The sequence below is a fragment of the Streptomyces sp. NPDC050738 genome (assembly GCF_040654175.1).
Classification (GTDB): domain Bacteria; phylum Actinomycetota; class Actinomycetes; order Streptomycetales; family Streptomycetaceae; genus Streptomyces.
Genome location: NZ_JBFAHN010000002.1, coordinates 172874 through 229112 on the forward strand (window position 1 = coordinate 172874; position 56239 = coordinate 229112).

Consider the following 56239-nt stretch of genomic DNA (forward strand, 5'->3'; position numbering starts at 1 on the left):
GCGGGCGAAGAGGGAGGCGCGCATCCGGAAGCGGACGGCGCGTTCGGGGTCGCGGTCGCCTGCGAGCGCGGCGTAGATCAGGCCGTAGAAGTGCAGGGACCAGGGCACGTAGTAGTCGCGGCGCTCGGTCGGGCCGTCGGAGTACCAGCCGTCGCCGAGCGAGAAGGATTCGAGTCTTTCGAGGCGGGTGCGGACGGTCCCGCGGTCGTACGGGACGCCGACCCGGTCGAGGCCGAGGGAGATCAGGACCGGGAAGAAGAGCCAGTTGTTCGCGGTGGTCGGCCGGTCGAGGGCGGAGCGCAGCCAGTCGGCGACGCGCTCGCGCTCGGGTCCTGTGAGGGGGTCCCAGAGTTTGTCGGGGGCGAGCGCGAGGGCGAAGCCGATGGCGGCCATTTCAACGATGCGCTGGCCGTGCGGGCCCGGTTCGCCCCAGTACTCGGGGTGTTCGGGGTCCGTGCCCGCGGCGAGTCCGCGCACCCAGTGGTCCCAGTGGGCGAAGGCGCCGCCGCCGGCCGCGAGCGGGGCGAGTCCCCACAGCGGGCGGGCGAACGCTTCGAGTTCGGCTGCCGTGTCGTCGTGGATCGCGGTGTTGACGCCGAGCCGCAGCCGGGCCCTGCCCTCGCTGAAGTGCGGGAGGAGCGGTTCGGCGAGGGAGGTGACATAGTCCTGCAGCCAACGCCTCATGAAGTCCGCCCCTGGGATCGGGAGTTGATGTTGCGATAGTTTTCGCAACAACGGGATCGCCACGAAACGTAGGAGAAACATCGGATGACGTCAACGGGTGGGGACGAATCAACCGGGAGCACCCTGGCCGAAATCGCGCTTCAGGCCCATGTTTCGGTGTCCACGGTGTCAAAAGTGCTGCACAACAGATCCGATGTATCGTCGAAGACGCGCACCAAGGTCCAACGCCTCCTGGAACAGCACGGATACCGGGCCGGGGGCAGCCGCCCCGCCGACCCCGCACTCCCCCACGGCGGGCTGATCGACTTCGTCATCAACGAGCTGGACAGCCCCTGGGCGGTGGAGCTGATCCGCGGCGCGGAGGAGACCCTGCACGACGTGGGGATGGGCCTGGTCGTCTCGGCCACCCACGGCCGCAGCCGGCTCGCCCGCCAGTGGCTCGACTCGCTCGCCACCCGGCCCACCCGCGGCGCGATCCTGGTCGTTCCCGAACTCACCCCCGCCCAGCACCAGGAGCTGCGCCGCCTCTCCCTCCCGTTCGCACTGGTCGCCCCGGTCGACGAACCGGCGCCGGGCGTGCCCTGGGTGGGCGCCACCAACTGGCCCGGCGGGCTCGCGGCGACCCGCCATCTGACCGAGCTGGGCCACCGCAGGATCGCGGTCATCAGCGGGCCCGAGCGCAGGCTCACCTCCCGTGCGCGGGTGGGCGGTTACCGCTCGGCGCTGGAGGAGGCGGGCATCGCGTACGACGAAGAGCTCGTACGCTACGGGGACTTCACCCACGGCCTGGCGCACCGGCACGCCCTGGACCTGCTGCGTCTCCCCGACCGCCCGACCGCGATCTTCGCCGGCAGCGACCATCAGGCGCTCGGCACGTATCGCGCGGCCGCTTCGCTCGGCCTGCGCATACCCGAGGACCTGAGTGTCGTGGGCTTCGACGACCTGCCCTTCGCGGACTGGGTGACACCCCGGCTGACGACGGTGCGCACCCCGCTCGCCGAGATGACGGCACTGGCCGCCCGGATGGTCCTGCAACTGATCGCCGGGGAGAGCCCGCCGACCACCCGGGTCGAAGTCGCCACGGAGCTGATCGTCCGGGAGTCCACCGCCTGACAGCCCGGGGCCGGACGTGCCCCGCGACCTCAACTCTGGCCTCTTTACGGCTCATTGGCCCCACCCGTACGCTCCGCCCCATGACAGCTTCCGGCAGACGGGCGGGGGTGCTCGCCGCGGCGGGAGCGCTTCTCGCCGCATGCGTCCTCGGCACCACCCCGTCCCTGGCCGCCTCCGACACCGGTGCGGCCCCCGTGACCGCGGACGCGACCGTGCTGCCCGTCCAGACCACGGGTCCGGCCGACAAACGCTTCAACATCGTGGTGCTCGGCGACGGCTACACGGCCGCCGAACTGCCCGCCTTCCGGGCCGATGTCGAGAAGCACATGAACGTGCTGTGGTCGACCGAGCCCTTCGCCTCCTACCGCTCGTACATCAACGTCTGGGCGGTCCAGACGCCGTCCCCCGAGTCCGGCGTCGACTGCGATCCAGGACTGGACGCACCACGCCGCGACACCGTCCTCGACATGGGCTTCTGGGGCGGGTGCAACGCGGGCAGCGTGCAGCGGCTGCTCACCATGAACAGCGCGAAGGCAACCGCGCTCGCCGATCTCGTCCCGGGCACGGTGGGCTCGAACCGGCAGATCGTCGCCCTCGCCAACAGCACGACGTACGGCGGCGCGGGCGGCACGTACGCCACCGCCTCCGGCGGCAACGCCCTCTCCTCGCTGATCACCCCGCACGAGATAGGCCACTCGCTCGGCGGCCTCCAGGACGAGTACGACTACTACGCACGCGGCGTCGCGGGCGGCACCTACGAGGGCGGCGAGCCGGACTCCGCCCACCACACTCTCCTCACCGAGCAGCAGATGAAGGACCAGCGCGCCAAGTGGTGGCGCTGGCTGGGCGACAAGAGCGATTCGGGCGGGACCATCGGCCGCTTCGAGGGCGGGATGTACGACACCAAGGGTGTCTGGCGGCCGAGCAGGCACTCGATGATGAAGACCCTGGGCTACGCCTTCGACCAGGTGGAACGCGAGGTGATGACCCAGGCGATCTCCGCCAAGGTCGACCTTATCCAGGACCGCACGCCCGGCACCGCCCCGATCGGCGCCGACCGGTCGGTGTGGGTCGACACGATGCACCCGGTGGGCGGCGCGCTGGATGTCACCTGGCAGCTCGACGGCCATGCCGTACGGTCCGCCGCGGGTGCCCGCGGCATCGACCTGCGCGCACTGCACCTGCGCAGCGGCACGCACCGGCTGTCGGCCACCGTCACCGATCCGACGCCGTTCGTACGGGACCCGGCGATCCGGGCCTCCGGCGCGCTGACCCGCACGGCGGCCTGGACCGTCGACACCTCGATACGGACCCAACAGGCCCCTGCGGCCGCCGCGTTCACGGATCACACCGCCACCACCGCGCCGGTCGGCTCCTCTTCGGTCGTGTACGCCGACACCACCCACCCCGCCACCGGCCGCGCACCCTCCGTCCGCTGGTCGCTCGACGGCCGTCAGGTGCACACCCGGGGCAACGACCGGGACCTGGACCTGAGCGCCCTGAAGCTCCGCCCGGGCACGCACACCCTTCGGGCGGGGATCGCGGGGAGCTCCGACGCGCTCACGTGGACGGTCGACGCGACTGTGGCCGAGGCGGCGTACGCCCTCTCCGAGCCGCTGCGCACCGTCCGTCGGCACGGGAAGCCGACGGAGTACGTGTACGACGGCGGGTTCACCATGAAGCTGACGGCCACCGATGACCAACAGGGCTATGTGGTCGCGCAGTTCAGGGTCGACGGCGACGGCTGGTACACCTACTACGGCTGGCCGACCGACGCCTCGGCGCCGTACCGCTTCACTCCCGGCGGCACGAACATCGACAATCTCGTCTACGGCAAGCTCGGGAGGACGCGTGCCGTGCCGTGGGACGACGCGACCCCCGACTACGGCACCCACACCGTCGAGTACCGGACGGTCGACCCGGCGGGGAACGTCGGCCCTGCGAAGAAGTTCCTGGTCACCCTGGTGAAGCCGAAGGGGTGAGCCTCAGCCGGTGGTGAGCCCGGCCGCCGCTTCGGCGAGCGCGTCGAGGAGGGGTCGCAGCAGCGGGTGCTGCTCGGCCCCTCTTCGTACGGCCGCGAAGACGCGACGGGTCGCCGCGGGGCCCTCCACGGGGCGTACGACCGTCTCCTTCAGCTCCATCCCGCGCAGCGCGGAGCGCGGCACCAGGGCCACGCCGGCGCCCGCGCCCGCGAGGGCGACGACCGCGCGGTAGTCGTCGGAGGAGTGGGTCAACCGGGGCTCGAATCCGGCGAGTTCGCAGGCGAGCAGCATCACGTCGTGGCACGGGTTGCCGGGGTACTGGCCGATCCAGTCGGCGTCCGCGAGGGCGGCGAGTTCCACGGTCGGGGCCTGGGCGAGGGGGTGCCCGGAGGGCAGTACGGCGTCGAAGGGCTCGGCGTAGAGCGGGACGCGGGCCAGGCGGCGGTCGTCCTCGTGGGGCGCGCCCCGGTATTCGACGGCCAGCGCGAGGTCCGCCTCGCCGTCCAGGACCAGGGTCAGGCTCTCGTCGCCCTCGGCGTCGCGGACGTGGATGCGCAGGCCCGGGCGGGTGTCGGCGAGGTCGCGGATCGCGGGGGCCAGCACCTCGGCGATACCCGTCGCGAAGGCGGCGACGGTGACCTCGCCGGCCGCGCCGCCCGCGTAGGCGGCGAGCTCGGCCTCGGCGCGCTCCAGCTGGGCGAGGACCTCGTGGGTGTGGGTGAGGAGGATCTCGCCCGCGGCGGTGAGGCGCACGCCCCGGCCGCTGCGGGTGAGGAGGGCGTACCCGGTCTCCTGCTCCAGCGCGGCGAGCTGCTGGGAGACGGCGGACGGGGTCAGATACAGCGCTGCGGCCGCGGCGGTCACCGTACGGTGGTCCGCCACGGCCCGCAGGATGCGCAGACGGCGGGGGTCGATCACCCGGCCATTGTCGCGCGTGCCTCGATGAACGCCGCCACTGCCCGCTCGACGTCGGCGGTGGAGTGCGCGGCGGAGAGCTGGACGCGGATGCGGGCCTTGCCCATCGGGACGACGGGGTAGGAGAACCCGATCACGTACACCCCGCGCTCCAGGAGCAGCTCGGCCATGCGGGCGGCCTCCGCCGCGTCGCCGATCATGACGGGGGCGATGGCGTGGTCGCCGGGGAGGATCTCGAAGCCGGCCTCGGTCATCTTCGTACGGAAGAGCGAAGTGTTGGCGGCGAGCTTGTCACGGAGGTCGCCCGCGGACTCCAGGAGGTCGAGGACCTTGAGGGAGGCGGCGGCGATGACCGGGGCGAGGGAGTTCGAGAAGAGGTACGGGCGCGAGCGCTGGCGGAGCAGGGCGACGATCTCCGCGCGGGCGGCGACGTAGCCGCCGGATGCGCCGCCGAGGGCCTTGCCGAGGGTGCCGGTGATGATGTCGACGCGGTCCATGACGCCGTGCAGCTCGGGGGTGCCGCGGCCGCCGGGGCCGACGAAGCCGACGGCGTGCGAGTCGTCGACCATCACCATGGCGTTGTAGCGCTCGGCGAGGTCGCAGATCTCGGCGAGGGGGGCGACGTAGCCGTCCATGGAGAAGACGCCGTCGGTGACGATGAGGCGGCGGCGCGCGTCCTGGGTGTCCTTGAGCTGCTGCTCCAGGTCGGCCATGTCACGGTTGGCGTAGCGGTGGCGGCGGGCCTTGCAGAGGCGGATGCCGTCGATGATCGAGGCGTGGTTGAGGGCGTCGGAGATGACCGCGTCCTCGGCGCCGAGGATGGTCTCGAAGACGCCGCCGTTGGCGTCGAAGCAGGAGGAGTACAGGATCGTGTCCTCCTGGCCGAGGAACGCCGAGAGGCGGCTCTCCAGGTCCTTGTGGACGTCCTGGGTGCCGCAGATGAAGCGGACGGAGGCCATGCCGTAGCCCCAGCGGTCCAGGGCGTCCTTGGCCGCGGCCACGACCTCGGGGTGGTCGGCGAGGCCGAGGTAGTTGTTGGCGCAGAAGTTCAGCACGTCGCCGGAGGGGACGGAGACGGTGGCGTTCTGGGGGGTGGAGATGACGCGCTCGGGCTTGAAGAGCCCGGCCTCGCGGATCTCGTCGAGGGTGGCCTGGAAGTCCTCGCGGACGCTGTCGAACATGGGGCTCCTTGGGAAGGTGGTGTGGCGAGGCGTGGGGAATCAGCGCGTGCGGCGGATCATGCCGTCCAGTCCAGAATGATCTTGCCGCAGCGGCCGGTCGCCGCCTCGTCGAACGCCGCGTCGAAGTCCTGGAAGCCGTACCGGTTGGTGATGACCGGGGACAGGTCCAGGCCCCCCTCCAGAAGCACCGTCATCGCGTACCACGTCTCGAACATCTCGCGCCCGTAGATCCCCTTCACGGTGATCATCGACGTCACGATCTTCGCCCAGTCCACCGCGAACTCCTCCGCCGGCAGCCCGAGCATCGCGATGCGCCCGCCGTGCGTCATGTTCGCGACCATGTCGCGCATCGCCTCGGGGCGGCCCGACATCTCGAGACCGATGTCGAAGCCCTCGCGCAGGCCGAGCCGGCTCTGCGCCTCGGCGATCGACGTCTCGGCGACGTTCACCGCGAGCGTCGCGCCCGCCTTGGTCGCCAGGTCGAGGCGGTAGGGGCTGACGTCGGTGATGACCACATTGCGCGCACCCGCGTGCTTGGCGACCGCCGCCGCCATGATGCCGATCGGGCCCGCCCCGGTGATCAGGACGTCCTCGCCGACCAGCGGGAAGGAGAGCGCGGTGTGGACGGCGTTGCCGAAGGGGTCGAAGATCGCGGCGACGTCGAGGTCGACCGGGGACCGGTGCACCCATACGTTCGATGCGGGCAGCGCGACGTACTCCGCGAAGGCACCGTCGCGGCCGACGCCGAGACCGATCGTCGAGCGGCACAGGTGACGGCGCCCGGCCAGACAGTTGCGGCACTTTCCGCAGACCAGGTGTCCCTCGCCGCTGACCAGGTCGCCGACCGCGATGTCGCGCACGTCGGCGCCCACCGAGGCGACCTCGCCCACGAACTCGTGCCCGAGGACGAGCGGGGTGGAGACCGCCTGCTGCGCCCAGCCGTCCCAGGAGCGGATGTGCAGATCGGTGCCGCAGATGCCGGTGCGCAGGACCTTGATCAGTACGTCGCCGGGGCCCGTCTCCGGCTCGGGGACGTCCATGAGCCACAGCCCCGGCTCGGCGTGCTGCTTGACAAGTGCCTTCATCGCGGCGGCTCCAGGCGTGGCGGTGGCGATCAGTGAACAGCACCAATCTGCCGAGTCAGGGCCCCGTCGGTCCATCGAGGTTTTCTTAAGCGGGCCCACAGCGGAGCTTCACACACCGTTTCTCGCACCGCAGCCCGGGAACCTCAGGCGTCGCTCGCACGTCATGGAGTACACCGCGCACTCGTGTCCGATACGAGACCGGAGGTCCACCATGACCACGGCCGCCACGCCTTCCGCGCCCTCCCCCACCCTCACCGCGCTCGCCGTCGCCAAGCGCGCGGGCCGCCGCGCCTGGGCGCTGACCGAGGCGGGCGGCTGGCACGCCGAGACGCTGTGCCCTCCTGGCCTCGACCATCCCCGGGCGCTCCTGGGCGCCATGGAGGTGCTGCTGGGGCGGCCCGCGCTGGTGGACCGCAGCCGGGTCACGCTGCTCTGCAACGACTCGCTGCTCGCCCTGACGCTGACCGAACTCGCCGCGCAGATCCCGTACGTGACCGTATGCGCACCGCAGGACGTGATCGGTGGCAGCCTTCTGCACAGCCGCGCCAGGGAGGCCGCGACGCGCCTGGTGCGCGAGGCCACCGAGCGGCGTCCCGCACTGACCGCCGCGAGCGACGGCTCGCATGCGCAGCACACCAGGGACGGCGGCTGGGCCTGGCTGGCGGAGGACGGTGCGTACGGCTACGGACCCGCGGTGTGCGCCGAGCCGCTGGAGGCCGAACTCATCGGCATCCAGGAGCTGTTGAGGGCCGTGCCGCGCACCCATGACCTCACCGTGCTGTGCGACAGCCGTGCCGCGATCCATCTGGTGGGCGGTCTGCGCCCGGAGCGGCCCGGCGGGCCGTGGCGCACCCCTTCCTCGCGCAGCGCCCGGGTGCACGGGACGCTGCTCGCGATACGCCAGGAGCTGACCTTGCGGCCACCGGTGACACTGCGCTGGGTGCGCGGCCACGACGGCCACCCGCTCAACGAGGGCGCCGACCGGCTCGCGCTGCACGCCCGGCGGACCGCCGGCGCGGGCGTTCCGCCCGCGACGGCTCGTGCGACCGCCGCCGCGATCGCGGCGGAAGCGGTGGCCCAGTGGCAGGAATCAGCGGCCTGAGCGCTGTTGAATCCTGCGCGGCGTGAAGGTCCCGTGAGGGTGGGTTTCCATCAAGTGACGCGAAGTAAAGCGGAAGTGACGGTTCATCACAGCTCTTCCGCTGGGGTCCGTCCGCCCCTCATCCTGGTCCACATGCGAATCACTCTACGCGCGTTGCGCTCCCGTGCCGCCGCCGTCGCCGTCGCCACCGCGGTCGTCGTGGCCCCCTCCGTCCTGGTCGCCACCGAGGCCCATGCCACCGTCAGCGGGACCGTCTGTTACACGGCGCTGCCCTCCCAGGCCCACGACACCCTCGACCTGATCGACGCGGGCGGCCCGTTCCCGTACTCCCAGGACGGTGTCGTCTTCCAGAACCGCGAGGGCGTCCTCCCCTCGCAGTCCACCGGCTACTACCACGAGTACACGGTCATCACGCCCGGCAGTTCCACGCGCGGAGCGCGCCGCATCGTCACCGGCACGAAGACCGCCGAGGACTACTACACGGCCGACCACTACGTCACCTTCCGGCTGGTCGACTTCGGCTGCTGAGCCACGGCTCAGTCGATGATTCCGTCGACGTACACCCACGCACCCTCGTACCGCTCGAAGCGGCTGCACTCGTGGAGCGAGTCCGCCTCGCCGCGGTAGCTCCAGTGCGCCCGGAAGGTGACCGTCCCCTTGGTGTGGAAGCCGGTGCCGTCCGTCGTGGCGAGGATCTCCAGCCGCTGCCACCGCTGTCCGGCGTCGAGCTCGATGACCGGTGGCCGCGTCGTGGGGTGCCAGGTCCGCAGCAGATACGCCGCGTCCCGCACGGCGAAGGCGCTGTAGCGCGAGCGCATCAGCGCCTCGGCCGTGGGAGCCGCGGCCGCACCGGAGTGGTAGCGGCCGCAGCACGAGGCGTACGGGGCGGGCAGTCCGCAGGGGCAGGGCAGCGGGGCAGTGGTTCGGGGCATGGCGGTCATTCTGCCGGGGTCCGGCTACCGCGGGCGCACCGGATCGGGGCGTACGCAGCTGCTCCGCACCTCCAGCGCCGCGCCCTCCCGTGCCGCGTCCAGCAGTGTGAGCATCACATCGAGGACGTGGCGGGAGAGCTCGGCCGAGGCCCGGTGCGGGCGGTCCGCGGCCAGGGCGTCGGCCAGGTCCGCGAGTCCGATGCCACGTCCCGCACCCCGGTAGCCCGCCGCCACGGGCAGCAACTCCCATTCCCCTCCTGCCCGGTGGAGCTCGACCGGTCCGTCGAAGCCGTTGGGGTCGGGGACCGAGAGCGAGCCCTCGGTGCCGTGCACCTCGATGCACGGGAGCCGCGCCGCATGGACGTCGAAGCTCATGACGAGGGTGGTCAGGGCGCCGCCGGCATGTTCCAGGACGCCGGTGACATGGGTGTCCACCTCCACCGGGAAGCGGGTTCCGGCCCGGGGGCCGCTGCCGGTCTCCCGTTCGGTGCGGGTACGCGACGCCGCGCCGGTGACGCGGACGACCGGGCCCAGGACCTGGACCAGGGCGGAGAGGTAGTACGGACCCATGTCGAGCAGCGGCCCGCCGCCGGTCCTGTAGTAGAACTCCGGGTCCGGATGCCAGGACTCCGGTCCCGCCGAGGCCATGAAGGCGGTGGCGGCGACCGGTCTGCCGATCAGGCCGTCGTCGACGGCCGCGCGTGCGGTCTGCGTCCCGGTGCCGAGCACGGTGTCGGGCGCGCAGCCCACCCGGAGCCCGCCCACCCCTGCGGCCGCGAGGATCGCGTCGGCCTCCTCACGGGTGACGGCCAGGGGCTTCTCGCCGTAGACGTGCTTGCCCGCGGCGAGCGCGGCGAGGGCCACCGGGGCGTGCACGGCGGGAACGGTGAGGTTGAGCACCGCGTCGACGTCGGTGCGCAGCAGCAACTCCTCGACCGATCCGGCGGCTTCGGCCCCGGGTATCCGCGCGGCGGCCGTCTTCGCACGGTGCGGGTCGAGGTCCGTCACGGCGGTCAGGCGGACGGTGTCCAGGCGTTCCAGGGTGTCCAGATAGGCCCCGCTGATCTTGCCCGCCCCGACCATGCCGATGTTCAGCGGCTCGCCCACAGCAGTCCCCTCTCGGTGAGTGTCCGCACTTCGGGGACGTCGAAGTCGTCCGGTTTGTGGCCGATGGTGGAGACGAAGACGCGTCCCGCGCCCCAGTTCCGGGTCCAAACCGCGGGCATGGTGACGGGCCGGTCGTGCTCGTCGCCCGCGGGGAAGACGGTGGTGGCGAGGACGTCGATCAGCGGGTCGGTCGACATCCAGTACTGCTCGGTGTGCACACGGAAGTCGCCGAGGCCCGCGACAACGGGGTGGTCGGCCCGTGCGGGCACCGGGCTGACCTCGTGGTCGTGGAATCCCGGCGGATGCATCAGGAACTGGCCGCCGGTCATCCGGTGGTAGCCGAGGTCGCCGCGGAAGGAGTCGACGATCCCGCCGTGCCAGCCGGCCAGTCCGGTACCGGCACGGACGGCGGCGACGAGCCCTTCGCTCTGGGCGGCGGTGATCTCACCCATGGACCAGCACTGCACCACCAGATCGGTGGCGGCGAGGCGTTGAGGGTCGGCGTACACGTCGAGGGTGTCGCTGACATCGATGTCGAAGCCGTGCGAGCGGAGGAAGGGGACGAAGAGCTCGGTGGTCTTCACCGGCTCGTGCCCCTCCCAACCGCCGCGTACGACAAGGGCCCTGCGGATTTCGGAAGTCATGGTTCTCACACTCCCCCCTGAGATCGGCGCCCAACCGGCCGGCAGGACCCCGCTCAGGCTCCGACGACGCCGTCGATGCCCTCGCGGAGGAAGTCGGCGTGGCCGTTGTGGCGCGCGTATTCGTGGATCATGTGCAGCATCACCAGGCGGAGCGACACGTCCTCGTCCCACTTCTTGTTGTGGCCGGTGACGTCGAGGGACTCCGCCTCCTTCTCGATACGCCGGGAGTGCTCGACCTCCGTCTCCCAGGCGGCGAACGCCTCGGAGCGCGTGGAGGCTTCGGCGTCGTACGCGACCTGGTAGTCGTTCTCCGGCGACCAGACGAGCGTGATGTCCTCGCCGTTGATCACCTTGCGGAACCAGGTGCGCTCGACCTCGCACATGTGGCGCACCAGGCCGAGAAGCGTGAGCGTCGAGGGCGGCATGGACCTGCGCCGCAGATCGTCGTCCGAGAGCCCCTCGCACTTCATGGCCAGGGTGGCCCGGTGGTAGTCGAGGAAGGTGCGCAGCGTCTCGCGTTCGTCGCCGCGCAGGGGCGGTCCGATCCGGTTGTCCGGGATGTTGTCCGTCATGGGGCGCGATCATACGGAGCGTGTCCGGACGCACCCGTGGGCGCCCTGGTCGTCCAGGGCGCCCCCGGGCTCACGAGGTGCGCCGCCCCCGTCCCCACGGTGCGGCGCCGGCAACCTTCGTCCCGCTCGAACGAAGGCAGCCTGTTCTAGGGGGACTTGGTGAGTCCCAGCGCGGGAAAGAGCGCGCTCTCGATGAAGCGGGTGAGGTAGGCCGCGTCGGCGTTCTTGCCCTCCAGCATCGGCCGGGCGCGCATCGCGCCCATCAGCTGGGCCGCGACGAACTCCCTCGCCGGGTTGTCGGCCGCGATCTCGCCGCGTTCGACGCCCCGGGCCAGCATCGCGTCGAAGGCAGCCGCGGCCGGCACGATCAGCGCCTCGCGCAGCGCTTCCATCAGCTCCGGGTTCTGCAGGGCGGCCTGGCTGACCGCGTGCATCAGCGGGGTGTCGTGCCCGGCGTCGGCGCCGAGCGCCTGGGCCACCTGGCGCAGATCCCCGGAGAGTGTGCCGGTGTCGATGTCCGCGATGGTCGCCGCCTTGCTCCCGCGCAGCGCACACGCCACCAGCTGGGGCTTCGTCCCCCACTGCCGGTAGAGCGTGGACTTGCCGCAGCGGCTGAGCGCGGCGACGCCCTCCATGGTCAGCGCGTCGTACCCGCCCTCCCTGAGGAGGGTGAGCACCGCCTCGTAGAACTCCTGCGCACGCTCGGGCGTGATCTTGGAGCGCGACGACGTGATCGCGGAGTCCTGGGGCGACGGCATGAGCTCTCCCTTTCGGTGTGACGAGCAGCATCGATACGCCAGTGTACCGATACGCCGCCGTATCGGTACACTGGCGTATCGATACGGCGTGGAGTGACGTCTTGTCGATCTATCGATGACGGAATGCAAAGGGGCACGGGTGATGCACGCCCGACATGAGCCTGCCGAAAGGGAGACGGACACTTCTGCCCGCCCGCCCCTCGTGCGCGAGCTGCTGCTCGTCGCCGGACTCTTCCTGGTGTACAAGTTCGGCAGGCAGGCTGCCAATGGTCATGTCGACGAAGCCTTCCGCAACGCCGGACATGTGTGGAACGCCGAGCGCATCCTGCACCTGCCCGGCGAGGGCGGGGTGCAGGGCATGCTGCTGCACAGCGACGCGCTGATACACGTGGCGAACACGTACTACGCGACCGTCCACTTCCCGGCCACCCTCGCCTTCCTGGCCTGGCTGTACTGGCGCCGGCCGGTCTTCTACACCTCGGCCCGGCGGGTGCTCGCCGCACTGACCGGTGCCGCGCTCGCACTCCACCTCCTGTTCCCGCTCGCACCGCCGAGGATGCTCGCCTCGGCACATCTGGTCGACACGGCCCAGGTCTACGGTCCCTCCGTGTACGGGGCCGACCCGGACACCGACTCGATGGCGAACCAGTTCGCGGCGATGCCCTCGCTGCACTTCGGCTGGGCGCTGATGGTGGCCATAGGCCTGATCGTCGCGACCCGCTCGCGGTGGCGCTGGCTGTGGCTGCTGCACCCGCTGATGACGCTCCTGGTGGTCGTCGGCACCGCCAACCACTACTGGCTGGACGCGATAGCCGCGACCGCCCTGCTGGGCATCGCGCTCGCGGTCTTCCGCCTCCCGCGCACCGATTCCTCCCTACGCGATGAGTCCGGGCCCCGGCGCGAGTCCGAACTCGTGCATGGACCCGTACCCGAACCCATCCGCGAACTCGCAGCATCGGGAGGCGCACGATGAACGCCACCGTCACCGCCGTCGTCCTCTCCCTGCTCTCCGCTGTCGGTTACGCGACCGCCGCCGTCGCCCAGGAGCGGCTCGCCTCCCGCACCGCGCCCTCCGCCGGCGTACTGCGCCTGCTCGGGCGCGGCGCCTGGTGGGCGTCGGTCGGGCTCAATGCCGCCGGTGCCCTGCTGCATGTGGCGGCACTGAAGTACGGATCGCTCACGCTCGTCCAGCCGCTCGGCGCCCTCACCCTGGTCGCCGCCGTCCCGCTCGGCGCCCACCTCGCCGGCCGGCGCGTGGGGCGGGGCGAGTGGCGCGGCACCGCGCTCACCCTGGCGGGGCTCGGCGCGCTGCTGCTGACCGCGAGCGGCCACGCCCCCGAGAACACCCTGGACGTCCCCCAGGCACTGGGCGTCGCGGTGATCACCATGGCGCTGGTCGTCGGGCTCTCCCGCCGCGGCAGGCACAGCGGACTGCGCCACGCGGCCGCTTCCGGGATCGCCTCCGGAGTGGCATCGGCCCTCACCCAGACCGTGACGGTCTCGGTCACCGACCGCACGGGCCCCCTGCTGACCTGGCAGGTCATCCTGGTGGCCGTGCTGGTCGCGGCCTTCGCCGCAAGCGGTCTGCTGCTCTCCCAGACCGCCTACCGCGACGGTCTGGGCGCCCCGCTCGCCGTCGTCACCCTGGCCAATCCGATCGCCGCGTCGGTCATCGGTCTGACCCTGCTCGGCGAGCACCTCACCGGTGGTATCGAGGGGCTGCTGCTCGCCCTCGCGGGTGCGGCGGCCGCCGTCCGCGGTGTGTTCCTGCTCACGCGGACCGCACCGGCCGGCGTACCGGAAGCACCTGCGCCACTGCCCGAGCCGCTGCCCGAGCCTGCGCCCGCCCTTGCGTATCCGGTTCTCCCAACGATCTCCACCATCCCCGGGCTCCCGGGCATCCCGGTGCAGCGGACGACGTTCCCGCCCCCCGCTTCGGCCCTCTCGCACTCCTCCTCGTCGGCGCCCGGCCACTGACCGGCCGGGCCGCCGGGGGTGAGCGGTCTCAGGCGAGCCGGGTCAGGTCGGCTCGCCCGAGACCGCCGCGCAGGGGCTCCCCTCTCGCGAAACGCTCCGCCTCCTCGACCGCGTAGACACCGAGGCGGAGCACCTCGCTGCCCTGGGCGCCCGCGAGATGCGGGGTGGTCAGGACGTTGGGGAGCGTGAGGAGCGGATGGCCGGCGGGGAGCGGCTCGGGGTCGGTGACGTCGAGGAAGGCGTCCAGCCGGCCCGAGGCGCACTCCCGGGTCAGGGCCTCGGTGTCCAGCAGGCTGCCGCGCGCCGTGTTGACGACGGTGCCGCCGTCCGGGATCAGGGCCAGCATCCGCGCGTTCAGCAGCCGGTGGGTTTCGGGGAGTTCGGGGGCGTGGATGCTCACCACCGAGCTGCGGCTGCACAGTTCGTCGAGGGGGACCAGTTCCGCGCCCCATGCCGCGGCTTCGCGCCCGGTGACGTACGGATCGGTCAGCAGCAGCCGGTGGCCGGTGTCCGATGCGGCGAGCCGGGCGAGTACGCCGCGGCCGATGCGCGAGGCGCCGATGATGCCGACCGTACGGCCGTCCGCGCCCTCCCGCTCCGAGAACGCGGGCCAGGCCTGCGCATAGTGCGCGGCCGCGGGCAGGGCGCGCTTCGAGGCGAGGGTGATGACGGCGACGGTGTAGTCCACGACGGGGCCCGCGTTGGCGTCCGCGGCCGAGGAGACGAGCAGACCGCGCTCCCACACCGCGTCCGTGACCAGGCGCTTGACCGACCCCGCGGAGTGGACGACCGCCTGCAGCCGGGGTGCCATGACCAGGACGTCCGCGGTCAGCGGCGGGCAGCCCCAGCCGGTGATCAGCAGCTGTGTGTCGGCCAGGACCGCACGGGCCTCTCCTCCGGTGAGCGATCCGGTCAGCGTGACATCCGCCAAGTCGGCGCAGCGCCGCAGCCGTTCACGCAGTCCGGGCGGGAAGACCGCCCGTGCCACGTCAAGACCCATGGCCAGCGCGGTGGTTGGTCGGTCGGCCACGAATGCCCACTCTCTGTCTGTAACCGTTTCCACAACAGTGCAGGAGGCTAGAGCGATTTCTCGCATGAGGTCAAGAGAAGTAAGGACGCGAAGGGTTGACCGCCTCATGTAACCGCTTTAGATTCCTCGCACCTTGACCCGACGACGGAAGGGTTGCCGTGCCCACGGTGACAGAGAATCGAACCGGCGGTGGGGCGGTGAAGCCACCCATCGAGCGCACAAATCCACCGAACTCCCCTGATTCATCAGGGAGTCACCGGTGGAAGCGTTTCCAGTCGAGCCGGACCCTGGTCCTGCTGATGCTCCCGGGACTCGCGTACTTCCTGCTCTTCCACTACGGCGCCTTCATCGGCAACGTCGTGGCCTTCAAGGAGTACGTGCCGTTCGACGGCCTCTGGGCCAGCCCCTGGGTCGGCGCCGAGAACTTCAGCCGGATGTTCGGCGACCCCGACTTCTGGCACGCCACCTGGAACACCCTGGCCATCGCCCTGCTCCAGCTGGTCTTCTTCTTCCCCGTACCCCTGGCCGTCGCCCTGCTGCTGCACAGCCTCACCTCGGACCTGCTGCGGCGCTTCGTCCAGTCCGTGGTCTATCTGCCGCACTTCCTGTCCTGGGTGATCGTGGTCGCCCTGTTCCAGCAAGTCCTCGGCGCGACAGGCCTGTTGAACAGCGTCCTCGGCGACGCCGGACTGCACTCGGTCGACATCATCGGCAACCCCGACGCGTACCGGCCGCTCGTCGTCGCCCAGGTCATCTGGAAGGACGCGGGCTGGGGCACGATCATCTTCCTCGCCGCCCTGATGCAGGTCGACGAGCAGAGTTACGAGGCCGCCGCCATCGACGGCGCGGGCCCCTGGCGCCGGTTCTGGCACGTCACCCTGCCGTCCATCAGGCCGGTGATCGTGCTGCTGCTGATCATGCGGCTGGGCGACGTGCTGTCCGTGGGCTTCGAACAGATGCTGCTCCAGCGCTCCACGGTGGGCCCCGGAGCGGGCGAGATCCTCGACACCTTCGTCTTCTGGCAGGGCCTGGTCGGCGGCGACACCGGCTACGCGGCCGCCGCCGGGCTCTTCAAGGGCGTCGTCGGCGCGGCCCTCGTCTTCGCGGCCAACAAGGTCGCGCACCGGCTCGGAGAGCAGGGGATCTACCGATGACCACCGCAGTTCGCCCTGTACGCCCCGTACGACACATACGGCCCGTTCGCCCCGCCTGGTCCGAGAAGCCGAAGCCCGTCACCCAGGCCGGCAAGGCGATCGCCATCGCCGCCCTGCTCCTCCTGGTCCTCGTCCCCTTCCTGGTGATCATCTCGACCAGCCTCGCCTCCAACCAGGAGGTCGTCGACAACGGCGGCTGGGTGCTCTGGCCCGCCCACCCCACCACCCGCGCCTACGAGCAGATCCTCGACGGCGGCATCGTCACCAAGGCGCTCGGGGTGAGCGTCGGCGTCACCTTCTTCGGGACGCTCTTCTCGCTCGCCTGCACGACGTTCCTCGCGTACGCGCTGAGTCGCCCCAAGGTCTTCGGCGCCAAGCCGGCACTGATGCTGATCCTCTTCACCTTCCTCTTCCCGCCCGGCATGATCCCCGCCTTCCTGCTGGTCAAGGGGATGGGGCTGCTCGACAACTACGCGGCCCTGATCGCCCCCGTCCTCATCAACGTCTTCAACCTCGTGGTCCTGCGCGGCTTCTTCCAGGGCATCCCCGAGGAGCTGTACGAGGCAGCCCGGCTGGACGGCGCGGGCGACTGGCAGACGCTCTGGCGGATCGTGCTCCCGCTCTCCAAGGCGGCCCTCGCGGTCGTCGGCCTCTTCTACGCGGTGAGCTACTGGAACGCCTGGTTCCATGCCTCGATCTATATGAACTCCGACCACTGGCCGCTCCAACAGGTGCTCCGCACCTACGTGATCGGCGGCGCACAGATCGCCGACACCGGAGCGAGCGAGGCCGGCATGGTCTCCGCCCCGCAGACGACGCAGATGGCGGTGCTCGTCATCGCGACCGTTCCGATCCTGATCGTCTATCCCTTCCTGCAGAAGTACTTCACCAAGGGCGTGCTCACCGGCGCCATCAAGAGCTGACCCACCCGCACCTCCCCCTCCCCGCCCCAGAGCCGACTCGAAGGGTCCACCTCGCCATGCCCTCTTCCTCTCTCTCGCGCCGCACCCTGCTGCGTTCCATCGCCGCCGGCGGCGCCGCGATCGCCGCTCCCTCCGTACTGACCGCCTGCTCCACCGGCTCCGGGGACCGCAAGGTCAGCAACTCCGGTACGAAACTGGCCCCTTGGCCCGCCTTCGTGGCCGCACCCGTACCGAAGCCCGATCTGGCGCCGACCACCGCCGGAGTGCAGGCCGGGTACACCCGCTACCCCGACAAGCTGGTCAAGGCGGTGGCCGAGAAGCCCGGCAAGGGCGAGAAGATCAAGGTCATCACGATCACGTACGGCACCCCGCCCAAGCCCGCGTCGCAGAACGCGTACTGGGCCGCGGTGAACGAAGCCCTGGGCGTGGACATCGAGTTCACCGTCGTACCCGACGCGGACTTCGACGCCAAGATGGCGACCGTGATCGCGGGAGGCGACCTGCCCGACATCATCAATGTCGGAGGCGGCCACGTCCTGCCCAGCAAGGAGCAGTTCGTCCGGGCGCGCTGCGCGGACCTCACCGAGTTCCTGTCGGGCGACGCGATCAAGGAGTACCCCAACCTCGCCAACATCCCCGGCTACTCCTGGCAGGGTCTGGGCCGGATCGCGGGCCGCCTCTACGGTGTGCCCATCGAACGCCCGAAGCCGAACGAGGCCATCTTCATCAACCGCACCGCCTTCGACGCGCACGGTTACAAGCCGGGGATGTCCGCGGAGGACTTCGCGGAGGTGGTGAAGGAGGCCTCCGGCGCACGGAAGTTCGCGCTCGGCTCCTCCATGTCGACCATCTACGGGCACAAGACGCACGCCCTGTGGCACGGCGCTCCCAACGAGTGGGAGATCAAGGGCGGCAAGGCCACCGACATGTACGGCACGGAGCAGTTCAAGGCGATGCTGGAGTACCTGGTCGCCAGGAACGGCGACAAGGTGTTCTACCCGAGCGCCTCCTCCACCTCCACCGTCGACATCAAGACCCTCTTCTACAACGGCACCCTGCTCTCGATGTCCGACGGTTTCGCCGGCTCCCTGCTCCCGGCCCAGCAGGGCATCAAGGGCGCGTACGAACTCGACGTCCTGACCCCGTACACCGTGAGCGGCGCCACCACCAACTACCAGCAGAACACCGGCTTTTTCGGCGGCACGTACTTCAAGAAGGCCTCGAAGGACCGCATCAGGCTGCTGCTGCGGGTCCTGGACTGGCTGGCCTCGCCGTTCGGCTCCGAGGAGTACCAGCTGATGCATTACGGCGTCGAGGGCACCCACTTCACCCGCGACGCGTCGGGCAGCCCCATCCTGAACTCGCTCGGCCTGGTCGAGAACAACATCAACGTGCCGTTCAAATACCTCTGCGACGCCCCCACCGTGCTCTACGTCCCAGGCGACCCCGAGCTCACCAAGCGCGTGCACGCCTGGGAGCAGAAGGTGATGCCGATGATGAAGCCCAACGACAGCGCGGGCCTGATCTCGGAGACGCTCAGCAAGCACGGCGCGACCCTCGGCCAGCTCCTCAAGGACGGCACCACCGGCATCATCTCCGGCCGCGGCAAGCTCTCCGACTGGGACTCGGTCTACAAGAAGTGGCGCAATCAGGGCGGGGCCAAGGCCGCAGACGAACTGGTGAAGGAGTCCGAAGCGGCCCGCTGACCAGCGGGTGGCAAGATGGCTCCGGGCGGCGGACGCGATACAAGGGAGCAGTGGTGGGGGAACGGGTCACCATCCGTGATGTGGCGGCGCGTGCCGGAGTCTCGGTGGCGACCGCCTCCCGGGTGCTGTCCGGTTCCCATGCGACCTCACCCGGCGCCCGTACGAAGGTGCTCCGCGCGGTCAAGGACCTCGACTACGTCATCAATCCGCACGCCCGCGCACTGGCCGGGACCGGACGCAAGACCGTCGCCGTCCTCATCTCCCAGGTCACCAGCCCTTTCTACGCGAAGGTCGCCCAGGGCGTGGAGGAGGAGAGCGCGAAGCGCGACCGCCTCTGTCTGGTCTGTACGACGGGCGGCGACCCGGCCCGCGAGCTCGCCGTCGTACAGATGATGCGCGAGCAGGCGGCCGAGGCGGTCGTGCTGGTCGGCGGCGTCGCCGAGGACGCGGAGTACCGGGCGCGGATGGCGCAGTACGCACAGGCGCTCGCGGCGGCCGGTTCGCGTCTGGTGCTGTGCGGGCGGCCCGCGCCCGCGCCCGATCTGCCCGCGATCGTCGTCGAGTACGACAACGAGGCGGGCGCCCGCGCCGTCACCAGCCATCTGCTGGGGGCCGGTCACCGCGAGATCGTGCTGCTGGGGTACAAACCGGGGCACACGACGGGCGACGCGCGGGTCGCCGGATACCTCAAGGCCCTTGCCGACCACGGACTTCCGCCGTCGGCGGCCCGGCTGCACGGCACGCAGTTCAGCCGGGCCGCCGGGTACGAGGTGATGCGCGGCCTCCTCGACGCGAGCGGCGGGCGGCCCGACTTCACCGCGGTCGTCGCGGGTGACGACGAGAGCGCGGCCGCGGCGATGCGCGCCCTGCAGGAGCGCGGGCTGCGGGTGCCCGAGGACGTCTCGGTCGTGGGGTACAACGACGACCCGGTGGCCGCCGAGGTCACCCCGCGGCTGACCACGGTGCACATCCCCGCCGAGGAGTTGGGGCGGACCGCGGTCCGCCTCGCCCTGGACGGGCCGCCTGTCACCGGACCCGAACGGCATGTCCTGGGCACGCACATCGTGATCCGCGAGAGCGTCAGGCCGCTTCCGCGCATCTGACGCGTACACGCCCCCTTGTTGACGGCCGCACTCTGTGCCATACATGGTCCAGACCATTCCTGCCGGACTTCCCGTCGGTCTCCCCGTCGGACGGAGGCATACGCGTGCGCCGCATCCCGACCACCGCCGTTGCCGCGCTGGGCCTGCTGCTCGCCGCGTGCTCCGCGAAGCAGCCCGACACCCAGAGCCCGCCCGCGCCGGGCGGGGTGACCGCGCAGGCGAGCAGCGCCACTTCGGCCCATGTGATGTGGGGGCAGGCAGCGGAGAGCGACGGCGTCACCCGCTACGACGTCTACCGGGCGGGCATCAGGGTCAAGACCGTCGGTGCCACCACGACCATGGTCGACATCGGCGGACTCAAGGCCTCGACCGCGTACACCTTCACCGTGCGCGCCCTGGACGCGGCGGGCAACGCCTCGCCGCCCAGCAGCCCCGTCCCGGTGACGCTCCCGGCGCAGGTCCCCGACGACCACAAGGCGCCCACCGCGCCCGGGAGTCTGCGGGTGCGGGCCGACGGGGCGCGGGCCGCGACGCTGGAGTGGGGGGCCGCGCGGGACAACGTACGCGTCACCTCGTACGACATCTACCAGGGCCAGTCGAAGATCCACACCGTGGGCGGGAACGCCACGGCGGCGCACCTCACCGGACTGCGCCCGGCGACCGTCTACACCTTCACCGTGAGGGCCAGGGACGGCGCCGACAACGCCTCGCCGCCGAGCCCGTCGGCCGACCTCACCACCGGACCCGCCGCCGGCCAGGGCCCCAGCACCGAACCCACCGCGTTCACGGCGACGGCGCGCACCAAGGACGGTGAGCGGGGTGTCGAGCTGGCGTGGACGGTGCCGCGTACGGGCGGCGAGGTGAAGGAGTACCAGATGTATCTGGACGGGCGGCTCACCACGACCATCGCCTGGGGCGCCGACGCACCGCAGAGCCGGGCGGCGTACCGCTTCGTGGTGCAGGACAAGCCTGGCACCCGGTACGCGGTGAAGATCCGCGCCCAGCTCCCGGACGGCGACTGGGGGACCTTCTCGGCCGAGCGGACCGTCGTCGTGCGCTAGTGGGCCCAGAGGCCGCGGACATGGCCGATGTGACGGGTGATCACTTCGCGTACGGCCTCGGTGTCGCGGGCCAGCAGCGCGTCGAGCAGCTCGATGTGCTCCTGGCCCGAGGCCTCCAGGCGGCCGTGCTTCACCAGCTCGGTGAGGCCGAACAGACGGGCCCGCTTGCGGAGATCACCGACCACATCGACCAGGTGGTCGTTGCCGGAGAGGGCCAGCAGACCGAGGTGGAAACGGGTGTCCGCCTCGACGTACGCGATCAGATCGCCTTCCGCCGCCGCAGTGACGATCGCCTCCGCGACCGGGCGCAGCGCCTCCAGGGCCCCCGGATCCGCGGTCTCCGCCAGGGCGATCGTGGTGGGGATCTCGATCAGCCTGCGGATGTGGGTGTACTCGTCGAGCTGCTTCTCCGATACGGCCGTGACCCGGAACCCCTTGTTGGGGACGGTGTCGACCAGACCCTCCTTGGCGAGGTCAAGCATCGCCTCGCGCACGGGTGTCGCGGATACCCCGAAGCGGGCGGCGAGGGTAGGCGCCGAGTAGACCTCGCCCGGCAGGAGTTCGCCCGCGATCAGCGCGGCCCGCAGGGCATCGGCGACCCGCTCGCGGAAGCTCTCCCGCCTGCCCCCGAGCACCGGCAGCTGAGGGGCGGGGGAAGCGGTGCGGTTGCGGGTCGCGGCCATCGGGGGCCTCCTTGCGGCAAGGTCGCGTACTGCATGAACTGATGGTCATTATGCGCTGCTCAGAGCAGGAATCCGGCCGGGAAGGGGTCGGTCGGATCGAGGAGGTACTGAGCCGTGCCGGTCACCCAGGCGCGTCCGGTGATGCTCGGGAGGACCGCGGGCAGACCGGCCACCTCGGTGGTGCCGGTGAGCCGTCCGGTGAAGGAGGTCCCGATGAAGGACTCGTTGACGAAGTCGGTGTCCAGGGCGAGTTCACCGCGGGCGTGCAGCTGCGCCATGCGCGCGCTGGTGCCCGTACCGCAGGGGGAACGGTCGAACCAGCCGGGGTGGATGGCCATCGCGTGGCGCGAGCGCGCGGCGTCGGATCCGGGGGCGAGCAGGGCGACGTGGTGGACGCCGTGGATGGCCGGGTCCTCGGGGTGTACGGGTTCCTCCTCCAGATTGATGGCGTCCATCAGGGTCAGCCCGGCGGAGAGGATCTCGTCCTTGCACTCGCGCGAGAAGGGGATGGCGAACTGGTCGAGCGGGAGGATCGCGTAGAAGTTCCCGCCGTACGCCAGGTCGTAGGTGACGGTGCGCCCGTCGGGGAGCACGGCCTTGCGGTCGAGGGCGACGGAGAAGGAGGGGACATTGCGGAGGGTGACGGAGAGCGCGGCGCCGTCCGCGACGGCGACCTCGGCGACGACCAGACCGGCGGGGGTGTCGAGACGGATGGTGGTGACCGGTTCGACGACCGGGACCATGCCGGTCTCCACCAGGACGGTCGCCACGCCTATGGTGCCGTGGCCGCACATGGGCAGCAGCCCTGAGACCTCGATGTAGAGGACACCGAAGTCCGCGTCGGGGCGCGTGGGCGGCTGGAGGATCGCGCCGCTCATGGAGGCGTGGCCGCGCGGTTCGTACATCAGGAAGGTGCGGAGCTCGTCCATGTGCTCGATGAAGTGGGCGCGCCGCTCCATCATGGTGGCGCCGGGGACGACACCGACACCGCCGGTGATCACCCGGGTGGGCATGCCCTCGGTGTGCGAGTCCACCGCGTGCAGGACGCGCTTGCTGCGCATCAGCGGAGCCCTTCCGCGAGGGCCTTCTCGGTGGCGGCGCGGACCGTCTTCTCCTGCTCGGGCAGGAGCGGGACGCGTGGCGGGCGGACCGGGCCGCCGTGCCTGCCCGCGATGTCCATGGACAGCTTGATGGCCTGCACGAACTCGACCTTGGAGTCCCAGCGGTGCAGCGCGTGCAGCTGACGGTAGAGCGGGAGGGCGGTGGTGAGGTCGCCCGCCATGGCCGCCTTGTAAAGGGCGACGGTGGAGTGCGGAAGAGCATTGGGGTAGCCGGAGATCCAGCCCTTGGCGCCGCCGGTGGCCAGTTCCAGGAGTACGTCGTCGGCGCCAACCAACACGTCCAGTTCCGGGGCGAGTTCGGCGATCTCGTAGATGCGGCGCACGTCGCCGGAGAACTCCTTCACGGCGTGGATGTGTCCGGCCTCGTGGAGCCTGGCGAGCAGTGCGGGGGTCAGGTCGACCTTGGTGTCGTGCGGGTTGTTGTACGCGACGATGTCGATGCCCGCCCCGGCGACCTCGGCGTAGTGCGCGAGGACGGAGCGTTCGTCGGCCCGGTACGCGTTCGGCGGCAGCAGCATCACCGAGGCGCAGCCCGCGTCGCGCGCCTGCTCCGCCCAGCGGCGGGCCTCGGCGGATCCGTAGGCGGCGACGCCGGGCATCACGCGTGCGCCGCCGACGGCGGCCACGGCGGTCTCGACGACCCGGGTGCGCTCCGCGTCGGTGAGGACCTGGTACTCGCCGAGCGAGCCGTTGGGGACCACTCCGTCGCAGCCGCTTTCGACCAGCCAGCGGCAGTGTTCGGCGTAGGCGTCGAAGTCGACGCTCAGATCGTCGCGCAGGGGCAGGGCGGTGGCGACGAGCACCCCGCGCCAGGGGTAGGTTTTCACGGTGCCGTTCATGTGAACTCCCTTTTCGGGCAGGTGGGTTGTCCGGATTCGGCGAGTACGCCCAGGGGTACGGGCCGGGCGAAGGGGCGGCGGGCGGTCTCCTCGGGGCAGCCCGCGACACCCGCGACCCCGGGGGCGCAGACCCGTCCCTGGCACCAGCCCATGCCGGCGCGGGTGAGGAGCTTGACCGTCCGCAGATCGCCGGCGCCCAGGCCGTCGACGGCCTCGCGGACCTCGCCGGCCGTCACCTCCTCGCAGCGGCAGACGACGGTCTCGTCGGTGACGGCCCGCGGCCAGAGCGCGGGCGGCGCGTACATGGTGTCGAGTGCGGCGGAGAAGGTACGCAGCCGGGTGCGGACGCGCACGGCGGCGGACCGGCCGCGGGCGTCGGGGGCGGCACCGGACAGCCGGGCCGCGACGGAGTGTCCTGCGATCTCCCCCTCGGCCAGGGAGAGCGCCGCTCCCCCGATGCCGGTGGCCTCGCCCGCCACCCATACGCCGGGGACGTCGGTGCGCTGTTCGCCGTCGACGGCGACGGCCGCTCCGTCGAGTGTGCAGCCGAGCGCCCCGGCCAGGTCGGTGTGCGGCAGCATGCCGTGGCCGACGGCAAGGGTGTCGCAGGCGATGCGCCGCGCGGTGCCGGGCCTGATGCGCCCGTCCGCGTCGAGAGCGGCAACGGTGACGGCTTCGAGGCGGTCGGTGCCATGCGCCCGCACCACGGTGTGGCGGGTGCGGACGGGGACCCGGTGGCGGACGAGCGCGGCTGCGTACCGCGCACCCTCGGCGAGCTTCGCGGGGTTGCGCAGGAGTGTGGAGGCGTGCCGTACAAGGGACTTGGGGTCGGCGGACTCCACGTACGCGACGATCCGCGCGCCCGCGGCGGCGAGCGAGGCGGCGACCGGCATCAGCAGCGGCCCCGTCCCGGCGACGACGGCGCTACGGCCCGGCAACACGAGGCCGCCCTTGAGCATGGCCTGCGCGCCGCCCGCGGTGACGACGCCCGGCAGCGTCCAGCCGGGAAACGGCAGGACCTTCTCGTACCCCCCAGTGGCGAGCAGGACGGCGTCGGCGGTGACGGTGTCGGGCTCGGCCTGTTCGGTGCCGGTGAGCGCGTGCACGGTGAAGCTGGGCGGGTGCTCGGCGAGTGTGGCCCCAGCCGGTTCGTCGCGGCCGGGATCGCGGGTGACGCGACCCTGCGTGAGCAGGGCTCCGGATCCCCGGGCCGGCATGCGGACGGCCTGAACCCGTTCCACGCACCACACATGACGGTCCGCCAGGTGCTGTATGCGGCCCGCCGCGACATGGGCCTGCAGCCTCGCGTCCAGCGCCTTCCACGTCCCCCACGCATGGTGCAGCGCCTGCGGGCGCCGTGCTCCGAGGGCGGCTGCCGGCCGGCGATAGAACTGGCCGCCGGTCTGCGGGGCGGCGTCCAGGATCGTCACCCGTACGCCCGCGTCGGCTGCCGTCACGGCAGCGGCGATCCCCGCCGGGCCCGCGCCGATCACCGCGAGGGTGGGGTGTTCAGCGATGGTCGTCATGACCCGTCCCCTCCTGTGGCGTGATCACGTCGCCCGATACGGCCGGGCGGAGACAAGCCCGCTGATTAGGGCTCCCGTTGACGGTCACCAGACAGTCGAAGCAGACGCCGATTCCACAGAAGACACCGCGCGCCTCGCCCGTCCTGCGGGTGGTGCGCCAGGAGGTGATACCCGCCGACCAGAGCGCGGCCGCCACCGTCTGGCCGGGCAGGACCCGGATCGGGCGGCCGTCGAAGGTGACGGTGTACGCGGGTCCGGGATCGGCCCGTACGAGATCGAGAGGGGTACGCCGGTCTCTCACCTCTGTCGCTCCTCTGCGGGGAATCGGTCGGGACGGAACGGGTGGAGGTCCAGGTCCGGGGTCGCGCCGGTCAGCGACTGGGCGATCAACAGGCCTGTTCCCAGGCTGAGTCCGATGCCCGCACCCTCGTGTCCGCAGGCGTGGTGGAGCCCGGGCAGCCGGGGGTCGGGGCCGATCGCCGGGAGGTGGTCGGGCAGATACGGGCGGAAGCCCAGATAGCCGCGGATCGCCCGCGCCTTCTCCAGTACGGGAAAGAGCGCGGTGGCCTGGGCCGCCAGGATCCGGGCGGCGGGCAGTGAGAAGGTGCGGTCGAAGCCCACGCGTTCACGGGTCGCACCGATCAACACCGGCCCTGCGGCCGTGGATTCGACGACGGCCGAGCTCTGCAGCGCGGCGGAGTCGCTGGCGACGTCGGCCACGTAGTCGGCGTCGTACACCTTGTGGCGGACGGTCCCGGCGGGCAGCGGCTCCGTCACCAGGACGAACCCGCGGCGCGGCAGCACCGGGAGGTTCACCCCGGCGAGGGCGGCGAATTCGCCGCCCCAGGTGCCCGTGGCGTTGACGACCGCCGGAGCATGGATGTCGCCGCCGTCGGTCCGCACCCCCGTCAGCCGGCCGTCCGCGCCGCGCAGTACGCCGGTCACGGAACACGCCGTACGGAGTTCGGCCCCGGAGCGGCGGATCAGGTGTGCGGCCGCGAGGGTGGGCATCACCTGGCAGTCCTGCGGGTAGTACATGCCGCCGCCGAGCCCTTTCGCCAGGTGCGGTTCCAGTTCGTGCAGGGCGTCGGCGGCGACCGGCAGCGCCTCGACGCCCCGGGCGCGCTGCCCGGCCGCGAAGGTCTCCAAGGCGCGCATGCCGTCCGGGTCCGAGACGACCATCAGCCCGCCCTTGGGCTCGAACTCGATCGCCTCGGCCAGGCCCGGCTCCCCGGCGACGTCCTTCCACAACCGGCCCGAGTACAGAGCGAGTTGGAGCTCGGGCCCCGGTTCCTTGTCGGAGACCAGCAGATTGCCCTCGCCCGCTCCAGTGGTGCCGCCGGCCACGGGGCCACGGTCGACGACGGTCACCCGCAGGCCGGACCGGGTGGCGTAGAAGGCGCAGGCCGCACCCACCATTCCCGCTCCGACGACCACGACGTCGCAGGTCAGTCGATTGCTCACATCAGTAATATGTCACATGGTTCCCTTGCGCCCAAGGGGTCGTAGGGTGGATTCCACAGCCTCGCCCCCGACGCCGAAGCGACGATGAAGGAGCCCCGGTGGCCCGCAAGAACCGCCTCTACCCCTCCGTGCCCGACGAGCTGGCCGCGCTGATGCGCAAGGACTGGGCCGACACGGAGCTCCATGACATCGGCCCCGTGGAGCAGGCTCCGTACGCCGCCGCCCGCCGTGCCGCACTCTCCGCCCGCTTCCCCGGCGAGCGCCTGCTGATCCCGGCCGGCCGCCTCAAGGTCCGCTCCAACGACAGCGACTACCCCTTCCGTCCGTACAGCGGCTACGTCCATCTCACCGGCGACCAGAGCGTCGACGGCCTCCTCGTCCTGGAGCCCGCCGAAGGCGGCGGCCACGACGCCCACTGCTTCCAGCTCCCGCGCTCCTCCCGCGAGGACGGCTCCTTCTGGCTCGGCGCCGAGGCCGAACTCTGGGTCGGCCGCCGCTACTCCCTCGCCGAGCAGGAGCGCCGCCTGGGCATGCCCGCGCACGACGTGCGCGAGGCCGCCGCCGAGCTGGCCGCGCTCCCCGAAGCCCCCACCCGTATCGTCCGGGGCCACGACGCAGCGCTGGAGGCCGCGGTCGCCACCGACGCCGGGCGCGACGAGGAGTTGGAAGAGGCGCTCTCCGAGCTCCGGCTGGTAAAGGACGCGTGGGAGATCGGCGAGATGCGCGCGGCGTGCGATGCGACGACCAGCGGATTCACCGATGTCGTCAAGGAGTTGGCGCATGCGGTGGCCACCTCCGAGCGCTGGCTGGAGGGCACCTTCTTCCGCCGCGCGCGCGTCGAGGGCAACGACGTCGGTTACGGCTCGATCTGTGCGGCCGGCGAGCACGCCACGATCATGCACTGGGTACGCAACGACGGCCCGGTGCGCCCTGGTGAACTCCTGCTCCTCGACGCGGGCGTGGAGACGAAGACCCTCTATACGGCCGACGTCACCCGCACCCTCCCGATCTCCGGGACCTTCTCTCCTCTCCAGCGCAAGATCTACGACGCGGTGTACGACTCCCAGCAGGCAGGCATCGACGCGGTCCGCCCCGGCGCCCCGTACCGCGCCTTCCACGAGGCCTCGCAGCGGCTGCTCGCCGAGCGTCTCGTCGAGTGGGGCCTCCTGGAGGGCCCACCGGAGCGGGTGTACGCACTGAATCTGCAGCGCCGCTTCACCATGGCGGGCACCGGTCACATGCTGGGCCTCGACGTGCACGACTGCGCCGAGGCCCGCAACGAGACGTATGTGGACACCGTCCTGGAGCCGGGCATGGTCCTCACCGTCGAGCCGGGCCTGTACTTCCAGGCGGACGACCTCTCCGTACCCGCCGAGTACCGCGGGATCGGCGTGCGCATCGAGGACGACATCCTGGTGACCGAGGACGGCAACGAGAACCTGTCGGGCGCACTCCCCCGCAGGGCCGCCGACGTCGAGGCATGGATGGCGGGTCTCCAGGGCGTCCCGATCGCCCCCTGAGGCCGCGCCCAACCCGCCCCGAACCAGCGGGAATTAGCCAAAACTGACCGATAGAGGGTTGCGAAGGTTTCATCGATCTGCTGACGGGTGAGGGCTGGTGCCACTCAGGCGCTCCGGCCCTCACCATCGACGCCGAAGAGGCGAACGAAGTCCCAACTGTCCCACTGAGGTACCTGGTTAAGCTTGTTCCGGACAGCGAGTGGTCAATTTCAGTCAGAGAATAGAAAGTTACTCGGTAAACGATGAACGGACATGGGCATATACGCTCCAGTGCATTGCCAGGCATCGTCGCCCGAGGAGGCTGACCATGACCGTCGCTGACACTCTGGACGAGCCGACTCCGGACACGCGGGCACCGACCGGCGATCCGGGAGGGGCCGGCTTCAGGCGCCACCGAAGGGTTCTGCCGCGACTGCGGCCTGCGCTGCGAGGAAGACGAACCGGAATGGTTCTCGCCTGATCGGCAGCCACCCTCCGCACAGGCATGGCAAGTTGGCCTCCGTGACCATTCTTGCCACCTTCGTTCCGATCCGTCGACCACCTGAGTGCACAACCACGCCATGTTGTACCGCTTTTGACGATTCCACCACCCAGGCCCCCTGTTCAGACGAACACATGAGCGGTGTACTAGATATATGCGGCGGCCACCAGCCTCCAACAACCGGTGCAGTGCAACGAGTTGGTGGTGACCCCGCCCCGCCCCGGACCCCGGCGACAGGAACGTGCCCGATGAGCGCTCCGACACGTGACCGCCTCGGCGGCACGGCTCCGGCCCCGCATCGGGTCCCCTTCTCTCCCCGGGGCGCGCTCGTCATCGACGCCGGGCCCCCGACGTACGCACACCAGCCGCTCACCTGCCGCCACAGGGATTTCACCTGCCTGCGTCAGGCCGACTCACTGCCCGGACACCCCTCACGCAGCGTCGGACAGCAACGACACGAGAGGTAAAACATGATGGCGATCAACATCCCGGAGCAGGCCACACTTCCGCGCTTCGACATGCCGTTTCCCAGCATGGGGTGCAACGCACGCATGAGCGAGGCAGCCGTAGCGATGTGGCAGTGGACGGACCGTTTCGGCCTGTGCCCGACACCGGAGATCCACGAACAGATCCGCCAGGCCCGGCCCGAACTCTGGGCGTCCCTGATCTATCCCACAGCAGAACTGGCCGACCTTACGCTCTTCTGCGAGTGGACCGTCTGGTCCTTCGTTGTCGACGACATGTTCGATGACGGCCCGCAGGGGCGCGACCCGGCCCGGTGCGAGGAGGTCATCGTCCGGCTGATCGCAGTGATCGACGGGAAGACGACCCCGGCCGGGCCGCTGGAGTACGCACTCTCCGACTTGTGGCACCGAATCTGCTCGAACCGCTCGTCCGGGTGGACCAAGGTGTTCCGCAGGGACACCTCGGGGTGGCTGTGGACCTACTACACGGAAGCTGCCGACCGAGCCGCCGGCCATGTGCCGGAAGTCGATGAGTTCATGCACCACCGACGCGATGCCATCGCCATGCGGGGATTCCTGGACTTGTACGAGATACCGGCCCAGCTCGACCTTCCGGAGGCGGTGAGGAACCTTTCCGGATTCATCGCCCTGCGCAACGCGGCAACCGACCATATCGCCCTCTACAACGACATCTGCTCAACCCAGAAGGAACAAGAGGTCGGCTATTACCACAACTCGGTCTGCCTGATCCAGCATCATCGCGGATGCTCGCTGCAGGAAGCCTTCGAAGTGGCGAACGACATGCTCGCTGTGTATATCGAGCGCATCCAGAAAGCCGAGCGACAGCTGACCTCACAACTCAAATCCATCGGGGCCGGAAGCGAGGTCGTGGCGAATGTCGAGCAGTGCGTCCACGACTATCGCATGCTCGTCCGCGGAGACTTCGACTACCACCTCCGTGCCGAGCGGTACCAGACGTCGCGGCACGATGCCCTTCCCTCGCACAGCCGCGCCTGACCAGGCAGGAGGAACCACCATGCTCGGACACGCGCCTTCGGCCACCCAGCTCACCTCCGGCATCGCACCTGGGGCACATCCCGCCATCGGCCACGGCTGGCAGTTGTGGAGGCAGCCCCTGGAATTCCTCGAGTCGCTCTCCGCGATCGGCGACCTGGTCGAAATCAGGCTGGGACCGCAACCGGCCTTCGTACCGTGCCATCCCGAGATCGTCTGGCACATCCTGACCAATGACAGCATCTACGACAAAGGAGGGCCGGTCATGGACCGGCTCCGCGATTTCGTGGGTAACGGTCTGGGAACGTCGACCCACCAGGACCATCGGCGGCAACGCCGCTTGATCCAGCCCGCCTTCCATCCGGCACTCATCGAAAGCCATGCCGCCGTAATGGAAGATGAGATATCCACGCTGACCCAGGACTGGAAAGACGGACAGGAAATCGACGCATTTCCCCAGCTGTACGGATTCGCCCTGCGGACCGTGACACGGACCCTGTTCTCCACCACCGTCGACGCGGAGACCATCGAAGTGGTCCGCCGCTCGTTCGACACCGTGTTCAACGGCAGTTTCCTGCGGATGCTCACCCCGCCCACTCTGCGCAGGATCCCCACCCCGGCGAACCGCCGCTTCCAGAGCGCCGTCAAGAATCTTCTCGACACCGTCGATCGCATGATCGAGGGGCATCGGAAGGAGACGACAGACTCCAGCGGCATCCTGCCCATCCTCCTCGGCTCCGATTCCGGGCCGGACGGCCAGGAGTTGAGCAATGCGGAGATCCGCGATCACCTCATCACCATGCTGCTGGGGGGAGGGGACACCACCGCTGCCGCCCTCGCTTGGGCACTTCACCTGCTGTCCACGAATCCCGAAGCCGAACGCCGGCTCCAGGAGGAGGTCGACCAGGTCCTCGGCGGGCGACCTGCCGAGTGGAAGGACCTGCCACAACTGGCCTTCACCAGCCGCGTACTCACGGAAACGCTGCGCCTGTACCCGCCCGGCTGGCTGCTGACCCGCACCACGACCCGAGAGGTCGAACTGGCCGGGCGGCACCTGCCCCCCGGAACCGCCATCCTGTTCAGCCCTGTCACCGTTCAGCGGCGCCCGGACCTCTTCCCCGACCCCCACGCATTCGATCCGGACAGATGGCTGCCCGAATCCGCATCCGGCCTTCCGCGCGGAGCCTTCGTCGCCTTCGGCGGAGGAGCACGCAAGTGCATAGGCGACACGTACGGCATGGCCGAGACCGTGCTCGCCCTGGCCACGATCGCATCCCGGTGGAGCCTGTCTCCCGTCCCCGGAGTCCAGATCCGCCCCTCCCGGCTGTCGGTCAGCCTTCATCCGGAACATCTGCCACTGCGGCTGCACGCCCGCGGATAGGCCCGCGCTGTGTCGTCCCCGGTCCGAACACCGAGGACGGCCGGCGGAAGCGGATCCAGGTGTCTGCCGCATCTGGACCCGCTTCCGGCGTCCACCGCCTCCTGGCGGTGGGACCGGCTCTCCGACCACGCTCAGCTTCAGTAGCCGCGCCACCACCTGGACACCGACTGCCACAGCCGCTTCGGCGCCGACGGCCTGCGCTGGGCCGGGATGTGGGCGACGGGCTGTGGTTGCGGCGGCGCCTGGAAGGGCGCAGGCTGCTGCGGCACCGGGGCGGGTTCGGTCTCCGTCTTCGGTGCGCTCATGGTGACCTCCCACTCCGGCTGCGGCCGCCGGGAGGCCGCAGGGTCGGGCGGCTTGGTGACGTCCTGCTGCGGCTGCGGCTGGAACTTCACGGGAAGTTCCACCAGGTGCCGGGACATCAGAGCGCTGATCCAGCGCAACTCATGTTCTTCCACGGCCAGTTCGATGTCGGGAAGGCGCATCAGCAGCGCGTCGACGCCGACTTCGGCGATGGCGCGTCCGAGGTCCTGCCCGGGGCATTCGTGCGCGCCGCCGCTGAACGACATATGGGCGCGGTTGCCCATCATCGAGGCGTGCGGGTCGGGGCGTACGACCGGGTCGACGTTGGCCGGCGCGATGCCGACGAGCAGCGCGTCACCGGCCTTGATCTGCTGGCCGCCCAGTTCGGTGTCGCAGACCGCCCAGCGGCCGAGGATCGTGGTGAACGGCGGCTCGTCCCACAGGGTCTGCTCCACCGCTTCGGGGACGGTCATATGGCCGCCGCTGAGCTGGGCGCGGAAGCGCGGGTCGGTGAGAACCATGCGCAGCACATTGGCGATGAGGTTGGCGGTCGTCTCGTACGCGGCGATGAGAGTCAGCCGCAGATGCTGGCTCACCTCGTCGTCGGTGAGACCTGCCGGGTGCTGGATGAGACGGCTCGCGAAGTCGTTCTCGGGGGCCGCGCGGCGCGCGGCGACCAGGCGCATCAGCGCGGCCATCACATAGGCGTTGGAGGCGATCGCTGTCTCGGTGCCCTTGATCATGTCGCGGGCGGCCTGCACCAGACGCTCGTTGTACTCCTCCGGCATGCCCAGGATCTGGCAGATCACCATCATCGGCAGATGCTCGGCGAACCGGCCGACGAGGTCGGCGCGACCCTGCTCACAGAAGTCGTTGACGAGCCGGTTGCTGTAGCGGTTGATGAACCGGCGGGTGCCCCGGGTGTCGATCCGGTCGATGGCCTGGGTGACGGCGCTGCGGGTGCGCGCGTGCTCGGCACCGTCGGCGAAGACGCACATGGGCTGCCAGGTGAAGACCGGGGTGAGCGGGTTGTCGGGAGCGATCGAACCGTCGTGCAGGCGGGCCCAGCGACGGGAGTCGCGGGAGAAGAGCGAGGGGGTGCGGGTCATGTAGAGGTTCTCGGTGTGGCCGAGCACCAGCCAGGCGGGGACGTCGCCGTGGATCAGAACGGGGGCCACGGGACCGTGTTCGGCGCGCAGCTTCTCGTACACACCCATCGGGTCGTTCTCGGCCTCGGCCCCGTACAGCCTGCGCAGTCCGCCGGCGCCCAGCCCGTGCGCGGGGCACTCCGGCGGTGGTTCTTGATCGAAGGGGGTAGTCACGGTCGCTCCAATTCGGGTGTGCGAAAGGCGAGTTGAAGGAAAGTCGGTGGGATCAGGCCCGCTGCACGGCCAGGGAGTGCAGATAGCGCATCAGCGTCATGAGGGTGTCGCGGCTTGATTCGCGCCGCCGGGCGTCGCAGTTGACTATCGGGACATCGGCGGGCAGGTCCAGCGCGGTCCGCAGGTTCTCCAGCTGGTGACGGGGTGCATCGGGGAAGGTGTTGACAGCGACGACGAACGGCACCCCACGCTCTTCAAGACGGCCGATCACGTCGAAGCTGACCGCGAGGCGGCGGGTGTCGACCAGGACGACAGCGCCGAGCGCGCCTTCGAAGAGACCGTTCCAGAGGAACCAGAAGCGCTCCTGGCCCGGTGTGCCGAAAAGATAGAGCACCAGCTGCTCGCTGATGCTGATGCGACCGAAGTCCATGGCCACGGTGGTGGCGGTCTTGTTGTCCACCCCGCGGTTGTCGTCCACGCCGACACCGGCCTGAGTCATGGTCTCCTCGGTGGTCAGCGGACGGATCTCGCTGACCGAGCGCACCATGGTCGTCTTGCCCACCCCGAAGCCGCCCACGATCACGATCTTGACCGCGGCGGTGGCCGTGTCCGGGAGCACGTCCTCCTTCCGGGGGCCCGGGATCGTGTCAGAGCTTCTGAAGTCCATGCATCACCGCTTCGAGAAGGGCCCGGTCGGGGAGCGCGGCGCGGACGATAGGCGCGCGCGACTCGACCAGTTCGGCCGCGAGGAGTTCGGTCAGCAGCGCGGTCACCACGCTGAACGGCAGGCTCAGATAGGCGGAGACCTCGGCCACCGACAGAGGCGACGTGCAGAGCTTGACGATCGCAGCCTGTTCGGGCTGGACGGTCGGTGCGGGTTCCGCTCGGGCGACGATGATGGTGACCAGGTCGAGCGCGGCCCGGTCGCCGCCGTCCGGCCCGCCGGTGATCACATACAGCCGTTCCGGGTCCTGTTTGGCCTTCTCCGGCTGCCTGCGTTTTCGGCGCTCTTGTCCGGCGTCGGCGTCGCTCATCCGGCCTTCCCGTCATGGCGCGCCGGTGCCGCCAGATGCGTCCCGATCCGTACGACCATGTCGCGCATCGCGGCTCCGACCAGCCCCGCATCCACGTGCTCGTCTGTGAGAACCGCAAGGTAGGAGCCGGTTGACACGGCCATCAAGTAGAAGTAGCCGCCGGTGATTTCGATGACAACCAGTCTCATCCGGCCGTCGCTGTCGGGGATCTCGGTGGCAACCGCGGCGGCCAGGGACTGCAGTCCGGCGCAGGCGGCGGCGAGCCGGTCGGCCGCGTCCGGGTCGCCGCCGTGCCGGGCGATGCGCAGACCGTCCGCCGAGAGGACCACGATCTGGTGGACGCCAGGAACGTTGTCGGCGAGATCCTTGAGCATCCAGTCCATGTTGCCCAGTTGCTGAATCACTTCAGGTCCCCCTCTGACGGATCCTGCGGCACACCGTTGACTGCCTTGGTGAAGGCATCGAGCCAGATGCCGGGACCCGGTTCGTCCTCGGCCTTCTTCTCGTCGTGCTGGTCGTACTCGTCGTGGCCCTGGGGTTGTTCCGGTGTGTATTCCGGTGCGTACGGCTGCGGGATGAACGGCTCGGTCGACGTCGGCGGAACCTCGGCGGGCAGCGGAGTGCGCAGTCGGCTGCGGCGCTGCGGGAGTCCGTTCGGGGTCCACTCGGTCACCTCCGGCACGTCGTCCTCCATCGACATCGAGGCGGGCAGCCTGACGGGTGCCGGCACCGTGGGCCGCTTCTGTCCGGCCGGCCTTCGCGGCTTCTTCCGCCCGTGGTTACGGCCTTCGAGCGGGTCGGGTCCGGGTGCGGCGGAGGCAATGGCTGTGGCGCCGATGCCGTGGGCGATGCCGGGTGCGGGACCTGAGGTGATGACCTCGCGCGGAACGATGAGCACCGCGCGCACACCGCCGTACGCGGACTGCCTCAGTGCGATCTTGAAGTTGTACTTCGCGCAGAGACGGCCGACCACGGCGAGACCGAGGCGGGGCGAGTCGCTGAGGTCGTTGAGACCGCCGCCCTCCTGGGCCCTGATGATCATGTCCTCGGCACGCTTGCGGGTCTCCTCGCTGAGCGAGACTCCGCCGTCCTCGATCTCGATGGCGATGCCCGTCTGCACCTCGACGGCGGTGACATGGACGCGGGTCTGCGGCGGCGAGTACCGGGTGGCGTTGTCGAGGAGTTCGGCGAGGGCATGGATCAGCGGCTCGACGGTCGGACCGACGATCGCGACCTTGGCGATGGAGTGCAGATCTACGCGCGGGTACTCCAGGATCCGGGACATCGCACCGCGCAGCACGCTGAACAGCGGTACAGGGTTGGGCCACTGCCGGCCGGGGCGGGCGCCGCCGAGCACCGAGATGGAGTCGGCGAGGCGGCCGATCAGAGCGTTGCCGTGGTCGATGCGGAGCAGGTCGTCGAAGACCTCGGGCTGACGCCCGTGCTCGTCCTCCATGTCGCGGAGCTCTGTGGCCTGCTGGCGCACGATCGACTGAACGCGGCGGGCGATGCCGACGAAGGCATGCTGGGATCCTTCGCGCTGGGCCTCTTCGTCGTCGACGATCCTCAGCAGGGAGTGCAGGATCTCGCGCTGGGCGGGCGGGAGATCCCGGTAGGTGTCGCTGTGGTCGACCAGGGCGCGCATGACCTCTTCGGGCGACTCGCCGTGCTTGAGCCGGTGGACGGCCGCGGGCATGAGCTCCTTGGCGAGCCGTACGGTCTCGGCGTCGTGGACGGCGAGCCGGTGCTCCAGGAAGACGAGCCGCTGTCCGTAACCGTGGTGCAACGACCGCACGGCGCCGGCGCGGCGGACGATTTCGGCGACCAGTCCGGCGACCACGACGGTGGCCGCGGCTCCGGCCCACACAAGCGGTATCCGGGCGGGCTCCGTCACCGCGACCACGCCCGCAGCCGTGGCCGCGGACGTCAGGACGACGGAGAGGAGAAGCGCGCGAACTAGCGGGAGTGTCCTGTCGGTTGGAGGCGCCTCAACGCGAACCATGTGATCCCTCTGGCAGTTGACGGGGGGAGGTAATCGAACTATCAAGACATGTGGGAACAAGTGCATGAATACACGCCAACCCATGTCGTAGTGAGCGAGCGTAGCCCCATGAAATAAGTGCTGCGGCATATTCACGCAACGCCGGACACGGGCCCCTCAAGAGGAATAGACTCACCTCTTTTTGACACCCTCAGCTCTGACGCACACACCCGCAGTAGCCGAACATACGTGCCCAATTGCACGTCAGTGGGGGCGAATTGGTGTCAGCCGAGGGCGATACGGGCCTGCTGCGCCAGTCCGTCGGCGCCACAGGCCTCAGCGAGTGTGAGGCCGCGGGTGAGCTCCGCGGTGGACCGGGCGGCGATGCCGTACTCGACGCGGGCCAGGGCGTGTTCGTACGCGCACGGAGAGGCCTCCAGATACGCGACGGCCCCGGCGAGCAGCTCCACCGCCCGCGGCCCGCTCTCCAGCGCCGCGGCGCACCGCAGCGCCTCGCCGATCGCCGTGTCCGTGCCGAAGCGCTCGGCGCGGTCGCGCGCATAGGACGCCAACTCGGCGGCCCGGAAAGGGTCTTCGTCGGCCAGAGCCCTGGCCAGGTCGCAGGCCCAGGGCGCCAGGATGCCGTTGTGGCGCCCGCGCCCCCTCAACGCCTCGCCCACCGCCTCCAGTTCGGCGACGGCCTCCTTCGTGCGCCCCTGGGCGAGCAGCAGTCGGCCGCGCACCGAGGGCGCATCGGGGATGACGATCGTGGAGGGGTAGGGCGGGACGAATCCATAACGGTCGGCCGTCTCCTGCGCCTCTTCGACATGGCCGCGGGCGAGCAGGATGTCGATGAGTATGCAGGCGGCGTCCCAGTTCATGGGCAGGCCGTTGCCGACGCGTTCGGCGAGCCGCAGGCTCTCGCGCACATACGTCTCGGCCTCCACGAGCCGGCCGCGGCGGCGCATGACATAGCCGACGAAACAGTTGGCGAAGGAGAGGTGGCCACCGCTCCATCCGCTGATCTCGTAGGAGCGCAGCGCCTCCGCGAACAGGCTCTCCGCCCGGTCGAGCCGGTCGGCGAAGGCATAGCTGAGCCCGAGCATGGCCACCGGCTCGAACCCCCAGGCGGGGTCGGTCCAGCCGAGTCCGGGCGCGAGGCGCCCGTTGACCAGGGCGCGGTCACAGATCTGGACGATCTCGACAGCACTCTCGCCGCGGTTCGTCGCGTCCCAGGCGCGCAGCATCAGCAGCACCCGCTCGGCGGTGTCGCGCCCGCTCAGCGGATCGGCCGTCGCGGCCAGTCGGCGCGAGCGGCCCGGTCCGTCGTCCTCGACGACCTGGACGCTCTCCCACAGGAACTGCGCGGTCTGCAGTCTTGTCCGGGCGGGCCCCTCCGCGGTGATTTCCGCCTCGGCGGCCACCACGCGTGCCGCTTCCCTCATCTCGTTGTTGTGCGCCAGCGCCTGGGAGAGCCGGAAGACGGCGTCCACACGCAGATCGCCCTCGAGGCCAGGCAGGGCGAGCGCGTCCCGCAGGTAACCGACGGTCGTGGCGGGTGACGTCAGGAGTGTGGCGCAGCCCAGTTCGTACAGGACCACCGCCCGTATGTCGGTCAGCGGCGGCTCCTCCAGGGCGCGCTCCAAACAGCGGCGCGCGGCGTCCGGGGCGCCGACGGCAAGGTGTTCGGCTGCCGCCGCACGCAACTGCTCGACCAACTCCGGGTCCTGGTCGGGGTGCACCTGGAGCAGATGCGGGGCGGCGGCGGCCGCGGGGCGTCCGGCCCGGCTGACCGCCCAGGCGGCCCGGCCGTGCATAGCAGTCCTCACCCCCGAGGGGATGGCACGGTAGACACCACTGGCGATCAGAGGATGGACGAATTCCATCGGATCCTGGCCGACCAGGATCCGGGCAGCCCGCAGCCGCTGGGCGCAGGCGCCCGCCTCGGCCGCACCCATCCCGGCCAGGGACGCCGCCAGGTCCAGCGAGATGTCGGTGCCCAGGATCGCCGCGGCCCACGCGAACCGCGTTGCCCCGATGCCCAGTTCCTCCAGGCGGGCGACCAGCCCGGACCCGCGCGCCCCCGCGCCGAGTGCGCGCAGGGCGCCTGCGGAGTCCTCGACGGGTTCCAGGGAGTCGTCCTGCACCTTGGCGATGAGCTCGACGGTCTCGTACGGATTGCCGCCGGTGACCGCCCACACCTCACGGCAGAACGGGTCGTCGCTGTGCTCTCCGAGCGCCGCCCTCGCGAACGCGGCGGTCGCGTCGGGGGGTGAACGCCCGCAGCGTTCTGCGGTTGTCGGCGGCCTCGCCGAGCGTGTACAGATGCTCAGCGGTCTCGCCCGAGGGGTCCTCGACGCGGTGCGCGACGACGATCAGGACGGGCAGTCCGTCGGTGCGCCGGGCGAACGCGGCGAGCCAGGCGAGGGTCTCCAGGTCGGCCCAGTGCGCATCGTCGACGACGAGCATCAACGGCCGGTGCAAACCTGCCAGTTTCACGACGACGGCGTCCAGGCCGTCCCTGACGCCCTGGGGGTCGGCGAGCTGCCCGCTGGGCGGTGCGACACCGAGCGCGGGGCCCACGATCTCGTACCAGTCGCCGAGCAACTCCCGTACATCGCACAGCGCGTGCTCGTCCAGGGCGGGCTGCAGCAGTTGACGCACCACATGGAAGGGGACGGAGGAGACACCCTCGCCGCCGCGCGCCGACCAGACCGTGCAGCGCCCGGCCGCGGTCCTGCGCAGGTCGTTGAGCAGCGCCGTCTTGCCGAGACCTGCCTCGCCGCTGTAGATCAGCAGCCCGCCGGACGGCTCGCCCGCGCAGAGCGCGTCGACAGCCTGCGCGCCCGCGGCGATCTCGGCCTCCCGCTCGAGCAGCGGAATGGCGTCCAGGTCCTCCGGCCGGCTCACCGTCATCTCTGCCTTCCCCAAGGTGTACGGAGTTACGAGCGTAGCCCGGCGGCGGTCCCTCGCGGGAAGGTCTGGGCGGATCCGCCCAGTTGGTGTGCGGTCGCGCCACCGAACCCGAACCCCTGCCGAACGGGCCGTACCCGGTGTCCGCTACCTTCCGTGCATGAAAATCGACTGGGACCGCCGCACCTGCGCACGCAAGGGACACGTCACCTACGCACCGCAGGAGACGGAGCTGCGGAACCGGCTGCGCGCCGAGACCGGTCTGGGCGAGGCCTGGCGGTGTCTGCGCTGCGGGGACTTCGCCCTCGGTGACCCGCACGGCTCGGGCCCTGCGGGCGACGCCCCTCTGGTGCCGCGCGGCAAGGTGCTGCGCGACCTGTTCATCCTGCGGTTCCTGGCCCTGGAGCGGGCGGTGCGCGGGGTGTTCATCGTGCTGGCCGCGGCCGCCGTATGGAAGTTCTCCAACAGCCAGGACTCCGTGCGCCGCTTCTTCGACCAGAACCTCGACGTCTTCCGCCCCGTCTTCCGGCACTTCCACTACGACCTCGACCACTCCCCCGTGGTCGACACCATCCGGAAGACCTTCGGCTACAAGCACTCCACGCTGGTCCTGGTGGCCGCCGCCCTGCTCGTCTACGCCCTGATCGAGCTCGTCGAGGCCGTCGGGCTGTGGCGCGCCAAGCGCTGGGCGGAGTACCTGACCGTTGTCGCCACGGCCGCCTTCCTGCCGCTGGAGATCTACGAACTCACCGAGAAGGTCAGCTGGCTGAAGATCGGCACGCTGAGCCTCAACATCCTCGCCGTCCTCTACATCCTGCTCGCCAAGCGGCTGTTCGGGCTGCGGGGCGGACACACCGCCTTCGAGGCGGAACGCCACAGCGCGTCCTTCATCGAGGTCGAGGTGTCCGCGGGGGTGCCCGTCACGCAGTGACCACGGGGGTCGCGTTCCAGGCGGCGACCACGGGGCGTCCATGCTCGGTGCCGAGCCTGCTGACCGAGCCGGTGTCCAGGCGGAAAAGCGCACCCGAGGAGGCGGGCAGTCCGAGCCGGCGGGCGGTGAGCACCCGCAGGAAGTGCGCGTGCGCGACGAGCACCACGTCCCCGCCGTCCCCGTCGAGGTCGGCGTCGCGCAGCGCGGCATCGACCGTCTTGAGCACCCGGTCGGCCCGCTCGCCGACCTCCTGCGGACTCTCGCCGGGGTGCTCCGGCGGGCCCTCTGCGACACCCTGGGTCCACAGGTCCCAGTCGGGCCGCTCCCGGTGGATCTCCACGCTGGTGATGCCCTCGTACGCGCCGTAGTCCCACTCGTGCAGATCGGCGTCGACGAACGTGGGGCCGAGCCCGGCCAGCTCGGCGGTCCGCCGGGCCCGTGCGAGAGGGCTGGTCAGAGTGAGTGCGATGCGCCGCTCCGCGAGCAGCGGGGCGACCGCGCGCGCCTGTGCCTCGCCGTTCGCCGTCAGCGGCAGATCCGTCCAGCTGGTGTGTTTCATCGTCCGGCTCCAGCTCGTCTCGCCGTGCCGTACGAGAATCAGCTCGCCCATGGCCGCCTGCCCTCTTTGCCGCTGTTGATGTTGGTACCTCTCCGTCAGCGTGCCACGGCGGCCCGGCATTCCCTCAGAGGCGGCCCGCCTCGGTGATGCGGCTCAGGAAGCGACGGGTGCGCTCGTGGGTCGGCTCCCCGAACACCTCCGCGGCAGTCCCGCGCTCGAGGACCACGCCGCCGTCGAGGAAACAGACCTGGTCGGCGACGTCACGGGCGAAGCCCATCTCATGGGTGGCGAGGATCATGGTCATCCCCTCCTCCTTGAGGTCGCGTACGACGTTGAGCACCTCCCCCACCAGCTCCGGGTCGAGCGCCGCGGTGATCTCGTCGAGGAGCAGCAGCCTGGGCCGCACCGCCAGCGCGCGGACGATCGCGGCGCGCTGCTGCTGTCCACCACTGAGCCGGTCCGGGTACGCGTCGGCCTTGCCGCCGAGCCCGAGCCGCTCCAGCAGCTCACGCGCCCGCTCCTCCGCCTCCTTCTTCGCCACGCCGTGGACGCGCCGGGGAGCGAGGGTGATGTTGTCGAGCACGGACATGTGCGGGAAGAGGTTGTACGCCTGGAAGACCACGCCGATCCTGCGGCGTACGGCATCGGGGTCGACGCGGGGATCGGTGATCTCCTCGCCGTCGAGGAAGATCGCCCCGTCGTCGATGTCCTCCAGCAGGTTCGCGCACCGCAGCAGCGTCGACTTGCCGGACCCCGAGGTCCCGATGAGGGCGGTCACGGTGTGCGGGGCCACGTCGATGCTGACGTCGCGCAGCACGAGAGTGTCGCGGCCGAAGGTCTTGCGTACGGAGTCGAGCCGCAGGACCGGGGTCGCCTCGGTGGTCGTCATACGGTGCCTCCTTGGGCGCGCTCGCGGTCCATGCGCGCCGTCACCCAGTCCGTGAAGCGGGTCATGGGGATCGTGAGGGCGACGAAGACGAGGCCGGCGACCACGTACGGCGTGAAGTTGAAGTCCTTGCCGACGATGATCTGCGCCGCGTACACGGCGTCGATCGCCCCGCCGATCGAGACGAGTCCGGTGTCCTTCTGCAGGGACACCAGGTCGTTGAGGAGCGGCGGCACGACGCGGCGCACCGCCTGCGGCAGGACGACATGGCGCAGGGACTGCCAGTTGGAGAGGCCGAGCGAACGGGCGGCGGCGCGCTGTGAGGCATGGACGGACTCGATGCCCGCACGGACCACCTCGGCGACGTACGCCGAGTAGGTGAGCACCAGGGCCGCGCCACCGAGGACCACCGGGTCGGTGGTGACCCCGGTCAGCCGCAGCGCGGGAACCCCGAAGATCATGACCAGCAGATTGATGATCAGCGGCAGCCCGCGGAAGAAGTCGGTGTACGCCGCCGCGAGCGCCCGCAGCGGGAAGAAGACCGGGCCGCGCAGGGTGCGGGCGACGGCGATCAGCATGCCGAACACAAAGGCCAGCGCCCCGCACACCACCATCAGGCGGAGGTTGAGCCAGAGCCCCTGCATGATGTCGGGGAACGAGATCCGGGCGTACTCGGCGCTGAAGAAGGTCTCGCGGGTGCGCTCCCAGCCGGGCGAGCTGACGATGCCGACGCAGAGCGCGCCGGCGACCACCAGCGTGGACGCGGTGGCGATCGCCGTGGCGCGGCGGGTGCGGGCGCGACGGTAGCGCTCCCGCTCGATCCGCCGCGCCGACGGCATGTACGGTTCCTGCTTTTCGAGCGTCACTTGAGCACCGGGGCGTCGACGGCCTCGGAAAGCCACTGCTTGTCGAGCGCGGCCAGGGTGCCGTTCTTGCGCAGGGCGTCGACCGCGCCGCTGACGCAGGCGGTGACCTTGGAGCCCTTGTCGAGAACCAGGCCGAACTGTTCGGCCTTGCCCGCGGCGCTGTCGAACTGGCCGACGATCTTCGCGTCCGTCACCTCGGCGGAGGTGATGTAGAAGGCGGTGGGGAGATCGACGACGATCGCGTCGACCTGTCCGTTCTTGAGGGCGGACTTGGCGAAGTCGTTCTTCTGGAAGACGGCGGGCCGCTCGGCCGGCTTGATCGTGTCATCGATGAGGTCGAGGCTGGTGGTGCCGACCTGGGCACCGAGCTTGACGTTCTTGAGGTCGGCGATGCTCTTGGCGCCGTACGCCTTGGAGCCCTTGACCGCGATGACCGCCTGCCGGACGTCGTAGTAGCCGGAGGAGAAGTCGACGGCCTTCTTGCGGGTTTCGCTGATCGAGATCTGGTTGATGTCGAAGTCGAACTTCTTGGCACCGGGCGAGAAGGCGTTGTTGAAGGGGACGGTCTGCCAGACGACGTCGGACTTCGCATATCCGAGCTGCTTGGCCACGGCATACGCGACGGCGGACTCGAAGCCTTCGCCATTGGCGGGGCTGTCGTCCTTGAACCAGGGGGCGTAGGCGGGCTTGTCCGTACCAACGGTGAGCTTGCCCGCGGTCCGGGTGCTCAACGTGCCCGGCGCGCAGGTGGTTTTGGTGCCGGTGGAGGTCGAGGAGGAGGCGCCGGCCGTGCTGTCGCTCTGCGGGGCGCAGCCGGCGGCGGTTGCGGTGGCGAGGACGGCGGCGGCGGTGCAGGTGGCGAGGCGTATCAGGCGCATGGCGGGAGAGTGGCAGGGGGCGGGGGCATCTGTCGAGGTCAGAGCGGAAACGTCCGCATGGTGGGAAGTTGATTGCGGTGCCGTGACAATTGTGTGGCGGGGGTGGGTGTGCGGATGCGGGTTGCCTGCGGCGCGGATTCCCCCACCCCGAAGCCCCGGGCCACGCGGCGGAGCCGCACCGCACGCCCCCGCGGACGCCGCGTCACCCCAGCCCCGCGTCCCGCGCCCAGTCCACCGCCTCCCCCCGGTCCGCCACCCCCAGCTTCGTCAGAATCGCCGACATATGGTTCCCCACCGTCTTCGGCGAAAGCCCCAGCCGCACGGCAACCCCCGAGTTGGAGCTCCCCGCCGCGATCAGGCCCAGCACATCCCGCTCCCGCGGCGTCAGTCCGGGGCACGGGTCCGCCACCGGCTGCGGGCGGCTCAGAAAGCCGAGCACTCTCCTCGCCACCCCGGGCCCGAAGATCGCCTCGCCCGCCGCCACGGCCCTGATCGCCCGTACGATCTCGTCCTGGCCCGCCCCCTTGAGCACATATCCCCGCGCCCCCGCCCGCATCGCCGCGAAGACCGAGTCGTCCTCCTCCACCATGGTGAGCATCAGCACCGCCACCGCCGGGGCGACCCGTGCGATCTCCCTCGCGGCCTCGATGCCGTTCATCCCCGGCATCCGGATGTCCATCACCACCACCTGCGGACGCAGCGTCACCGCCGCCCGGACCGCCTCGCGGCCGTCCTCCGCCGTGCCCACGACATGGACGCGCGGCTCCTCCTGGACGGACTCCAGCAGGGCGGCAAGTCCCGTACGCACCACGGGGTGATCGTCCGCCAGAACCACTTTCACCGCTTCCTGCCCGCTCATACCGGCTCCCCCAGCGGCAGCATCGCCACCACTCTCCCTCGCCCCGCCACACAGCTGCCGCCGAGTTCGGCAGCACGCTCCTGCATGGAGGTGATGCCCACTCCCGGACGCCACGACGACTCCGTCGTACCGTCGTCGCTGACCTCCACGCGCAGGCCTTCCCCCACCACGATCCGCAGCTCCACGCGGGACGCCCCCGAGTGCCGGGCCGCGTTGGTCAGCGCCTCCGTCGCGATGCGGTATGCCGCGACCTCGACCGCCGCGGGCAGCACCGGCAGCAGGGCCGGCGCGTCCACGCGTACGTCGACCGGCACCCCGTCGGCCCGCCAGGCGAGCCGCTCCGAGCGCTCCCGCAACGCTCCGATCAGCCCCAACTGGTCCAGATCCGGGGGCCGCAGGCCGTCCACCAGCCGCCTGATCTCCTGGACCGCCCCGCCGATCTCGGCCCGCAGCTCGGTGAGGAGTTCACCGGTACGCTGCGGGGCCACCGTCAGCAGGTTGTGCGCGGCGTCCGCCTGGAAGGCGGCCCCTGCGAGCGTCGGGCCGAGACCGTCGTGCAGGTCGCGGCGGATCCTGCGGCGCTCCTCCTCGCGGGCGGCCACGATGCGCTCGCGGGACTGCTGGAGCTGGGCGGAGAGCACGGTGGCGTGCAGGGCGGCGGCGAGCGGCACGGCGAGCAGTTCGAGCACGGCCAGGTCCGCGGGGGCCAACTCCCGTTCTCCCGGGCGCAGTCCGACCACCAGCTCCCCCACTCCGCGCCCCTCGTAGCCGAGGGAGAGGGTGTGCGTGCGCTCGGTCCGCGTACCCCAGCGGCTCTCGCCGACAGCGGCGTACGGCAACCGCAGGGCCTCGCACACCGCCTCAGGTACGTCACACACCCCGGCCCCCGCCAGCCGCTCGCCGATCCGCGACACCGCGCGGACCGGGTCGGTGCGCTCTCCGTACAGCGCCCGTTCCACAACCGCCTGAAGTCTGCGGCGTGCCGGGTTGAAGGCGAAGGCCACGGCCAGGGTCGCGAACGACGAGCCGATCAGGCCGGGTTGACGGTGCATCAGGACGTCGAAGACCGCGACCAGGCCCACATAGGCGGCGATCACCATCCCGGTGAGGAGCGCGAACAGCAGGGCGCGCGAGACGACGAGGCGGATGTCGAGCAGCTCGTGGCGGAGTACGGCTATGGCGATCGCGGCCGGAAGGAAGAGCACCACGTAGTCGAACTGCGGGAGGCGTACCCCTGCCCCGAGCATGCCGAGGTTCACGACCTCGGGCAGGATGCCCAGGATCAGCCAGAGCAGCTGGCGCCGCTCCTTTTCTCCGCCGCGCCGGTAGCGCACCGTGAGCGAGGTGAGCGCGGCGACCAGGGCGGCGCAGCATTTGCCGATCTCGGCCGTCAGCAGCCAGGACGGGGTGTCCGGCACCAGCGGCTGGGCCCGGGTCCCGTGGAAGAGACCCCAGTCCCAGGACGACCACACCAGGATGTCCATGGGCGCGGTGAGGAGCTGCACGATCACCACGTAGCGCCAACGGGGGCCGGTCAGACGGCCGTCGGGGAAGAGGAACACGGCCAGGACGAAGGCGGTCGACGAACCGGTGACCCAGGTGTAGCGGCCGACGGTGGTGAGGGCGCGGAGCAGGACCGTCGGCCAGCCGTCCTCCAGACCGAGTGCGGCCAGGCCGATGGAGAGCCCGGTGAAGGCGTGGCCGAGGCCGTACGCGATGAGGAGCCAGCCCGCCGGATTGCGCGGCCTGTGCAGGGCGATGAGGGCGCCGCAGCTGGGGTAGGCGATCGCGATGGCAAGGTCGGCGATCATGTCGTAGCGGAGCGCTTCCCCCATCCCCACCCCGGCGAGCAGCAGTCCGACGACCCCCGTGATCACCTGTGCGACGGAGAGCGCGAGCAGGCACCAGGCGAGCGCGGCACGCCGCGGCGTGCGGCCGAACCGGTCTGTTTCGTACGGCTGTCGACCGTGCGGGTCCATGGAGCCATCGTCCCGGCCCGCTTCCCGGGTGTCATGGGTGAAGTTCCCGGGTGGGCCGGGAAACTTCCCGCCGGCCGCCCGGCCGTACCCCCTCAACACCCGGTGTCCCGCGGCCCGATGCTCGAATCAGCGAGCCGGGGGACGAGCTTCCGGCCCACTCAGGGGGAGAACGACCATGCACACTCTCGACCGGAGCCGTACGCAGCGCAGCCACCGCATCCGCAACGCCACGATCGGCCTGGCGGCCGCGTCGGCCGTCGGCCTGGGCGTGACGGCGGCGATCCCGGGGGACCCGCCGCCGAACCGGGCTCCGCACACCGCCGCGCAGAAGGCTCCCGGCGTACGGGCGCTGTCGGCGCCGGGGCAGTCCACCAGCACTGTCTGCAAGAAGAACTACCCCACCACCAAGCGGATCAAGGCGCGCTGGGAGCAGCTCGGCGGCAGCAACAGCGGGCTCGGCTGCCCGCGGACCGGCGTCAAGAACGTGTTCGTCAACGGCCACTTCAAGGGCGAGCGGCAGTATTTCGAGCACGGGACCATCACCCGGTCGCCCGCCCAGGGCGAGGGCATGGTGATCGCGGCGTGGGACACCAATGGCTACGCCATGGTGAACTGGAGCACCACCAGGCCCTTCTTCTACCACCACTTCCTGGTGCGCTACTACAGCGCGGCCGACTACGGCGGCACCCAGATCCAGGTCGGCCGGGGCAACTCGGGCGGCACGTGGGTGCAGAAGCGCACCAACGGCGAGTACCGCTTCATCATCGAAGGCTGCGACGACGGACCCTTCGGCAAGGTCTGCCGGCAGGGCTGGACCCTGTCCGCCACCACCCGCTGACCACTGCCACCACGGGGAGGGCCGCTGCGCGAGCAGCGGCCCTCGCGTACGCGGTGGCCTCCCCCCGGCGACCACCACCCCAGGTGCCCCGGCTACCGTGATCGAGGCCCACAGCACTTTGCGGACCAGTGAGGAGAATGGACCGGATGTCCGCTACGAACCTGCCGGACCTGACCTGGGGCAGCTTCCCGACCGCCTGGCAGCTCGACGCTCCGGCGCTGCTGCTGGTTCTCGTCCTCGGCGGGCTGTACGGCTGGGGCGTGGTGCGGCTGCACCGGCGTGGCGAGCGCTGGCCCGTCGCGCGTACGGCGGTCTTCACCCTGCTCGGCCTGGGCGCGATCGTGTCCGCCACCATGTCGGCCCTCGCCGTCTACGACGAGGTGCTGTTCTGGCCTGCGGCCGTACAGAACATCCTCCTGGACCTCATCGCCCCGCTCGGCCTGGCCCTGGGCGACCCGCTCGCCCTGGCCTGCCGTGCACTGCCCGACCGGATGTCGGGGCGAGTGCGGCGGGCGATGACCGGCAGGTTCGCGCGCGTACTGGCCTTCCCTCTGGTGAGCTCCGTGCTGGTGCTCACATCGGAGCTCTGCGTCTATTTCACCCCGTACTTCGAGACGGCCCTGCGCCACGGCTCGCTGCATCAGCTGATGTATCTGCAACTGCTGGTGGTCGGCAGTCTCTTCGTCGTGCCGGTGCTCACCCAGGAGGAGCTGCTGCCCCGCTGGTGCGGTTATCCGGTCCGTGCGGCGATGGTCTTCCTCGACGGGCTGATCGACGCGGTCCCCGGCATCGTGGTGATGACGAGCGGCACGCTCGTAGCGGGCACCTGGTACGCACAGCACGCACCGCCCTGGGCGCCCGACGTCCAGGCCGACCAGCAGCTCGGCGGCGGCGCGATGATCACGATCGCGGAGCTGGTCGGGGTGCCGTTCCTGCTGGTGATCTTCGTGCAGTGGGTACGTGCCGAGCGCACCCGGACGGCGGATCTGGACCGCCGCCTGGACGCCGCTCTGGTCATGGACGTCCCGGACGCCGCGCCCTCGGCCGCCGAGCCGGACCTCCAGCGCCCATGGTGGGAGAACGAGGGCGGGGTCATCGGCGACCGGATGCGGCGGGAACACCGGGAGCCGTGACCTCCCGGGCGTCTCAGGCCTTGCGTCCCACCGCCGCGTAGAGCGGCACCAGCTGCCCGTCGTCGACCTCGTCGACCGCCAGCTCCGGGTGCCACTCGGCCACGGGCACCAGCCCCGGATCCACCAGGTCGAGCCCCTCGAAGAAGCGGCTCACCCCGGCCCGGGAGCGGGGCACGAGGTTGACGCCGCCCGCCCCGTAGAGGTCGACGGCGCGCCGGATCGCCTCCGGGTCGTAGTCGCCGGTGAGCTGTGCCAGGGCGAGGAAGCTCCCCGGCGGCAGCGCGCCGACGAGCTCGTCGACCAGTTCGTACGCCCCGTCGTCGTCGCCGATGAAGTGCGTCAGCGCGATCAGCGACAGCGCGACGGGCTGCCCGAAGTCCAGCACCGCCTTCGCCTGTTCGATGATCGCGCCCGGCTGCCTGGCGTCGGCCTGGATGTACTCCGTGATCCCCTCGGGCGTCCCCCGCAGCAGCGCCGCCGCGTGCGCCAGCACGATCGGGTCGTTGTCGGCGTAGACCACGCGTGCATCGGGAGCGGCGGCCTGTGCGAGCTGGTGGAGGTTGGGCTCGGTGGGTATGCCGGTGCCGATGTCCAGGAACTGGCGTACGCCTGCCTCGCCCGCGAGCCATCGCGTCGCTCGGTGCATGAACCACCGGTTGGTCTGCGCGGAGTGTTTGGCCCGGCCGTCGATGGACATCATCCGGCGGCCGACCGCCTCGTCGACCGGATAGTTGTCCTTACCGCCCAGGAACCAGTCGTAGACGCGTGCCGGATGCGGCTTGCTGGTGTCGATCTCCGTCATGCGCGCAGTGTGACATTGTCACGCGCCCCACAGTTCCTGCTTGCGGTAACGCGGCTCCCACACAAGCTTGTTGAGGGCCTTGACCGGCGGAGGCATCGCGCCGAAGAACCGCCGCCTTCCCTGTGTCCCGAGGTCGTCGACGATCCACGGAATGTAGACCGCGGCTCCCTTGAACCCCTGCCGTTCGCGGAACCTGGCCGCGAAGCCCTTCCAGTCGGCGGGCCCCAGCAGCTTCTGGATGAGCGGGAGGGCGTCCTGCTCCTCGTGCTCCAGGTGGTATACGAGAACCGCCCTGGCCTCCTGGGCCAGATCGGCGAGCCCGCTCCCGCCGTCGGCCAGCGCCCGGTCGATCGCGGCGAGCAGCGGGTCGATCTGCGCGTGTTCGCTCTCCATGTCCGCCAGCAGCGCGAGCGCGAGGGGGCTGTCGGCCGCCCCGTTCCGCACCCGCGGCCAGAGGTCGGAGTCCTCGACGCTGTGATGGAGGTGCAGCTGGTGCTTGAAGTTCTCCCAGCCCGCAAGTACCCGGGGGTCGGTAGCCCGGCCCGCGGACGCGGCCGCGACCAGGCGGTCCAGGTCGCGCCGGAAGGCGTCGTGGGTGGCGTACATCATGGTGAAGTCGATGGTGCCGGATGCGTGGGGCGTGTCCTGATGTGTGTCGGCCATGGCTCGGCTCGACCTCCATTCGTCCTCGTCTGGTCCTGCCACCGAGAGGGCCTGGCGCTCCGGATCTGTGACATGTCGGGGCCGGAATGAGACACAGGCCACATTCGGCGCTGTCGATGTCACATCCCGGGGGCCCCGATCCGTCTCGTACGTGAGCTCATGCGACGGAGAGGCACTCCATGTCCACAAGCCCGGCGAAGGCATCTTCCGGGGAACGGCTGGCCGACTGGGCCGACGGCCGGCTCGGCATCCACACCTTCGGCAGGAAGTACCTGCGCAAGATCTTTCCGGACCACTGGTCCTTCATGCTGGGCGAGATCTGCCTCTACAGCTTCATCGTCCTGATCATCACGGGCGTCTATCTGACGCTGTTCTTCCACCCCTCGATGAACGAGGTGGTCTATCACGGCAGTTACGCGCCCCTGAACGGCATCCGGATGTCCGAGGCGTACGCCTCCACGCTCGACATCAGCTTCGAGGTGCGCGGCGGTCTGCTGATCCGGCAGATCCACCACTGGTCGGCGCTGATCTTCATCGCCGGGATGTTCGTGCACATGATGCGGCACTTCTTCACCGGGTCGTTCCGCAAGCCCCGGGAGCTGAACTGGCTGTTCGGCTGGCTGCTGCTGTTCATCGGCATCTTCGAGGGGCTGCTCGGCTACTCGCTCCCCGACGATCTGCTCTCCGGCACCGGCATGCGGTTCGTGGACAGCGCGATCATCTCCACGCCCGTCATCGGGACGTATCTCTCCTTCTTCCTCTTCGGCGGCGAGTTCCCCGGCCATGAGGTCATCCCGCGGTTCTACTCGCTGCACATCCTGCTGCTGCCGGGGATCATGCTGGCGCTGGTCGTGGTCCATCTGATCCTGGTCTTCTACCACAAGCACACCCAGTGGCCCGGCCCCGGACGCACGGAGCAGAACGTCGTCGGGGCGCCGCTGATGCCGGTGTACGTGGCCAAGGCGGGCGGCTTCTTCTTCCTGGTCTCCGGCGTCCTGACGGTCGTCGCGGCCATCGCCTCGATCAACCCGGTCTGGCTGTACGGCCCTTACCGCCCCGACCAGGTCTCCACGGGCGCCCAGCCCGACTGGTACCTGGGGTTCGCCGAGGGCCTGATCCGTGTGATGCCCGGCTGGGAGATCAACATCTGGGGCCATACGCTCGCCCTGGGCATCCTCATCCCGCTCGGCCTCTTCCCGCTGATCCTGGCCGCGATCGGCGCGTACCCCTTCATCGAGGCATGGGTCACCGGCGACAAGCGCGAACACCACCTCCTGGACCGCCCGCGCAACCGGCCGGTGCGCACGGCGCTCGGCACGGCCTGGATCTCGCTCTATCTGGTGATGTTGGTCGGCGGCGGCAACGACCTGTGGGCCACGCACTTCCATCTGTCGGTCAACAGCATCACCTGGGCCATCCGGATCGGATTCTTCGTGGTCCCGGTGGCCGTCTTCATCGCAACCAAGCGCATCTGCCTGGGACTTCAGCGCAGGGACCGCGATCTGGTGCTGCACGGCCGCGAGACCGGCATCGTCAAGCGGTTGCCGCACGGGGAGTTCGTGGAGCTCCACGAGCCCCTGTCCCCGACCCAGTTGCACCGCCTGACCGCCCACGAGCAGCCCGCGCCGCTGGAGCTTCCCGCCGCGACGGACGCTCACGGGGTACGGCGCAGGGTCTCCCGCCGCGAGCGGCTGCGAGCCAGGCTCTCCCGCGGTCTGTACGGAGAGGGGACCCAGATCCCGAAGCCCACCGGATCACCCGAGCTCGACAGCAGTCACGACAGCCGCGACAGTGTGGAGCGGTGAGTCGAGCCCGTCGGGTGCCGGCGAGAGGGCGGCCGCGGAGGCGGCCAGGCCCAGGGTGAGGAGTGCCGCGGCACCGATCATGCGCAGCGAGAACTGCGGTGCCCTGCGGGGTACTTCGACACGGGGGATGATCACGGCAGGCCTGCCGGGTCCGCGGGTGAGTACGGTGCCGACGACCGTCGGCAGGGGCGCGGACGCCGTGACACCCGTACCGCCGATCGCGGCGCGGGACACCAGGCCGGGGGCTTCGGCCAGCCGGACCCGCAGGGCCCGCAGACCGATCTCGGCCGCCTCCTCGTTCGCGCGGGCCTCCTTCACCATGGGGAGGGGACGGGCCAGTTCGGCCGGGGCGATCGCCGGTCCTGACTTCCCCCGCCAGGAGGCCGCGAGATAGAGGGCCTTCCTGAAGGGCGCGCCACCGTACTCCCGGTCCTCCTCGGCATGGGCCGCCATCGACCGCGCTTCGGCCAGGTCGAGAATCCCGCGGCGCAGGCACTCGGCGGCCCTGCTGGTCAGCCGGGCGTGCCGGGCCTGGAATACGGCAACGGCCCTGGCGGACCATGCCAGTTGGTCGCCGAGACCCGAGCCGCGGCACAGGACGAGGGCGAGCACCAGAACCAGGGAACCGAAGACGAACCCGATGGCCGAGCCGAAGAGCCCGGAGTTCAGCGCCGACTGCCCGGCCTGCCGGCAGAGCACGGCGACCCGCACCGCCGTGAGCCCCGCGGTCACCCCCGCAAGGACGACGAGCAGCGCCTGGGCCCGCGCGAGGGCACGGTCGGCCGAACCGGTGTCGAACTCGCCCGCCGTCGCGGAAGGCCTGCTCGCTCCCAGGCGGTCCTGGACACTCTCCCGCAGATCGTGGCAGACGCGCTCGCGCTCCTGATGGTGGTGGAGCAACAGCTCCGTGCACCCGGCATGGCCGAGCGCGAAGACCCCGCCGATGCCCCAACGGACGGCGTCGGAGAAGGAGTTGATGCCCCCGAGGTTCAGAGCGGGCTGCCACAGCAGGAACAGCTCGCCGCCTCCCAGGACGACCGCGCCCGCGACAACGGCCCAGCGCGGCACCTTGTGCTGCAGATGCCGCAGACTCCCCCGGGCCGAGCGCCGTACGGCCAGGTCCGCCGTTTCCTGGTGCTGGGAGAGCACCGCGGACCCGGTTGCTCCGGCCGCCCGCCTGCCGAGGGGGGCGGGGCCGTCGACGACCGCGTCCGCGCCGTCCAGGAACTGCGCTCCGCGCCCGGCGAAGAGTCGCGCGGAGGCCGCGGCCGCCAGGTGGCGCTCGTCGTGGGGCCGCGAGGCGATCAGGGCTTCCTGCTGACCCTCGATGATCGTGGCGGCGTCCGCGGCCTGCCGTTCGGCCTCGGCGGTCAGCGGGTGCCGGGGCTCCCCGGTGAACGCGTCGTGGGTGCGTACGAAGTTGGCGGCGGCGATGGCCAGCACGGTCTCGTTCTGCCGGCCGGCTTCGGCCAGCGCCTGGGGCGGAAGAGACGCTTCGGAGATGCTCCGCAGTGTCATGCGACCCGGCCTGCCCTCGCAGTACGGACATGGTTCACCGGGGCGGACCGGCTCTTCCCGTCGGGCATTCCGGTGGATGTTCATGGCCTTCCACTCCTTCAGGGGTTGATCAGGGGGTGATCGTGACGATGACGGTGCGCTGGGCGGCGTCCTGGGGGCCCCGGGACGTGTCGGCCCGCCGGTCGAATCCGTAGCCGCGTGCGTGCAGGGCGCCGCGGTCCACACCGGCGTCGGCCAGCAGCGCGGCCAGCACTTCGGCGCGGCGAAGGGACAGGGACCGGGCGCCGGCGGGGTTGTCGCCCCACCGGGCGCAGTAGCCGTCGAGGGTGATGTGGGCGCCGGACGACTGGCGGGACACGGCCGCGAACCGTGCCGCGATCCCCCGGACAGCGGGCCGCAGGGCCTCCGGGTCGATCAGGACCGCCTCGTCGGGCCGGAACAGTGCGGTGTCGAAACGCACAGGCCTGCCCGGGTCGGGAGTCGGCTCGCCGGGGGTGCGGACCACGGGGACCACGGAGGCGCCCGGCCACGGCTGCCGGTCCGATGTGCTCCTGACCGGGGTGCGGAGCCGGGCGCCGAGGCGGCCGGTGAGCGCGGTGATGAAGCTCTCCCGCCATACGTCGCCCGCCGGAGTCAGGGGCGGCTGGCCGGGTCCGGAGAGCGGCAGCAGGATCACCTGCAGGTCGGCGTGGGAGAGATCGAGGTGTCCGACCGAAGTGCGCATCAGGCGGTCCACGGCCGCGGCAGGGGTGAGCCGGATCAACTGCGCCATGTTCAGAGGGTTTTCGGTGGTGTCGAGCACGGAGGTCGCGAGCACCACCTCCCTCCGTCCCTGGACTGTGGCGGTCTCCTCGTCGATGGTCCGCAGGGCGGCGTGGAGACTTGCGCCGGACCGTCCGACCAGGGCGGCCGCGGCCGCCGCTTCGAGGTCGTCCAGGCGGGCCTTCACGGCGGCGGCGCGCAGCGCGGGATCGTGCTCGGGGGCGCCTTGGCGGCGTACGTCCAGGTCCAGATCGCCGACCCTGCGGGCCTCGGCTCCGACGACGTACAGCTCCATCGAACCGCCGCTGCCGGCCAGTTCGGCTGCCCGCTCGCGCAGCCGGCCGGGGAGCTCGCCCGGCGTCCGGCTGGTCTTCTCCACCACCGCCAGGACGTCGCCGCGGGGCGGGGTCGAGCCGCGGCCCGCCCACAGGAGTCCGCCTGCCAGCAGGGTGCCCGCCAGGAGCAGGACCAGCGCGATCCGTGTCCGCAACGGCCTGGTGCGGGTGCGGGCGGGATACGTGTCCGGGTCCCAGTCGCCCAACGGTCCGTCGTCGAGCGTGTCCTGAAGGTCGATGTTCATGCGCCCCGCCCCTTCCGAGGAGTTCCACGGGTAGGGACAAGCCTCAGCGGGCATGGCGCGTTACACCCGGCTCAGCGCCGGTTGTTGGTCTGTTCCAGAAGCGTGGCGAGATGGGGCAGGAAGCGGTCGACGGCCTCGTAGAGGGTGCACTGCTTGAGGGTCAGCTGATTCGCCCGATGGGCGGGCACGGACACTCCGCCGTCGATTCTGGCCTGGGGCCACCCCTCCTCGAACAGCGCCCACCACCGGCGGCTCGGCGCGGGCGAGAGATGCACCACCACGGCGCAGCCGTTGTCGTCGGACGCCTCGCACAGGGCGACCATCTCCACCGGGCGGCGGTCGCCGGAAGTCCGTACGGCCGGCAGCGGCTCCACGGCCGGGCGTGCGGCACCGGGTCGTCGCGGGCAGTGCCAGCGGGCGCAGGCCGTGGCGTGTTCGAGAAGGGTGAGCAGATCGCTGCCGAACCCGGCGAGAGCGATGTCGTCGACGACGATCTCGTTCGGTCCCGCCACCGCCGTCCACGGAGTCCTGGGGGGAGGAGTCCACCGGGCGGAGAACTCCCCGACCTGATGGCTGTCGAGCGGCTCGGCGAGAAGTGCCCGCACCGCGATCCGGCCGGGCACCTGGTACAGGGCCACGACCGGGCTGCGGGCCAGTTCGTGGAGCGCCTTGACGGCATCGCCCGGATAGGGACTCTCCAGCCGCCGCAGAGCCGGTCCCAGGGGGCCGTGGAACCGGGACTGCTTCTGCCTGCGCCAGTGCTGTCGTATGGTCCCCTCCGACCGACCGGTCAGCGCCTGCACCCGGGGGGTGTAGCTCTCCCCGGACACGAGACAGCCGAGTCGGACAGCCGTCTCCTGGGACTTCACCGCGAGATCGTCCTCCGTCCACGGCTTTCCCTGCCGCATCGGGAACAGTGCTGCCCGCAGTTCCTCCGGCACCCTTCGCGCGAATTCGGCCGCCTCGGTCCTCTGCACCCACTGCTCCACGTATTCACCGACGACCGGATCGCGGCGCAGCATGAACATCCGCAGTGCGACCGCCGATGCGTGATCCGCAGCGGCGTCGTACGCCTCGCCCCGCAGCCGGCGGACCACACCTGCACGCTCCTCCGGCTCCAGCTCGGCCAGCATGGCCGTCAGGATCAGGTCCATCGAGACCCGGGAGTCCAGTTCGGCTTCGCCGCCGGGGGCCGGAACCCGCTCGAGGCGGCCCCGGTCCCCGTTCTCGAACGTACGCCGCTGGATCTCCTGGAGACGGATGTTCTCCGCGACGCGGTCGACGTACCTCCGGAAGCGGGGATAGGTCCAGAACGCCCTGACCTTTTCGCCGTCGCCGGTCGGCCATCTGTCGTACACGGCCGCGATGCTCATCGACAGGGCGTCCTCGGCTTCCAGAGGGGCCATCCACGCCCCGGACAGCGGCCGGGCCATCCGCGGCTTCAGGAACGTCTCCTCCCACAGCCTTGTGGCAAAGGGACCTTCCTTGACCGTCCTGGCCCAGCAGACGACCTGATCCCGCAGCGCCTTCGCGTCGAATTCGTCGAGCATGTACGGCCAGCGCTCCCGGTCGGCCCGGAGTTTGCCCATGACCACGGTGACCGCCTCGGCCGCCGCCTCGGGAGTCAGGCCGCCCAATTGCTGCACGTCCTGCACCAGTTCCCTCCACCCATGGCGGACGAGATCGTCGAACGCTCCCCGCCCGCCGCCTCCCGCACCCGAGTCGCCCACGCTCAGCCACCTCCCCGGGAGGCCCGCAGCGCGTCGACCCGGGCGAAACAGGCCCGCGCCTCGGCCGCCCGGCGGGCGGACCAGAGCACCGAGCCGAGGTCCTCCAGCCGATACGCCTCCTCGCGCATGTCCCCCGCCCGGTGCGCGAGTTCGGCCGCGCGCCGCAGCTGCGACGCCGCGCCTTGTGTGTCGTCGATGATGCGCAGCAGCCTGCCGAGGCCTGCCCTGGTCTCCCCCTCCCCCACGGGATCCGTACCCGTGAGCAGGTCGGCGGCCCGGCCGAGGTGCCCGGCGGCCCGGTCGTACTCCTCCCCCGCGAGCGCCACCTCGGCCAGGCCGCGCAGTACGTCCGCCGCCCCCCGGCTGTCCCCCGCG

General features: G+C 70.6%; 51 protein-coding genes and 1 pseudogene (2 of these 52 cut by a window edge). 18 read left to right on the top strand and 34 right to left on the bottom strand.

All coding sequences use genetic code 11. The features are described from left to right. On the bottom strand, positions 1 to 684 hold the start of the coding sequence (locus tag AB0H78_RS05070; RefSeq protein ID WP_363232850.1) for a DUF2264 domain-containing protein. The gene continues 1065 nt to the left of window position 1, outside the view; the window shows 684 of its 1749 coding nt (coding positions 1-684); its start codon is at positions 682 to 684; its stop codon lies off the left edge, out of view. A gap of 84 nt (positions 685 to 768) precedes the next feature. Between AB0H78_RS05070 and AB0H78_RS05075 the strand changes: the two genes are divergently transcribed. Together AB0H78_RS05075 and AB0H78_RS05080 are read left to right on the top strand one after the other, a co-directional pair. Further along, positions 769 to 1797, top strand: a complete 1029-nt coding sequence (locus tag AB0H78_RS05075; protein ID WP_363232851.1) for a LacI family DNA-binding transcriptional regulator — start codon at positions 769 to 771, stop codon at positions 1795 to 1797. An 80-nt stretch (positions 1798 to 1877) separates the two neighbouring features. Beyond that, positions 1878 to 3779 carry a M64 family metallopeptidase gene (locus tag AB0H78_RS05080; RefSeq protein ID WP_363232852.1) on the top strand — a complete coding sequence of 634 codons (1902 nt, stop codon included), beginning with the start codon at positions 1878 to 1880 and terminating at the stop codon, positions 3777 to 3779. A 3-nt stretch (positions 3780 to 3782) separates the two neighbouring features. On the opposite strand, the gene AB0H78_RS05085 is transcribed toward AB0H78_RS05080, so the two are convergent. From AB0H78_RS05085 to tdh, 3 genes are read right to left on the bottom strand one after another with little or no spacing between them, the layout of a single operon-like run. Then, the gene (locus tag AB0H78_RS05085; RefSeq protein WP_363232853.1) at positions 3783 to 4697 is read right to left on the bottom strand and encodes a LysR family transcriptional regulator; all 915 of its coding nucleotides are present in this window, start codon (positions 4695 to 4697) and stop codon (positions 3783 to 3785) included. Further along, positions 4694 to 5875, bottom strand: a complete 1182-nt coding sequence (locus tag AB0H78_RS05090) for a glycine C-acetyltransferase (protein ID WP_363232854.1) — start codon at positions 5873 to 5875, stop codon at positions 4694 to 4696. Before AB0H78_RS05090 ends, AB0H78_RS05085 begins: the two co-directional genes overlap by 4 nt. Before the next feature lie 56 nt (positions 5876 to 5931). Continuing rightward, positions 5932 to 6960 carry an L-threonine 3-dehydrogenase gene (gene tdh / locus AB0H78_RS05095; RefSeq protein WP_363232855.1) on the bottom strand — a complete coding sequence of 343 codons (1029 nt, stop codon included), beginning with the start codon at positions 6958 to 6960 and terminating at the stop codon, positions 5932 to 5934. A gap of 211 nt (positions 6961 to 7171) precedes the next feature. Between tdh and AB0H78_RS05100 the strand changes: the two genes are divergently transcribed. Beyond that, positions 7172 to 8062: an RNase H family protein gene (locus tag AB0H78_RS05100; protein ID WP_363232856.1), complete on the top strand. Its 891-nt coding sequence runs from the start codon at positions 7172 to 7174 to the stop codon at positions 8060 to 8062. Between the two features lie 132 nt (positions 8063 to 8194). Next, positions 8195 to 8590: a ribonuclease gene (locus tag AB0H78_RS05105; RefSeq protein ID WP_363232857.1), complete on the top strand. Its 396-nt coding sequence runs from the start codon at positions 8195 to 8197 to the stop codon at positions 8588 to 8590. An 8-nt stretch (positions 8591 to 8598) separates the two neighbouring features. Here the strand turns inward: AB0H78_RS05105 and AB0H78_RS05110 are convergent, their stop codons facing one another. The 5 genes from AB0H78_RS05110 to AB0H78_RS05130 form a co-directional block, all read right to left on the bottom strand. Further along, positions 8599 to 8994 carry a YchJ family metal-binding protein gene (locus AB0H78_RS05110; protein WP_363232858.1) on the bottom strand — a complete coding sequence of 132 codons (396 nt, stop codon included), beginning with the start codon at positions 8992 to 8994 and terminating at the stop codon, positions 8599 to 8601. A 24-nt stretch (positions 8995 to 9018) separates the two neighbouring features. After that, positions 9019 to 10101: a Gfo/Idh/MocA family oxidoreductase gene (locus AB0H78_RS05115; RefSeq protein ID WP_363232859.1), complete on the bottom strand. Its 1083-nt coding sequence runs from the start codon at positions 10099 to 10101 to the stop codon at positions 9019 to 9021. Beyond that, a complete protein-coding gene (locus AB0H78_RS05120; RefSeq protein WP_363232860.1) occupies positions 10086 to 10745 on the bottom strand; it encodes a ThuA domain-containing protein in 660 nt (219 codons plus the stop codon). The genes AB0H78_RS05115 and AB0H78_RS05120 overlap by 16 nt, the downstream gene beginning before the upstream one ends. 53 nt (positions 10746 to 10798) lie before the next feature. Next, on the bottom strand, positions 10799 to 11317 hold the full coding sequence (locus AB0H78_RS05125) for a DinB family protein (RefSeq protein WP_363232861.1): 519 nt from the start codon (positions 11315 to 11317) through the stop codon (positions 10799 to 10801). A 146-nt stretch (positions 11318 to 11463) separates the two neighbouring features. Next, positions 11464 to 12075 (bottom strand): TetR/AcrR family transcriptional regulator C-terminal ligand-binding domain-containing protein, encoded by a 612-nt coding sequence (locus AB0H78_RS05130; protein WP_363232862.1) that lies wholly within the window; start codon positions 12073 to 12075, stop codon positions 11464 to 11466. 142 nt (positions 12076 to 12217) lie between these two features. On the opposite strand from AB0H78_RS05130, the gene AB0H78_RS05135 reads away from it, so the two are divergent. Together AB0H78_RS05135 and AB0H78_RS05140 are read left to right on the top strand one after the other, a co-directional pair. Further along, entirely contained in the window at positions 12218 to 13048 is an 831-nt protein-coding gene (locus AB0H78_RS05135) for a phosphatase PAP2 family protein (protein WP_363232863.1), read from the top strand. Further along, the gene (locus tag AB0H78_RS05140; protein WP_363232864.1) at positions 13045 to 14052 is read left to right on the top strand and encodes a DMT family transporter; all 1008 of its coding nucleotides are present in this window, start codon (positions 13045 to 13047) and stop codon (positions 14050 to 14052) included. Before AB0H78_RS05135 ends, AB0H78_RS05140 begins: the two co-directional genes overlap by 4 nt. 28 nt (positions 14053 to 14080) lie before the next feature. Here AB0H78_RS05140 and AB0H78_RS05145 read toward each other — a convergent pair whose 3' ends face one another. Next, positions 14081 to 15082 carry a hydroxyacid dehydrogenase gene (locus tag AB0H78_RS05145; RefSeq protein WP_363232865.1) on the bottom strand — a complete coding sequence of 334 codons (1002 nt, stop codon included), beginning with the start codon at positions 15080 to 15082 and terminating at the stop codon, positions 14081 to 14083. A gap of 299 nt (positions 15083 to 15381) precedes the next feature. On the opposite strand from AB0H78_RS05145, the gene AB0H78_RS05150 reads away from it, so the two are divergent. From AB0H78_RS05150 to AB0H78_RS05170, 5 genes are all read left to right on the top strand, one after another. After that, complete coding sequence (locus tag AB0H78_RS05150; RefSeq protein WP_363232866.1) at positions 15382 to 16236, top strand: ABC transporter permease subunit; 855 nt, start codon at positions 15382 to 15384, stop codon at positions 16234 to 16236. After that, positions 16233 to 17159, top strand: coding sequence for a carbohydrate ABC transporter permease (locus AB0H78_RS05155; protein ID WP_363232867.1), 927 nt, complete (start codon positions 16233 to 16235; stop codon positions 17157 to 17159). Before AB0H78_RS05150 ends, AB0H78_RS05155 begins: the two co-directional genes overlap by 4 nt. A gap of 56 nt (positions 17160 to 17215) precedes the next feature. After that, positions 17216 to 18865 (top strand): extracellular solute-binding protein, encoded by a 1650-nt coding sequence (locus tag AB0H78_RS05160; RefSeq protein ID WP_363232868.1) that lies wholly within the window; start codon positions 17216 to 17218, stop codon positions 18863 to 18865. A gap of 53 nt (positions 18866 to 18918) precedes the next feature. Continuing rightward, positions 18919 to 19968, top strand: a complete 1050-nt coding sequence (locus AB0H78_RS05165) for a LacI family DNA-binding transcriptional regulator (RefSeq protein WP_363232869.1) — start codon at positions 18919 to 18921, stop codon at positions 19966 to 19968. A 104-nt stretch (positions 19969 to 20072) separates the two neighbouring features. Beyond that, the gene (locus tag AB0H78_RS05170; RefSeq protein ID WP_363232870.1) at positions 20073 to 21029 is read left to right on the top strand and encodes a fibronectin type III domain-containing protein; all 957 of its coding nucleotides are present in this window, start codon (positions 20073 to 20075) and stop codon (positions 21027 to 21029) included. On the opposite strand, the gene AB0H78_RS05175 is transcribed toward AB0H78_RS05170, so the two are convergent. Genes AB0H78_RS05175 through AB0H78_RS05200 form a run of 6 tightly spaced genes read right to left on the bottom strand, consistent with a single transcriptional unit; the run spans position 21026 to position 26662 of the window. Then, the gene (locus tag AB0H78_RS05175; RefSeq protein ID WP_363232871.1) at positions 21026 to 21712 is read right to left on the bottom strand and encodes a GntR family transcriptional regulator; all 687 of its coding nucleotides are present in this window, start codon (positions 21710 to 21712) and stop codon (positions 21026 to 21028) included. The two genes, AB0H78_RS05170 and AB0H78_RS05175, sit on opposite strands and share 4 nt — an antisense overlap. Before the next feature lie 59 nt (positions 21713 to 21771). After that, positions 21772 to 22773 carry a proline racemase family protein gene (locus AB0H78_RS05180; protein WP_363232872.1) on the bottom strand — a complete coding sequence of 334 codons (1002 nt, stop codon included), beginning with the start codon at positions 22771 to 22773 and terminating at the stop codon, positions 21772 to 21774. After that, positions 22773 to 23672 (bottom strand): dihydrodipicolinate synthase family protein, encoded by a 900-nt coding sequence (locus AB0H78_RS05185; RefSeq protein ID WP_363232873.1) that lies wholly within the window; start codon positions 23670 to 23672, stop codon positions 22773 to 22775. Before AB0H78_RS05185 ends, AB0H78_RS05180 begins: the two co-directional genes overlap by 1 nt. Then, complete coding sequence (locus AB0H78_RS05190) at positions 23669 to 25198, bottom strand: NAD(P)/FAD-dependent oxidoreductase (RefSeq protein WP_363232874.1); 1530 nt, start codon at positions 25196 to 25198, stop codon at positions 23669 to 23671. Before AB0H78_RS05190 ends, AB0H78_RS05185 begins: the two co-directional genes overlap by 4 nt. Further along, on the bottom strand, positions 25182 to 25499 hold the full coding sequence (locus AB0H78_RS05195; protein WP_363232875.1) for a (2Fe-2S)-binding protein: 318 nt from the start codon (positions 25497 to 25499) through the stop codon (positions 25182 to 25184). The genes AB0H78_RS05190 and AB0H78_RS05195 overlap by 17 nt, the downstream gene beginning before the upstream one ends. Then, positions 25496 to 26662, bottom strand: a complete 1167-nt coding sequence (locus AB0H78_RS05200) for an FAD-binding oxidoreductase (RefSeq protein ID WP_363232876.1) — start codon at positions 26660 to 26662, stop codon at positions 25496 to 25498. Before AB0H78_RS05200 ends, AB0H78_RS05195 begins: the two co-directional genes overlap by 4 nt. A gap of 152 nt (positions 26663 to 26814) precedes the next feature. Between AB0H78_RS05200 and AB0H78_RS05205 the strand changes: the two genes are divergently transcribed. The 3 genes from AB0H78_RS05205 to AB0H78_RS05215 all read left to right on the top strand — a co-directional run bounded on the left by AB0H78_RS05205 (position 26815) and on the right by AB0H78_RS05215 (position 31522). Beyond that, positions 26815 to 28182, top strand: coding sequence for an aminopeptidase P family protein (locus tag AB0H78_RS05205; RefSeq protein WP_363233426.1), 1368 nt, complete (start codon positions 26815 to 26817; stop codon positions 28180 to 28182). A gap of 951 nt (positions 28183 to 29133) precedes the next feature. Continuing rightward, a complete protein-coding gene (locus AB0H78_RS05210; RefSeq protein WP_363232877.1) occupies positions 29134 to 30144 on the top strand; it encodes a terpene synthase family protein in 1011 nt (336 codons plus the stop codon). Positions 30145 to 30163: 19 nt separating this feature from the next. Then, entirely contained in the window at positions 30164 to 31522 is a 1359-nt protein-coding gene (locus tag AB0H78_RS05215; protein WP_363232878.1) for a cytochrome P450, read from the top strand. A 137-nt stretch (positions 31523 to 31659) separates the two neighbouring features. Here AB0H78_RS05215 and AB0H78_RS05220 read toward each other — a convergent pair whose 3' ends face one another. The 6 genes and pseudogenes from AB0H78_RS05220 to AB0H78_RS05245 all read right to left on the bottom strand — a co-directional run bounded on the left by AB0H78_RS05220 (position 31660) and on the right by AB0H78_RS05245 (position 39078). After that, complete coding sequence (locus tag AB0H78_RS05220; RefSeq protein ID WP_363232879.1) at positions 31660 to 33147, bottom strand: cytochrome P450; 1488 nt, start codon at positions 33145 to 33147, stop codon at positions 31660 to 31662. 52 nt (positions 33148 to 33199) lie between these two features. Beyond that, positions 33200 to 33814: an ATP/GTP-binding protein gene (locus AB0H78_RS05225; RefSeq protein WP_363232880.1), complete on the bottom strand. Its 615-nt coding sequence runs from the start codon at positions 33812 to 33814 to the stop codon at positions 33200 to 33202. Beyond that, positions 33795 to 34181, bottom strand: a complete 387-nt coding sequence (locus AB0H78_RS05230) for a DUF742 domain-containing protein (protein ID WP_363232881.1) — start codon at positions 34179 to 34181, stop codon at positions 33795 to 33797. Before AB0H78_RS05230 ends, AB0H78_RS05225 begins: the two co-directional genes overlap by 20 nt. Next, on the bottom strand, positions 34178 to 34585 hold the full coding sequence (locus AB0H78_RS05235) for a roadblock/LC7 domain-containing protein (protein WP_363232882.1): 408 nt from the start codon (positions 34583 to 34585) through the stop codon (positions 34178 to 34180). Before AB0H78_RS05235 ends, AB0H78_RS05230 begins: the two co-directional genes overlap by 4 nt. Next, the gene (locus AB0H78_RS05240; RefSeq protein ID WP_363232883.1) at positions 34582 to 36183 is read right to left on the bottom strand and encodes an ATP-binding protein; all 1602 of its coding nucleotides are present in this window, start codon (positions 36181 to 36183) and stop codon (positions 34582 to 34584) included. The genes AB0H78_RS05235 and AB0H78_RS05240 overlap by 4 nt, the downstream gene beginning before the upstream one ends. Positions 36184 to 36446: 263 nt before the next feature. Next, positions 36447 to 39078, bottom strand: a pseudogene (locus AB0H78_RS05245) (AAA family ATPase). 157 nt (positions 39079 to 39235) lie between these two features. On the opposite strand from AB0H78_RS05245, the gene AB0H78_RS05250 reads away from it, so the two are divergent. Continuing rightward, complete coding sequence (locus AB0H78_RS05250) at positions 39236 to 40006, top strand: DUF2127 domain-containing protein (protein ID WP_363232884.1); 771 nt, start codon at positions 39236 to 39238, stop codon at positions 40004 to 40006. On the opposite strand, the gene AB0H78_RS05255 is transcribed toward AB0H78_RS05250, so the two are convergent. From AB0H78_RS05255 to AB0H78_RS05280, 6 genes are all read right to left on the bottom strand, one after another. Continuing rightward, positions 39996 to 40616 (bottom strand): histidine phosphatase family protein, encoded by a 621-nt coding sequence (locus AB0H78_RS05255; protein ID WP_363232885.1) that lies wholly within the window; start codon positions 40614 to 40616, stop codon positions 39996 to 39998. The two genes, AB0H78_RS05250 and AB0H78_RS05255, sit on opposite strands and share 11 nt — an antisense overlap. Before the next feature lie 73 nt (positions 40617 to 40689). Continuing rightward, entirely contained in the window at positions 40690 to 41454 is a 765-nt protein-coding gene (locus tag AB0H78_RS05260; RefSeq protein ID WP_363232886.1) for an amino acid ABC transporter ATP-binding protein, read from the bottom strand. Then, the gene (locus tag AB0H78_RS05265) at positions 41451 to 42290 is read right to left on the bottom strand and encodes an amino acid ABC transporter permease (RefSeq protein ID WP_363233427.1); all 840 of its coding nucleotides are present in this window, start codon (positions 42288 to 42290) and stop codon (positions 41451 to 41453) included. The genes AB0H78_RS05260 and AB0H78_RS05265 overlap by 4 nt, the downstream gene beginning before the upstream one ends. Positions 42291 to 42313: 23 nt before the next feature. Then, positions 42314 to 43195 carry an ABC transporter substrate-binding protein gene (locus tag AB0H78_RS05270; protein ID WP_363232887.1) on the bottom strand — a complete coding sequence of 294 codons (882 nt, stop codon included), beginning with the start codon at positions 43193 to 43195 and terminating at the stop codon, positions 42314 to 42316. Positions 43196 to 43397: 202 nt separating this feature from the next. Continuing rightward, complete coding sequence (locus tag AB0H78_RS05275; RefSeq protein ID WP_363232888.1) at positions 43398 to 44054, bottom strand: response regulator transcription factor; 657 nt, start codon at positions 44052 to 44054, stop codon at positions 43398 to 43400. After that, positions 44051 to 46033 carry a histidine kinase gene (locus tag AB0H78_RS05280; RefSeq protein WP_363232889.1) on the bottom strand — a complete coding sequence of 661 codons (1983 nt, stop codon included), beginning with the start codon at positions 46031 to 46033 and terminating at the stop codon, positions 44051 to 44053. The genes AB0H78_RS05275 and AB0H78_RS05280 overlap by 4 nt, the downstream gene beginning before the upstream one ends. Positions 46034 to 46208: 175 nt before the next feature. Between AB0H78_RS05280 and AB0H78_RS05285 the strand changes: the two genes are divergently transcribed. After that, positions 46209 to 46871, top strand: coding sequence for a hypothetical protein (locus tag AB0H78_RS05285; protein WP_363232890.1), 663 nt, complete (start codon positions 46209 to 46211; stop codon positions 46869 to 46871). A gap of 146 nt (positions 46872 to 47017) precedes the next feature. Next, positions 47018 to 48004 carry a cytochrome c oxidase assembly protein gene (locus tag AB0H78_RS05290; RefSeq protein ID WP_363232891.1) on the top strand — a complete coding sequence of 329 codons (987 nt, stop codon included), beginning with the start codon at positions 47018 to 47020 and terminating at the stop codon, positions 48002 to 48004. 13 nt (positions 48005 to 48017) lie between these two features. Here AB0H78_RS05290 and AB0H78_RS05295 read toward each other — a convergent pair whose 3' ends face one another. Together AB0H78_RS05295 and AB0H78_RS05300 are read right to left on the bottom strand one after the other, a co-directional pair. After that, on the bottom strand, positions 48018 to 48806 hold the full coding sequence (locus AB0H78_RS05295; RefSeq protein WP_363232892.1) for an SAM-dependent methyltransferase: 789 nt from the start codon (positions 48804 to 48806) through the stop codon (positions 48018 to 48020). An 18-nt stretch (positions 48807 to 48824) separates the two neighbouring features. Beyond that, a complete protein-coding gene (locus tag AB0H78_RS05300; protein WP_363232893.1) occupies positions 48825 to 49469 on the bottom strand; it encodes a hemerythrin domain-containing protein in 645 nt (214 codons plus the stop codon). A gap of 179 nt (positions 49470 to 49648) precedes the next feature. Here AB0H78_RS05300 and AB0H78_RS05305 point away from each other — a divergent pair, with 179 nt between their 5' ends. Beyond that, positions 49649 to 51274, top strand: coding sequence for a cytochrome bc complex cytochrome b subunit (locus tag AB0H78_RS05305; protein ID WP_363232894.1), 1626 nt, complete (start codon positions 49649 to 49651; stop codon positions 51272 to 51274). Here AB0H78_RS05305 and AB0H78_RS05310 read toward each other — a convergent pair. The 4 genes from AB0H78_RS05310 to AB0H78_RS05325 form a co-directional block, all read right to left on the bottom strand. Then, the gene (locus tag AB0H78_RS05310) at positions 51224 to 52792 is read right to left on the bottom strand and encodes a hypothetical protein (RefSeq protein WP_363232895.1); all 1569 of its coding nucleotides are present in this window, start codon (positions 52790 to 52792) and stop codon (positions 51224 to 51226) included. The two genes, AB0H78_RS05305 and AB0H78_RS05310, sit on opposite strands and share 51 nt — an antisense overlap. Before the next feature lie 109 nt (positions 52793 to 52901). Continuing rightward, on the bottom strand, positions 52902 to 54134 hold the full coding sequence (locus AB0H78_RS05315) for an OmpA family protein (RefSeq protein ID WP_363232896.1): 1233 nt from the start codon (positions 54132 to 54134) through the stop codon (positions 52902 to 52904). Positions 54135 to 54205: 71 nt separating this feature from the next. After that, positions 54206 to 55864 carry a hypothetical protein gene (locus AB0H78_RS05320; RefSeq protein WP_363232897.1) on the bottom strand — a complete coding sequence of 553 codons (1659 nt, stop codon included), beginning with the start codon at positions 55862 to 55864 and terminating at the stop codon, positions 54206 to 54208. A gap of 2 nt (positions 55865 to 55866) precedes the next feature. Beyond that, on the bottom strand, positions 55867 to 56239 hold the end of the coding sequence (locus AB0H78_RS05325; protein WP_363232898.1) for a hypothetical protein. 2996 nt of this gene lie beyond the right edge of the window; the window shows 373 of its 3369 coding nt (coding positions 2997-3369); its start codon lies beyond the right edge, outside the window; it ends in the stop codon at positions 55867 to 55869.

Coding starts and splice junctions, on each gene's coding strand:
- AB0H78_RS05125 (WP_363232861.1), bottom strand. CDS start 11,317: ATGACGGACAACATCCCGGACAACCGGATCGGACCGCCCCTGCGCGGC.
- AB0H78_RS05185 (WP_363232873.1), bottom strand. CDS start 23,672: ATGAACGGCACCGTGAAAACCTACCCCTGGCGCGGGGTGCTCGTCGCC.
- AB0H78_RS05130 (WP_363232862.1), bottom strand. CDS start 12,075: ATGCCGTCGCCCCAGGACTCCGCGATCACGTCGTCGCGCTCCAAGATC.
- AB0H78_RS05310 (WP_363232895.1), bottom strand. CDS start 52,792: ATGACACTGCGGAGCATCTCCGAAGCGTCTCTTCCGCCCCAGGCGCTG.
- AB0H78_RS05120 (WP_363232860.1), bottom strand. CDS start 10,745: ATGACTTCCGAAATCCGCAGGGCCCTTGTCGTACGCGGCGGTTGGGAG.
- AB0H78_RS05295 (WP_363232892.1), bottom strand. CDS start 48,806: ATGACGGAGATCGACACCAGCAAGCCGCATCCGGCACGCGTCTACGAC.
- AB0H78_RS05155 (WP_363232867.1), top strand. CDS start 16,233: ATGACCACCGCAGTTCGCCCTGTACGCCCCGTACGACACATACGGCCC.
- AB0H78_RS05230 (WP_363232881.1), bottom strand. CDS start 34,181: ATGAGCGACGCCGACGCCGGACAAGAGCGCCGAAAACGCAGGCAGCCG.
- AB0H78_RS05300 (WP_363232893.1), bottom strand. CDS start 49,469: ATGGCCGACACACATCAGGACACGCCCCACGCATCCGGCACCATCGAC.
- AB0H78_RS05160 (WP_363232868.1), top strand. CDS start 17,216: ATGCCCTCTTCCTCTCTCTCGCGCCGCACCCTGCTGCGTTCCATCGCC.
- AB0H78_RS05090 (WP_363232854.1), bottom strand. CDS start 5,875: ATGTTCGACAGCGTCCGCGAGGACTTCCAGGCCACCCTCGACGAGATC.
- AB0H78_RS05280 (WP_363232889.1), bottom strand. CDS start 46,033: ATGGACCCGCACGGTCGACAGCCGTACGAAACAGACCGGTTCGGCCGC.
- tdh (WP_363232855.1), bottom strand. CDS start 6,960: ATGAAGGCACTTGTCAAGCAGCACGCCGAGCCGGGGCTGTGGCTCATG.
- AB0H78_RS05110 (WP_363232858.1), bottom strand. CDS start 8,994: ATGCCCCGAACCACTGCCCCGCTGCCCTGCCCCTGCGGACTGCCCGCC.
- AB0H78_RS05210 (WP_363232877.1), top strand. CDS start 29,134: ATGATGGCGATCAACATCCCGGAGCAGGCCACACTTCCGCGCTTCGAC.
- AB0H78_RS05080 (WP_363232852.1), top strand. CDS start 1,878: ATGACAGCTTCCGGCAGACGGGCGGGGGTGCTCGCCGCGGCGGGAGCG.
- AB0H78_RS05100 (WP_363232856.1), top strand. CDS start 7,172: ATGACCACGGCCGCCACGCCTTCCGCGCCCTCCCCCACCCTCACCGCG.
- AB0H78_RS05290 (WP_363232891.1), top strand. CDS start 47,018: ATGTCCGCTACGAACCTGCCGGACCTGACCTGGGGCAGCTTCCCGACC.
- AB0H78_RS05285 (WP_363232890.1), top strand. CDS start 46,209: ATGCACACTCTCGACCGGAGCCGTACGCAGCGCAGCCACCGCATCCGC.
- AB0H78_RS05190 (WP_363232874.1), bottom strand. CDS start 25,198: ATGACGACCATCGCTGAACACCCCACCCTCGCGGTGATCGGCGCGGGC.
- AB0H78_RS05240 (WP_363232883.1), bottom strand. CDS start 36,183: ATGGTTCGCGTTGAGGCGCCTCCAACCGACAGGACACTCCCGCTAGTT.
- AB0H78_RS05225 (WP_363232880.1), bottom strand. CDS start 33,814: ATGGACTTCAGAAGCTCTGACACGATCCCGGGCCCCCGGAAGGAGGAC.
- AB0H78_RS05260 (WP_363232886.1), bottom strand. CDS start 41,454: ATGACGACCACCGAGGCGACCCCGGTCCTGCGGCTCGACTCCGTACGC.
- AB0H78_RS05215 (WP_363232878.1), top strand. CDS start 30,164: ATGCTCGGACACGCGCCTTCGGCCACCCAGCTCACCTCCGGCATCGCA.
- AB0H78_RS05150 (WP_363232866.1), top strand. CDS start 15,382: ATGCTCCCGGGACTCGCGTACTTCCTGCTCTTCCACTACGGCGCCTTC.
- AB0H78_RS05135 (WP_363232863.1), top strand. CDS start 12,218: ATGCACGCCCGACATGAGCCTGCCGAAAGGGAGACGGACACTTCTGCC.
- AB0H78_RS05180 (WP_363232872.1), bottom strand. CDS start 22,773: ATGCGCAGCAAGCGCGTCCTGCACGCGGTGGACTCGCACACCGAGGGC.
- AB0H78_RS05250 (WP_363232884.1), top strand. CDS start 39,236: ATGAAAATCGACTGGGACCGCCGCACCTGCGCACGCAAGGGACACGTC.
- AB0H78_RS05175 (WP_363232871.1), bottom strand. CDS start 21,712: ATGGCCGCGACCCGCAACCGCACCGCTTCCCCCGCCCCTCAGCTGCCG.
- AB0H78_RS05265 (WP_363233427.1), bottom strand. CDS start 42,290: ATGCCGTCGGCGCGGCGGATCGAGCGGGAGCGCTACCGTCGCGCCCGC.
- AB0H78_RS05270 (WP_363232887.1), bottom strand. CDS start 43,195: ATGCGCCTGATACGCCTCGCCACCTGCACCGCCGCCGCCGTCCTCGCC.
- AB0H78_RS05305 (WP_363232894.1), top strand. CDS start 49,649: ATGTCCACAAGCCCGGCGAAGGCATCTTCCGGGGAACGGCTGGCCGAC.
- AB0H78_RS05315 (WP_363232896.1), bottom strand. CDS start 54,134: ATGAACATCGACCTTCAGGACACGCTCGACGACGGACCGTTGGGCGAC.
- AB0H78_RS05205 (WP_363233426.1), top strand. CDS start 26,815: ATGCGCAAGGACTGGGCCGACACGGAGCTCCATGACATCGGCCCCGTG.
- AB0H78_RS05140 (WP_363232864.1), top strand. CDS start 13,045: ATGAACGCCACCGTCACCGCCGTCGTCCTCTCCCTGCTCTCCGCTGTC.
- AB0H78_RS05255 (WP_363232885.1), bottom strand. CDS start 40,616: ATGGGCGAGCTGATTCTCGTACGGCACGGCGAGACGAGCTGGAGCCGG.
- AB0H78_RS05075 (WP_363232851.1), top strand. CDS start 769: ATGACGTCAACGGGTGGGGACGAATCAACCGGGAGCACCCTGGCCGAA.
- AB0H78_RS05105 (WP_363232857.1), top strand. CDS start 8,195: ATGCGAATCACTCTACGCGCGTTGCGCTCCCGTGCCGCCGCCGTCGCC.
- AB0H78_RS05275 (WP_363232888.1), bottom strand. CDS start 44,054: ATGAGCGGGCAGGAAGCGGTGAAAGTGGTTCTGGCGGACGATCACCCC.